At 32.1% G+C, this 57,671-nt stretch carries 57 protein-coding genes; 16 read left to right on the top strand and 41 right to left on the bottom strand.

Annotation, left to right across the window (positions count from 1 at the left end; genetic code table 11):
- Positions 1 to 363: 363 nt before the first annotated feature.
- The 4 genes from B8T70_RS08295 (at position 364) to B8T70_RS08310 (ending at position 7,195) form a co-directional block, all read left to right on the top strand.
- Positions 364 to 3,537, top strand: coding sequence for a SusC/RagA family TonB-linked outer membrane protein (locus B8T70_RS08295; protein ID WP_086894562.1), 3,174 nt, complete (start codon positions 364 to 366; stop codon positions 3,535 to 3,537).
- A 12-nt stretch (positions 3,538 to 3,549) separates the two neighbouring features.
- On the top strand, positions 3,550 to 4,974 hold the full coding sequence (locus B8T70_RS08300; RefSeq protein ID WP_086894563.1) for a SusD/RagB family nutrient-binding outer membrane lipoprotein: 1,425 nt from the start codon (positions 3,550 to 3,552) through the stop codon (positions 4,972 to 4,974).
- 290 nt (positions 4,975 to 5,264) lie between these two features.
- Entirely contained in the window at positions 5,265 to 5,861 is a 597-nt protein-coding gene (locus B8T70_RS08305; protein ID WP_039112160.1) for a murein L,D-transpeptidase catalytic domain-containing protein, read from the top strand.
- 173 nt (positions 5,862 to 6,034) lie between these two features.
- Entirely contained in the window at positions 6,035 to 7,195 is a 1,161-nt protein-coding gene (locus B8T70_RS08310; RefSeq protein WP_086894564.1) for an MFS transporter, read from the top strand.
- A 532-nt stretch (positions 7,196 to 7,727) separates the two neighbouring features.
- On the opposite strand, the gene B8T70_RS08315 is transcribed toward B8T70_RS08310, so the two are convergent.
- From B8T70_RS08315 to B8T70_RS08365, 11 genes are all read right to left on the bottom strand, one after another.
- On the bottom strand, positions 7,728 to 8,177 hold the full coding sequence (locus B8T70_RS08315) for a DUF4844 domain-containing protein (RefSeq protein WP_086894565.1): 450 nt from the start codon (positions 8,175 to 8,177) through the stop codon (positions 7,728 to 7,730).
- A 2-nt stretch (positions 8,178 to 8,179) separates the two neighbouring features.
- A complete protein-coding gene (locus B8T70_RS08320; RefSeq protein WP_086894566.1) occupies positions 8,180 to 8,656 on the bottom strand; it encodes a DUF6265 family protein in 477 nt (158 codons plus the stop codon).
- A 234-nt stretch (positions 8,657 to 8,890) separates the two neighbouring features.
- Positions 8,891 to 11,194 carry a type IA DNA topoisomerase gene (locus tag B8T70_RS08325; RefSeq protein ID WP_086894567.1) on the bottom strand — a complete coding sequence of 768 codons (2,304 nt, stop codon included), beginning with the start codon at positions 11,192 to 11,194 and terminating at the stop codon, positions 8,891 to 8,893.
- A 320-nt stretch (positions 11,195 to 11,514) separates the two neighbouring features.
- Positions 11,515 to 12,369 carry a cyclopropane-fatty-acyl-phospholipid synthase family protein gene (locus B8T70_RS08330; protein WP_052259326.1) on the bottom strand — a complete coding sequence of 285 codons (855 nt, stop codon included), beginning with the start codon at positions 12,367 to 12,369 and terminating at the stop codon, positions 11,515 to 11,517.
- A 217-nt stretch (positions 12,370 to 12,586) separates the two neighbouring features.
- Positions 12,587 to 13,324 carry a hypothetical protein gene (locus tag B8T70_RS08335; protein ID WP_086894568.1) on the bottom strand — a complete coding sequence of 246 codons (738 nt, stop codon included), beginning with the start codon at positions 13,322 to 13,324 and terminating at the stop codon, positions 12,587 to 12,589.
- Between the two features lie 20 nt (positions 13,325 to 13,344).
- Positions 13,345 to 13,830 carry a hypothetical protein gene (locus tag B8T70_RS08340; protein ID WP_123912088.1) on the bottom strand — a complete coding sequence of 162 codons (486 nt, stop codon included), beginning with the start codon at positions 13,828 to 13,830 and terminating at the stop codon, positions 13,345 to 13,347.
- Between the two features lie 277 nt (positions 13,831 to 14,107).
- Complete coding sequence (locus tag B8T70_RS08345) at positions 14,108 to 15,187, bottom strand: acyltransferase (protein WP_086894570.1); 1,080 nt, start codon at positions 15,185 to 15,187, stop codon at positions 14,108 to 14,110.
- A 582-nt stretch (positions 15,188 to 15,769) separates the two neighbouring features.
- Positions 15,770 to 16,198, bottom strand: a complete 429-nt coding sequence (locus tag B8T70_RS08350; protein WP_086894571.1) for a copper resistance protein NlpE N-terminal domain-containing protein — start codon at positions 16,196 to 16,198, stop codon at positions 15,770 to 15,772.
- A 155-nt stretch (positions 16,199 to 16,353) separates the two neighbouring features.
- Complete coding sequence (locus tag B8T70_RS08355) at positions 16,354 to 17,427, bottom strand: serine hydrolase (RefSeq protein ID WP_086894572.1); 1,074 nt, start codon at positions 17,425 to 17,427, stop codon at positions 16,354 to 16,356.
- A 66-nt stretch (positions 17,428 to 17,493) separates the two neighbouring features.
- Positions 17,494 to 17,931 carry an ankyrin repeat domain-containing protein gene (locus B8T70_RS08360; protein ID WP_086894573.1) on the bottom strand — a complete coding sequence of 146 codons (438 nt, stop codon included), beginning with the start codon at positions 17,929 to 17,931 and terminating at the stop codon, positions 17,494 to 17,496.
- A gap of 116 nt (positions 17,932 to 18,047) precedes the next feature.
- Positions 18,048 to 18,839: a hypothetical protein gene (locus tag B8T70_RS08365; RefSeq protein WP_086894574.1), complete on the bottom strand. Its 792-nt coding sequence runs from the start codon at positions 18,837 to 18,839 to the stop codon at positions 18,048 to 18,050.
- Positions 18,840 to 19,067: 228 nt separating this feature from the next.
- Here B8T70_RS08365 and B8T70_RS08370 point away from each other — a divergent pair, with 228 nt between their 5' ends.
- A complete protein-coding gene (locus B8T70_RS08370) occupies positions 19,068 to 19,409 on the top strand; it encodes a hypothetical protein (RefSeq protein ID WP_086894575.1) in 342 nt (113 codons plus the stop codon).
- A 156-nt stretch (positions 19,410 to 19,565) separates the two neighbouring features.
- Complete coding sequence (locus B8T70_RS24340) at positions 19,566 to 20,327, top strand: PKD domain-containing protein (protein ID WP_082001742.1); 762 nt, start codon at positions 19,566 to 19,568, stop codon at positions 20,325 to 20,327.
- Positions 20,328 to 20,852: 525 nt separating this feature from the next.
- On the opposite strand, the gene B8T70_RS08380 is transcribed toward B8T70_RS24340, so the two are convergent.
- The 5 genes from B8T70_RS08380 to B8T70_RS08400 form a co-directional block, all read right to left on the bottom strand.
- Positions 20,853 to 21,347, bottom strand: coding sequence for a hypothetical protein (locus tag B8T70_RS08380; protein ID WP_086894576.1), 495 nt, complete (start codon positions 21,345 to 21,347; stop codon positions 20,853 to 20,855).
- Positions 21,348 to 21,451: 104 nt separating this feature from the next.
- Complete coding sequence (locus B8T70_RS08385; protein ID WP_086894577.1) at positions 21,452 to 22,453, bottom strand: DNA-processing protein DprA; 1,002 nt, start codon at positions 22,451 to 22,453, stop codon at positions 21,452 to 21,454.
- A 29-nt stretch (positions 22,454 to 22,482) separates the two neighbouring features.
- On the bottom strand, positions 22,483 to 23,088 hold the full coding sequence (locus B8T70_RS08390) for a phosphoribosyltransferase (protein WP_086894578.1): 606 nt from the start codon (positions 23,086 to 23,088) through the stop codon (positions 22,483 to 22,485).
- A gap of 14 nt (positions 23,089 to 23,102) precedes the next feature.
- On the bottom strand, positions 23,103 to 23,696 hold the full coding sequence (locus tag B8T70_RS08395) for an HAD family hydrolase (RefSeq protein ID WP_086894579.1): 594 nt from the start codon (positions 23,694 to 23,696) through the stop codon (positions 23,103 to 23,105).
- Between the two features lie 162 nt (positions 23,697 to 23,858).
- Positions 23,859 to 24,302 carry a hypothetical protein gene (locus B8T70_RS08400; protein WP_086894580.1) on the bottom strand — a complete coding sequence of 148 codons (444 nt, stop codon included), beginning with the start codon at positions 24,300 to 24,302 and terminating at the stop codon, positions 23,859 to 23,861.
- A gap of 308 nt (positions 24,303 to 24,610) precedes the next feature.
- Here B8T70_RS08400 and prfA point away from each other — a divergent pair, with 308 nt between their 5' ends.
- Positions 24,611 to 25,687: a peptide chain release factor 1 gene (gene prfA / locus B8T70_RS08405; protein ID WP_039111112.1), complete on the top strand. Its 1,077-nt coding sequence runs from the start codon at positions 24,611 to 24,613 to the stop codon at positions 25,685 to 25,687.
- Between the two features lie 317 nt (positions 25,688 to 26,004).
- On the opposite strand, the gene B8T70_RS08410 is transcribed toward prfA, so the two are convergent.
- The 10 genes from B8T70_RS08410 to B8T70_RS08450 all read right to left on the bottom strand — a co-directional run bounded on the left by B8T70_RS08410 (position 26,005) and on the right by B8T70_RS08450 (position 32,386).
- Entirely contained in the window at positions 26,005 to 26,346 is a 342-nt protein-coding gene (locus B8T70_RS08410) for a hypothetical protein (RefSeq protein WP_086894581.1), read from the bottom strand.
- Between the two features lie 32 nt (positions 26,347 to 26,378).
- Positions 26,379 to 26,732: a hypothetical protein gene (locus B8T70_RS08415; RefSeq protein ID WP_039111110.1), complete on the bottom strand. Its 354-nt coding sequence runs from the start codon at positions 26,730 to 26,732 to the stop codon at positions 26,379 to 26,381.
- A 39-nt stretch (positions 26,733 to 26,771) separates the two neighbouring features.
- The gene (locus B8T70_RS08420) at positions 26,772 to 27,029 is read right to left on the bottom strand and encodes a YtxH domain-containing protein (RefSeq protein ID WP_086894582.1); all 258 of its coding nucleotides are present in this window, start codon (positions 27,027 to 27,029) and stop codon (positions 26,772 to 26,774) included.
- A 37-nt stretch (positions 27,030 to 27,066) separates the two neighbouring features.
- A complete protein-coding gene (locus B8T70_RS23585) occupies positions 27,067 to 27,219 on the bottom strand; it encodes a lmo0937 family membrane protein (RefSeq protein WP_117590099.1) in 153 nt (50 codons plus the stop codon).
- Between the two features lie 34 nt (positions 27,220 to 27,253).
- Complete coding sequence (locus B8T70_RS08425; protein WP_039111108.1) at positions 27,254 to 27,907, bottom strand: porin family protein; 654 nt, start codon at positions 27,905 to 27,907, stop codon at positions 27,254 to 27,256.
- A 49-nt stretch (positions 27,908 to 27,956) separates the two neighbouring features.
- Positions 27,957 to 28,457, bottom strand: a complete 501-nt coding sequence (locus tag B8T70_RS08430; RefSeq protein ID WP_242667443.1) for a DUF4142 domain-containing protein — start codon at positions 28,455 to 28,457, stop codon at positions 27,957 to 27,959.
- 202 nt (positions 28,458 to 28,659) lie between these two features.
- Positions 28,660 to 30,447 carry a CHASE3 domain-containing protein gene (locus B8T70_RS08435; RefSeq protein ID WP_039117723.1) on the bottom strand — a complete coding sequence of 596 codons (1,788 nt, stop codon included), beginning with the start codon at positions 30,445 to 30,447 and terminating at the stop codon, positions 28,660 to 28,662.
- Between the two features lie 10 nt (positions 30,448 to 30,457).
- Complete coding sequence (locus tag B8T70_RS08440; protein WP_039111106.1) at positions 30,458 to 30,907, bottom strand: response regulator; 450 nt, start codon at positions 30,905 to 30,907, stop codon at positions 30,458 to 30,460.
- A gap of 11 nt (positions 30,908 to 30,918) precedes the next feature.
- Complete coding sequence (locus B8T70_RS08445; protein ID WP_039111105.1) at positions 30,919 to 31,473, bottom strand: AraC family transcriptional regulator; 555 nt, start codon at positions 31,471 to 31,473, stop codon at positions 30,919 to 30,921.
- A 439-nt stretch (positions 31,474 to 31,912) separates the two neighbouring features.
- Positions 31,913 to 32,386: a Dps family protein gene (locus B8T70_RS08450; protein ID WP_039111104.1), complete on the bottom strand. Its 474-nt coding sequence runs from the start codon at positions 32,384 to 32,386 to the stop codon at positions 31,913 to 31,915.
- A gap of 154 nt (positions 32,387 to 32,540) precedes the next feature.
- On the opposite strand from B8T70_RS08450, the gene pyrF reads away from it, so the two are divergent.
- The 3 genes from pyrF to B8T70_RS08465 all read left to right on the top strand — a co-directional run bounded on the left by pyrF (position 32,541) and on the right by B8T70_RS08465 (position 36,176).
- Positions 32,541 to 33,362, top strand: a complete 822-nt coding sequence (gene pyrF / locus B8T70_RS08455; RefSeq protein WP_086894583.1) for an orotidine-5'-phosphate decarboxylase — start codon at positions 32,541 to 32,543, stop codon at positions 33,360 to 33,362.
- Between the two features lie 123 nt (positions 33,363 to 33,485).
- A complete protein-coding gene (locus B8T70_RS08460) occupies positions 33,486 to 34,271 on the top strand; it encodes an ABC transporter substrate-binding protein (protein WP_086894584.1) in 786 nt (261 codons plus the stop codon).
- 411 nt (positions 34,272 to 34,682) lie between these two features.
- Entirely contained in the window at positions 34,683 to 36,176 is a 1,494-nt protein-coding gene (locus tag B8T70_RS08465; protein WP_086894585.1) for a catalase, read from the top strand.
- 289 nt (positions 36,177 to 36,465) lie between these two features.
- On the opposite strand, the gene purU is transcribed toward B8T70_RS08465, so the two are convergent.
- From purU to B8T70_RS08510, 9 genes are all read right to left on the bottom strand, one after another.
- Complete coding sequence (gene purU / locus B8T70_RS08470) at positions 36,466 to 37,320, bottom strand: formyltetrahydrofolate deformylase (RefSeq protein ID WP_039111100.1); 855 nt, start codon at positions 37,318 to 37,320, stop codon at positions 36,466 to 36,468.
- A gap of 134 nt (positions 37,321 to 37,454) precedes the next feature.
- A complete protein-coding gene (locus B8T70_RS08475) occupies positions 37,455 to 38,174 on the bottom strand; it encodes a DUF4197 domain-containing protein (protein WP_086894586.1) in 720 nt (239 codons plus the stop codon).
- Between the two features lie 626 nt (positions 38,175 to 38,800).
- Positions 38,801 to 39,673 (bottom strand): hypothetical protein, encoded by an 873-nt coding sequence (locus B8T70_RS08480; protein ID WP_086894587.1) that lies wholly within the window; start codon positions 39,671 to 39,673, stop codon positions 38,801 to 38,803.
- 23 nt (positions 39,674 to 39,696) lie between these two features.
- Positions 39,697 to 40,053: a hypothetical protein gene (locus tag B8T70_RS08485; RefSeq protein ID WP_086894588.1), complete on the bottom strand. Its 357-nt coding sequence runs from the start codon at positions 40,051 to 40,053 to the stop codon at positions 39,697 to 39,699.
- Positions 40,054 to 40,146: 93 nt separating this feature from the next.
- Entirely contained in the window at positions 40,147 to 40,794 is a 648-nt protein-coding gene (locus B8T70_RS08490) for a hypothetical protein (protein WP_086894589.1), read from the bottom strand.
- Between the two features lie 250 nt (positions 40,795 to 41,044).
- Positions 41,045 to 41,611 carry a hypothetical protein gene (locus tag B8T70_RS08495; RefSeq protein ID WP_086894590.1) on the bottom strand — a complete coding sequence of 189 codons (567 nt, stop codon included), beginning with the start codon at positions 41,609 to 41,611 and terminating at the stop codon, positions 41,045 to 41,047.
- A 16-nt stretch (positions 41,612 to 41,627) separates the two neighbouring features.
- The gene (locus B8T70_RS08500) at positions 41,628 to 41,888 is read right to left on the bottom strand and encodes a hypothetical protein (protein WP_123912089.1); all 261 of its coding nucleotides are present in this window, start codon (positions 41,886 to 41,888) and stop codon (positions 41,628 to 41,630) included.
- 302 nt (positions 41,889 to 42,190) lie between these two features.
- Positions 42,191 to 42,547, bottom strand: a complete 357-nt coding sequence (locus B8T70_RS08505; protein ID WP_086894592.1) for a hypothetical protein — start codon at positions 42,545 to 42,547, stop codon at positions 42,191 to 42,193.
- Between the two features lie 813 nt (positions 42,548 to 43,360).
- Complete coding sequence (locus B8T70_RS08510) at positions 43,361 to 43,975, bottom strand: WG repeat-containing protein (protein WP_086894593.1); 615 nt, start codon at positions 43,973 to 43,975, stop codon at positions 43,361 to 43,363.
- A 237-nt stretch (positions 43,976 to 44,212) separates the two neighbouring features.
- Between B8T70_RS08510 and B8T70_RS08515 the strand changes: the two genes are divergently transcribed.
- Positions 44,213 to 47,641 carry a methylmalonyl-CoA mutase family protein gene (locus B8T70_RS08515; protein WP_086894594.1) on the top strand — a complete coding sequence of 1,143 codons (3,429 nt, stop codon included), beginning with the start codon at positions 44,213 to 44,215 and terminating at the stop codon, positions 47,639 to 47,641.
- An 85-nt stretch (positions 47,642 to 47,726) separates the two neighbouring features.
- Here B8T70_RS08515 and B8T70_RS08520 read toward each other — a convergent pair whose 3' ends face one another.
- The 4 genes from B8T70_RS08520 to B8T70_RS08535 form a co-directional block, all read right to left on the bottom strand.
- Positions 47,727 to 48,572 carry a hypothetical protein gene (locus B8T70_RS08520; protein WP_086894595.1) on the bottom strand — a complete coding sequence of 282 codons (846 nt, stop codon included), beginning with the start codon at positions 48,570 to 48,572 and terminating at the stop codon, positions 47,727 to 47,729.
- Positions 48,573 to 48,649: 77 nt separating this feature from the next.
- Positions 48,650 to 48,934, bottom strand: coding sequence for a hypothetical protein (locus B8T70_RS08525; RefSeq protein WP_086894596.1), 285 nt, complete (start codon positions 48,932 to 48,934; stop codon positions 48,650 to 48,652).
- A gap of 36 nt (positions 48,935 to 48,970) precedes the next feature.
- Complete coding sequence (locus tag B8T70_RS08530) at positions 48,971 to 49,303, bottom strand: hypothetical protein (RefSeq protein WP_123912090.1); 333 nt, start codon at positions 49,301 to 49,303, stop codon at positions 48,971 to 48,973.
- Between the two features lie 92 nt (positions 49,304 to 49,395).
- Positions 49,396 to 49,722 carry a hypothetical protein gene (locus tag B8T70_RS08535; protein ID WP_086894598.1) on the bottom strand — a complete coding sequence of 109 codons (327 nt, stop codon included), beginning with the start codon at positions 49,720 to 49,722 and terminating at the stop codon, positions 49,396 to 49,398.
- A 207-nt stretch (positions 49,723 to 49,929) separates the two neighbouring features.
- On the opposite strand from B8T70_RS08535, the gene B8T70_RS08540 reads away from it, so the two are divergent.
- The 3 genes from B8T70_RS08540 (at position 49,930) to B8T70_RS08550 (ending at position 52,624) form a co-directional block, all read left to right on the top strand.
- The gene (locus tag B8T70_RS08540) at positions 49,930 to 50,343 is read left to right on the top strand and encodes a helix-turn-helix domain-containing protein (protein ID WP_086894599.1); all 414 of its coding nucleotides are present in this window, start codon (positions 49,930 to 49,932) and stop codon (positions 50,341 to 50,343) included.
- 137 nt (positions 50,344 to 50,480) lie between these two features.
- Positions 50,481 to 51,284 carry a hypothetical protein gene (locus B8T70_RS08545; protein ID WP_039117741.1) on the top strand — a complete coding sequence of 268 codons (804 nt, stop codon included), beginning with the start codon at positions 50,481 to 50,483 and terminating at the stop codon, positions 51,282 to 51,284.
- A gap of 137 nt (positions 51,285 to 51,421) precedes the next feature.
- Positions 51,422 to 52,624, top strand: coding sequence for a hypothetical protein (locus B8T70_RS08550; RefSeq protein ID WP_086894600.1), 1,203 nt, complete (start codon positions 51,422 to 51,424; stop codon positions 52,622 to 52,624).
- Between the two features lie 84 nt (positions 52,625 to 52,708).
- Here the strand turns inward: B8T70_RS08550 and B8T70_RS08555 are convergent, their stop codons facing one another.
- Together B8T70_RS08555 and B8T70_RS08560 are read right to left on the bottom strand one after the other, a co-directional pair.
- Positions 52,709 to 53,089 carry a secretion protein gene (locus B8T70_RS08555; protein ID WP_086894601.1) on the bottom strand — a complete coding sequence of 127 codons (381 nt, stop codon included), beginning with the start codon at positions 53,087 to 53,089 and terminating at the stop codon, positions 52,709 to 52,711.
- A 398-nt stretch (positions 53,090 to 53,487) separates the two neighbouring features.
- Positions 53,488 to 53,892: a hypothetical protein gene (locus B8T70_RS08560; RefSeq protein ID WP_039111083.1), complete on the bottom strand. Its 405-nt coding sequence runs from the start codon at positions 53,890 to 53,892 to the stop codon at positions 53,488 to 53,490.
- 187 nt (positions 53,893 to 54,079) lie between these two features.
- Between B8T70_RS08560 and B8T70_RS08565 the strand changes: the two genes are divergently transcribed.
- Positions 54,080 to 54,952: an AraC family transcriptional regulator gene (locus tag B8T70_RS08565; RefSeq protein WP_086894602.1), complete on the top strand. Its 873-nt coding sequence runs from the start codon at positions 54,080 to 54,082 to the stop codon at positions 54,950 to 54,952.
- A gap of 375 nt (positions 54,953 to 55,327) precedes the next feature.
- Positions 55,328 to 57,367, top strand: coding sequence for a M13 family metallopeptidase (locus B8T70_RS08570; RefSeq protein WP_086894603.1), 2,040 nt, complete (start codon positions 55,328 to 55,330; stop codon positions 57,365 to 57,367).
- The last annotated feature ends 304 nt before the right edge of the window (positions 57,368 to 57,671 follow it).

Below are 57,671 nucleotides of genomic sequence, written 5' to 3' on the forward strand. Positions count from 1 at the left end.
TCTATCAAATTAGTAGAATTTAAACTAAAATAAATATAAAGTATTTCATTTTTTGAATAAGAGTAAGTCATTTGTCGATCTAGATGACATATCGTTGATAAAAATTCTTCAATCTCTAATTCACACAAATTTTTAAAAAGATAGGTTTTCAATTTTAGAGTTGAAATCTTATAAAGACCAATTCAAATAATAGTAATCCAAAATAAATAAAAATGAAAAGACGAATGCAATGCAGATAAAAAAAAACCATTTCTGTTGCAGCAGAAATGGTGAAGCTTAAAGAAATTGTACATCTCTATAAGGAAGCGAGAATGGATTAAATCCCTTTTCGGCTCGCCTTATTTATTAAACTAAAACAAAGTAATGAAAAAAAAATTAAATAGATATGCATGGCTATGCATTTTGTTGATTTCCATAGGGGTTAGAGCACAAGAAACCAAGCCATTAATTCAATCCAAACTAGAAGGAAAAGTAATCGATGCTATTACAAAGGAGCCTATTATTGGTGCTTCGGTAAATATTAAAGGTACTACACACGGAGTTATAACAGATACTGAAGGACAATTTCATTTCCAGACTGGACAAAAACTTCCTTATACTCTAATGGTAAGCTATATGGGATATAAAAAAACGGAAATTGTAGCTAATGGAAATTCAATAACTATTAATCTAACTGAAGAACAGAATGTATTATCAGAGGTTGTAGTTACTGCACTGGGTATTACAAAGGAAAAGAAATCTTTAGGATATACCACTCAATCACTTAAAGGTAAGGAGTTGGCAGAAACAAAAGAAACCAATTTCCTGAATAGTCTTACTGGTAAATTAGCAGGAGTACGTATTACAAATTCGCAAGGAGACATGGGATCTTCACGTATCATTATTCGTGGTGAAACCTCTATATCTGGAAATAACCAGCCTCTATTTGTAGTAGATGGAATTCCGGTAGATAACTCACAGTTAAACGCTGGTGGAGCTACTCGTGATTTTAAAAATGCTATTGCCGATTTAAATCCGCAAGATATTGAATCATTAAGTGTACTAAAAGGGCCTAATGCCGCAGCTCTTTACGGATCGCGTGCTGCACATGGTGTTGTTCTTATAACTACAAAATCAGGAAAAGGACAAAAAGGATTGGGCGTAAGCTTCAGTTCGGGTATAACTATCTCTCAAGTTGCTACTTTACCTAAATTTCAGAATTCATTTGGACAAGGATCCAATGGGAAATTTAGTTATGTAGATGGTAAAGGTGGTGGAATTAATGATGGTGTTGATGAAAGTTGGGGACCTAAACTAGATGGTCGTCTTATTCCTCAGTTTTATTCAAATGGAGAAGCAGTGCCTTTTGTGGCTAATCCTGATAATGTAAAAGACTTTTTTAATACTGGTCTTACTTATGATAACAGTATTTCGGTAGCCAAATCTGATGAGAAATCCGATTTTCGATTAGGAGTAAATAATCAAAAACAATTAGGAACTGTGCCTAATAGTGAAATAAACAAAACAAACTTTACGGTTAATACTAATTATCAAATATCTAAAAATATAAAAGTAGGAGTAACGGCAAACTATATTGTTACCGATGCTCCAGCACTACCAGGTGGCCCATTTGGTAACCGTGCTGCTGGTGTAATGCTACAGTTTCTTTGGTTCGGACGTCAGGTAGATATCAATGAGCTTAGAAATAATAGAGATGTAAACTGGAACAACAGCTATTATAGCAATCCGTATTGGAATGCTTATTATAATACTACCAGCCAGCAGCGTAACCGCTTGATAGGAGATATTCACTTAGATGCAAAAATTGCCGATGGGCTTAATTTTAAATTCCGTACTGGAGTTGACTATTATAACGATCGCAGAAAATACGAGATTAAATATGGCACAAATGGAACTCCTTTTGGTTCGTATGCAGAAGATGCTTATACGGTAAACGAAAGAAACACTGAGGGTATCTTGCAATATACCAAAAAACTAAGCCAGGATTTTAGTTTAGATGCTCTTGCCGGATTTAATATCCGTAACCACAGCGATGCTAACAATTATCAAAAAGCACCTCGTCTGGCTGTACCTGATTTATACACATTGACAAACTCTCGAGATCCGTTAACTTCATCAAACACATTCTCAGAATTAAAAGTATATAGTGTATATGCATCAGCACAATTTGGTTATAAAAATTATGCTTTCTTAAACGTAACTGCGCGTAATGACTGGTCATCGACATTACCAAGCAGTAACCGTTCTTATTTCTATCCTTCTATTAATGGTAGTTTTGTAGTATCTGATGCTTTTAATCTAAAAAGCAATACACTCGACTTCTTAAAACTACGTGGTGGTTGGTCTGAAGTAGGTAATGATGCAGATCCGTATCAATTGGCTACAGTTTACACTTTCAAATCAGCATTCGACGGAAATCCAATTCAAACCTCTTCTCAAAAGAAACTTAATGAGAACTTAAAACCAGAAACAACTCGCTCTACAGAGATTGGTCTTGAATCTTCTTTCTGGAAAAACAGATTGCATCTTGATGTTGCTTATTATAACACCAATAGTTTTGACCAGATTCTGGAGATAAAAACAACTACTGCAAGCGGTTATAATTCGCAATTAATTAATGCAGGTAAAATAAACAATCATGGTATAGAAATTCAATTGGATGGAAATCCTATTCAAACTAAAGATTTTAAGTGGAATGTAGGCGTAAATTATTCAAAGAATATAAGCAAGGTAGATGTTCTTGACTATGAAGGAAACATTCAAAACTACACAATTGGTTCTTCTGGAGGTGTTGATGTATTAGCATCGGTAGGGCAAGCCTATGGCGCACTTTACGGTACAGCTTATCAGCGTGACGCAAACGGAAATATTGTAGTAGGGGCTAATGGATTACCAAAAGCTGATCCGCAAAAGAAAGTATTAGGACATTATACTCCTGATTATTTAGGTGGTATTACAAATACATTAACTTACAAGAATCTTGAATTTTCATTCCTTGTTGATGCTAGTGTAGGTGGGGAGCTTTTTTCGGGAACTAACAGAACTGGTAATTATACTGGTGTGCTAGCTCAAACTCTCCCTGGTCGTGATGCTGCAAATGGTGGATTAAATTACTACTATGCAGGTAATAACAAAACCTTATTAACAGGTGCAGCACCAAATGGAGCAACTGTATATGATGATGGAGTTATCTTTAACGGTGTATATGCAGATGGAACTCCCAATACTCAGGTAATTAGTGCACAAGAGTATTACAAAGCATCATATAATATCAGCGAAGCTTATGTTTATAGTTCAACTTTTGTAAAATTAAGAGAAGTAAGACTTACTTACAATGTCAACAAAAATTTAATTAAGAAGTTTGGATTACAAGGAGCTAGTATTACTGCAACAGGGCGTAATCTGTTTTTTATCTACAAAGACGTGCCCAATATCGATCCAGAATCGGCTTTTAATACAGGAAACGGACAAGGATTGGAGAGTTTAGCCTTACCAACTACCAGAAGTTTTAGCCTTAATGTTAATCTTAAATTTTAAAAACACGAAATCATGCTAAAAAAACTATCATATATAACACTATTTGCATTTTCCCTGTTTTCATGCAGTGACAGCTTGGACGAAATTAATAAAAATCCAAATGCAACAGAAACTCCATTGGCGCCTTACTTATTAACAGGATCATTAAAACAAGGTGCTGATTTATATTGGGGGTCAATAAATAATTTTGACTCGTCTTTATTATTTGTTCAGCATTGGGCTAAAATCCAGTATACAGAACCAGACAGATATGATGTATCTAATACTTCTTTCACTTCTTTATGGGATACGGGATACGCAACCTTAATTACAGATTTAAATACGATTCTGAATTTCCCAAACCAACAAGCAAATTCAAATTATAAAGGGATTGCACTAACACTGCGTTCATGGACGTTTTTATTGTTGACAGATGCTTATGGAAGCATTCCTTATAAAGAAGCTGGTCTAAAAGTAACACCTGCATATAATACTCAAAAGGAAGTATATACAGGATTACTAGAAGATTTAAAACAAGCTCAGTCCTTGCTAAATCCAACAAATGGAACTGTAATTGGTGATTTGGCTTATAAAGGTGATATTACTAAATGGAAAAAACTGGTAAATTCGCTTCGTTTGCGTATTGCGTTAAGAATTTCTGATAAAGAACCTGCTTTAGCTAAACAAACTGCGATTGAGGCAACAACTGATGCAGCGGGATTAATTAGCAACAATAGTGAAATCTTTAAGTTTACTTACACGAGTTCGCCTCAGCAAAATCCAGCTTCGGCTTGGTTCGAAACTAGAGATGATTATCGTATTTCAAAGACATTAGTTGATAAGTTAAATGCATTATCAGATCCTCGTTTGCCTGTTTATGCTCAACTACCATCAGATGCAAGCGTAGGCAAATATGTGGGAGGTGCCAATGGATTATCTAACAGTGATGCTAATAGTCAGGGTTTTGCTAAAACGTCAAAACCAGGTACGTATTTCTTAACCTCGGCATCACCAGCAGTAATTGTTTCTTACTCCGAAGTATTATTTAATCTTGCTGAAGCTGTAGCACGTGGCTATATTCCTGGAAATGCAGAGCAATTTTATAAAAATGCAATTACGGCATCGTTCAATCAATTTGGTATTACCGATGCAACAATAATTTCCAATTATCTTAACCAGTCAACGGTTAAATATGATGCAACAAATTATGCAAAATCGATAGGTACTCAAAAATGGATTGCATTTTATGGGCAGGGTCTTGATGCTTTTGTAGAGTGGAGGAGACTTGACTATCCAGTTTTAACAGCTGGTCCAGCTACAGTTTTGGACGGACAGATACCTTCGCGCTTTTTTTATCCAGGTACAGAACAGTCGTTAAACGGAAATAGTTATAAAGCCGCAGTAATTGCTCAAGGAAAAGACTTGCTTACTACAAAACTATGGTTTGATGTGAAGTAAACAGAATTCCGAAAGAGATATTCAACTTTAAAAACATAAAAAGCTAAATCGAAGGATTTAGCTTTTTTTATGTCTAATAAATGCGACACATTGAAGCCTTATTTCCCAATGATATAAGATTAAATTAAAAAACGCCTCAGTAACTACTTGATATTTTGCTAACTAACTGTTTATTTAATAAATTTTAACATATTGTGTATTCTATAATTTATTATTTTTGCAGAGTAGATTAGAGCAGTGATTCTATTTTGTTAAACGACTATCTTTAAATGCATTTAAAATTTGCTTTTATGAAAATACTTTATTTAATTTTATTTCTTAATATCGGATTTTTTTCTACCTCCAATAATAACAATTTAACGACTACATCTGGTACTGAAGTCGAAAGATTTAATAGTCAGTTAAGTGATCTTAAATGCATGATAGATGGAAATCCTAAATTTAATCCTAAGGTTGCCTTTTTTATCGATATGAAGATTAAATCAGGCATGAACCGCTTTTTTGTGTATGATTTAGAGAATAATAAAATCATAGATAAAGGATTAGTAGCTCATGGATCAGGGTCAGAAACAGGGATTAATGGAGATTTAAAATTTAGTAACATGCCAAATTCTAAATCTACTTCTTTAGGAAAATATATAATAGGTAAGGACTACAAAGGAATGTTTGGAAAATCTTATAAATTATTTGGTTTAGAGGAAAGCAATAATAATGCCTATAAAAGAGCTATAGTATTACATTCCTATTCTGCTGTTCCTTATGAAGAGCAAGATTATTACATTAGTCACAGCCAAGGATGCCCTATGGTAAATGAAGTGTTTTTTAAGAGAATAGAAAAAATAATAGACAGTTCTAAATCGAGTATTGTTTTAGATATTTATTATTAAACAAAATACTGATACAGTTACAATAAGTCTTAATTTATTAGAAATCAACTGGATTAAAAATTCCGCATTATATTTTTATTTATAAGGTAGTTACTTCTTTTACTTTCAGTAAGCAATGGGATAACACTTAATAAAGCTTAATTTTGCAGCTTTTATAAATTGAAATTTGCAAGATGATTGTATCTTATTTTAAGAAATTACAAAATTCCCCAAAAGGATTTAGACTAGCCAATACCGTATTTTTCTTTGTATCAGGATTCGGATATTCATCTTGGGCGTCTCGTATCCCAAATATAAAAGCACAATTAGGTTTGAGCGAAGCAGAGTTTGGAGCTGTTTTATTTGCATTTCCGATAGGCTTAATGTTTACAATGCCATTTACAGGAAAGTTATTAAATAAATACAGTAGTAGGTATTGTATGCTTCTTGGGGCAGTTTTGTTTAATATTGTTTTGGCATTACCAGGTTTTAGTGCTTTTGTTTGGCAGTTGGTAATTATCCTATTGATATTTGGAGCTTCGCGAAATATTCTCAATTTATCTATGAATGCACAAGCTCTTGAGGTTCAGAAACTGTATCCAAAATCGATTATGACACGATTTCATGCTGTGTGGAGTTTGGCAGGATTTGCTGGAGCAGGTTTAGGATATGTTATGGTGGCACAAAATATAGCACCATCGTATCATTTACTAGGAATAAGTGTTGCTATGATGGCGATTACAGCCTGTTTTTACCCAATGAGTATTCATACAGAACCAATTCCAGATAAAAAGAAATTCTTTTCGATGCCAGATAAAAATTTGATAAAGTTTGCTTTAATCTGTTTTGTTTCGATGGCATGCGAAAATACGATGTATGACTGGAGCGGAATATATTTCCAGAATGTATTACACGCTTCGTCAAAACTTATTACGGCAGCATTTGTGTTTTTTATGACAGCTGTTACTTTAGGTCGTTTTTTTGGAGATTATGCGGTACAAAAACTAGGTGTAAAACGCATCTTGTTTTACAGCGGAATTTTTATCACAATAGGATTTTTAATTTGCTTTTTATTCCCTTTTATTTACCCAACAATATTTGGCTATCTCTTAATTGGGATTGGAGTTTCTTGTGTTGTTCCGTTGGTTTTTAGTATTGCCGGACAATCAAAAACCTTGAGTAATGGCTCAGCATTAACCTCTATTTCGACTATTGGATATCTTGGTTTTTTAATAGTGCCACCAATGGTTGGTTTTATATCCGAATTTCTAAACATGAAATGGGCCTTCTTGATTATGGCTTGTCTAGGCGGACTTATGATTTTTATGGTGAATAAGATAGGGGAGGAAGAGTAGGTTTTTTTAAGGGACAAAGAGACAAAGGCTCTGAGGTTCTAAGTGAGAAAGGTTTTTTTGAAGCATCAGAGGTACAAAGAATCTAAGCTATTAAACTACAATATCTTTGAATGCTAACTAACGATTTCAGATTTCGTGTGAATAAATAAAAAAAACATCTATTTTAAGAGGGGCACACATCTGAAATCAAAAATCGTTAGTCAAAAATCTTAAATCATTTCTTTAGCGCTTTAACAAGTTCGATGATTCCGTATATAATTAAGTGTAGTATTAGAAATGCTAAACCATAAAATAAGACAGATAAGGAACCTCCATATTTAAAATTTTCTTGATCCGAAAAAATACAAATCATGAAAAGGGTATAGGCTGAAAAGACTATTAAATTTATCTTGAAGCTTTTCTTTTTGGTTAAGAAGAATCCTAAACTAAAATAAAGAAACACAACAATATAGCTTAAATACAAAAATGAGAATTCGGAGTCAGTTGGAAACATTCAAAATGTATTTATCAATGTTGAATTTTCAGGTTATGCTTATTCTTTATATTTGGTTATATCAAAATTATACATGAAGTCATTTAATTGACCATTAGAACTTTCAAGACCAACAATATCCATAAGTTCTTCAAAATAATGGCATATTCTTTCTCGATTTTCAGTGTCAATTTCAAGATAAATTTCAGAGAATCTTTGAAGACCTTTTTTTATGGCATTTTGATAATCCTCATCAGTTACATTTTTTGATTCTGCAATTTGTTTAAAATCATCTGTTGCCAAATTAATTTTGTCAGTTAAAATAGGTTTCAATTTTTCATCGCCTATTCCTGGATAAAAAATTGTCATATCTTCTATAAACTTTTCTTTGTTTTTAAATTTTTCAAACTTACTCATTGCGTCAGTGGGCGTTTTAATTTGACTTTGTCCACAGGATGAAAATATAAGAGTTACAAATACTAAAAAGATATTTCTTATTTCTTTCTTCATTACTACTTCTTAACCATTACAAACTTCTCCGAAGCTAATTTTCCTTGTAGTTTCCCTGAAATTTCTGCTGTTAAAGTATTGTTTGCGTCTTTAGTATAGCTAATTTTTTGTGGATAATCGTGTTTTGGATTTTCGAAAACCAATTCTTTCTCGGTCGAAGTAGTTAATTCAAATGCAACTGCTTGATCATTATTTTGTCCTTTTACAGTAGCGTTATAAGTTAAGTCTTCGCCTTTTTGTTGTAGTTTAATCGATTCAAAATGAATGGTATCTTTTCCTTTTATAAAATATGAACTTCCTTGAAAAGTACTATCGTTTACTTTGCTCCATGTTTCAGTTAAGGTTCCTTGAGGAGAAACGTTTTCCCATTTTCCGATAAGCCAATCGGCAGTTTTTATTTTATCTTTTTCTGGAGTTTCAGCATTTTTACAAGAAACAACAGCCAATAAAAGTAGTATGAAAGTAATTTTTTGAGTCATTATGTATTTATGTTTGATGTTATTTGGAAGTACTAAAGTATGAAAAAAAAGTTAGCCACAAATTTCACTAATTTATTTTGAAACTTGTCACAGATTTAAAGGATTAAAAAGAATTATTGTTTCACGCAGATTTTGCAGATTAAGGCAAATTTAATTTTGATTTAAAATTATATAAATCTGTGAGTATCTGCTTAAATCTGTAGAATCTGCGTGAAAAAAATCGTGGCGGAAAAACTAAACGTTTTCTTGTAAAATAGCGTAAACTAACTCTTTTGTAGGTTTTTGATCTTTTAGTTTTTCTCTAACTACATCAAAAGTTACTTTAAAATCACAACCTAATTTATAATCGCCACAACCATAAGCGGTTTTCCCTTTCATAATTGTTCCTTTTTTACATTTAGGGCATATTAATGAGTCAGGTGTAGCTGCTGAAGCTGCTTTTGGTGTTGCTTTCTTAGGTTCTAGTTTTAGTTTGTAATTTTCTTCAAAACGAATTAAACCTTCTACTGTACCAGCATCGGTTTTAAAGCCTTTTATATTTACAGTTGATCCTTTTTGGACTAATCTTAAATATTGGTTCTCGGATATTTTCTTGTCAGCAAAAGTATAAGGCAATACAAAATCGCAGCCCGCTTTATAATTACCACAACCGTAAGCAGATTTCCCTTTTATAAGCGTTGCTTTTTGGCATTTAGGGCAGGTTTCTGCTAAGATTCCTGCAGCTTTCTTTTTCTCGACTGTCGCTACTTGTTTTTGAATACTTTGTGCATGCGAAATATTGGCGTGTCTGGTTTCGCTTCGTACTTCATATACCAAGGCTTCAACCATGCGTTTCATATTGATAATAAAAGCACCAGCGGTAAAAGTTCCTTTTTCAATATCTTTCAACTGCTTCTCCCAAGAACCGGTAAGTTCAGCCGATTTTATTAATTCATTCTGAATCGTATCAATAAGCTGAATTCCTGTTGGTGTTGGTAAAACCTGTTTTTTGTTTCGAACAATGTATTGACGTTTAAACAGCGTTTCGATAATATTAGCTCGGGTAGATGGACGTCCGATACCGTTTTCTTTCATTAATTCGCGTAAATCTTCATCATCAACCTGTTTTCCTGCGGTTTCCATGGCACGTAATAATGTTGCCTCAGTAAACTGATTGGGTGGTTTGGTTTCTTTTTCTAAAAACGAAGGTTCATGCGGTCCTTTTTCTCCCACAACAAAACTGGGTAATAAGTCGGCTTCCTTTTCTTTTGCGTTAGGATCTTCAAAAACAACACGGAATCCTTTTTTTAAGATTTCTTTCCCTGTGGTTTTAAAGTGCACTTCGGCTGCTTTTCCTATTACTGTTGTATTGGCTACCAAACAATCATCATAAAATACGGCAATAAATCGTCTTGTAATAATATCATAGACTTGCTGCTGATTGTATTGCAAATTAGATTGTACGCCAGTTGGGATAATAGCGTGGTGATCCGTTACTTTTTTATCGTTGAAAACCTTAGGCGATTTTTTAATCTTTTTTTCTAAAAGTGGTTGGGTCAATGCAGCATAATTGCTTAAATTTTGCAGAATACCAGGTACTTTTGGATAGATATCATTTGGTAAAAATGTAGTATCAACTCTGGGATACGTAACTACTTTTTGTTCGTACAAAGTTTGCACAATCTTAAGCGTTTCATCTGCCGAGAATCCAAATTTGGTATTGCAATATACTTGTAAACCTGTTAAGTCAAATAGTTTAGGCGCAAATTCGTTTCCGTTCTTTTTTTCAACCGAAACAATTTCAAACTCACTTTCTTTGACTTTATTGGCTAAGAGTTCCCCATCTTCTTTTTTTAAGAAACGCCCTTCTTCATAGCTAAAAAGTGTTTCTCTATATAAAGTTTGTAGTTCCCAATAGGGTTGAGGTTTAAAATTCTCGATTTCTTTCCAGCGATCTACAACCATTGCCAGTGTTGGCGTTTGTACCCGACCAATAGACAATACTTGTTTGTACCCACCATGTTTTACGGTGTACAAACGAGTGGCATTCATACCCAATAACCAGTCGCCAATAGCTCTGGAAAATCCGGCGTAAAATAAATTATCGTAGTTGGCAGATGGTTTTAAGTTTTCAAAACCTTCTTTTATGGCTTCGGTTGTTAAGGACGATATCCATAAGCGTTGTACTTCGCCTTTATAGTTGGCTTCATTCATCACCCAACGCTGAATGAGTTCTCCTTCTTGTCCAGCATCCCCGCAGTTTATAACTACTTTGGCTTTGTCAAATAAACTTTTTACAATCTTAAATTGTTTCTGGATTCCTGAATTTTCCACCACTTTGGTTTCAAATTTCTCGGGAAGCATAGGCAGGTTGTTCAAATCCCAGCTTTTCCAGTGTGGTTTGTAATCGTTAGGTTCTTTTAAGGTACATAAATGCCCAAAAGTGTAAGTTACGGCATATCCGTTGCCTTCATAATACCCATCGTGTTTGGTATTGGCTCCTAAAACGGATGCGATTTCGCGTGCTACACTTGGTTTTTCAGCAATACATACCTTCATTTTTCTCCTTCTTATTTGAGGGCAAAATTAACGATTTTTTATAAGAAAGGGGCAAAGGTTCTTAGGAACAAAGGCACAAAGGTTCTTTTTAAATATCGTAGAGGCGCAATTTTTTTGTTTCATGCAGATTGTTAAAAGATTAGAGCAGATTTACTCTGTGAAGACATGGATTAATTACGGATTTTTATCTAAACATCATTAAATCCGTTTTTATCCGCGTTTTCGTGAAAGCGAATCTGTTTAATCCGCGTTCCATTTTATGCGTAACAATTTGTAAATAGGCGTCGGACTTCGAAAAGCATTTATTGCACAAAAAAATATTAAGCATTTTTCTTTTCTGCCATTACGAGGTAGTATCCCCATTTACCATTTTCATAGGCTTTCTTTTGGGCAATACCAGTCTTATAATGCACCTTTGAAAATTGACTTACTTTTTTGAATAAATTATATATTTTGGATGCTACCATACCAGCCAATGATAGCGAATATAGTCTTTCGACAGATTTTTTAACATCTTTTGTTACGTCGTTTATTTGAGGAGTTTCAAAGTTATGATCCTGTGCAAGTTTGGTTAATTCTTCGAGAGATAATATATCCGAAATTGCCCAGCCATTAAGCATTATTTGCATATCAATTTCTTGGTCGATATCATATGAATACGGTTTAAATGTATCGGCAAACAAGATTTTTCCGCCTGGTTTTAAGATTCGTTGCATTTCTTTAAAGAAAAGTTGTTTGTCAAAAGAAGAGCCAAAACTTTCCATTGCCCATATTTTATCAAAGGATTGATCTGCAAAACCAGTTTCAAGGTAATTTAGCTGATAAAAAGACACTAGTTGGTCAACAGAATTTTCTATTGCCAGTTTTTTTGCCGTAGCAACTTGTTTTGCGCTTAATGTTACACCAGTAACTTGGCATCCTACTTTTTTTGAAAGATATATGGCTGATCCGCCAATGCCACAACCACAATCTAATACGGAATCTGATGGTTTGATTTCGCCAAATTTCATGAGTAAAAAGTTGGTATTGATTATCGATTCATGAAGTGTTTTGGTCGATTTGTCCCATATGCCGTAATGAAGTCCCATTGATTTTTCTAGTTCCCAATGCAATTTATAGTGAACTTCTGTTTGGTCGTAATAATTTTCGATGTCTTTACTGGTAAATGTTTTCATTATTTAGTGGGGTATTAATTACTGAATAAATTGAACTGAAGTTTACGCTAATAAGTGTGGTATTACTCTGTATAAGAAGAATGCATTATTCTATCAAATATAGAAATTAATAACGAAAATATTGATGGGAATGGATGGTTTTTATGTCTTTGTTTTGTTTTAACTTATTTGTTTGTAGGTGTTTAGTTTTTGTGTTGCTGGAAAGTAGAGTGGTTTTTTATTCAAACTTCTTGTAGTTTTTATTCCAATAGTTCTCTATATAATCCCATTTGTCGCTGTAATAACCAGGTTTTCTTTTTTCAGAGTATATTCTTTTTCTCGAATCTCCTTTTGTTTTATAAATGAATATGCCATTTTCTTTTTCTTCTTCACATCCAATTCCTTCAATTTCTCCTATCTTGATTACTTTAAAGTTTTCAATCTTAAATAATTCACTTCCCCAGTTTATATCAGCACATCCGCTTCGATGGTAAGAATACCAATATTTTGTGTTCTTGATTTTAGTTGGATTTGGATAATTAGAAAAGTCTTCGACAGCTTTAAAAATTTTATTGTTTTTGTCATAAAAAATCAACTCACTAACTCCACCAACATTAGTAATCTGGTCAAGTCTTATGTCTAGAATGCCATTATTATCAAAATCTTCAAAGTTAAAACCATTTGTAGCATAAGTATCATGCACATAAATGGTATCCTTTTTACTATTTAATATAGAAAGGTTCATTTGTTTATCGTCTCTAGGGTCATTTTGGATAACAATAAACTTTTGCAAACCAATTTTTAGTGTATCAATTAGTACCGGATATGTTTCATGCGTAGAATCTAGTTTTCTTTCAGCTACATTTTTTATCGGTTTACTATCTAATTTTTGAAAGGCCTTAGCGGCTTGCTTATTTTGATTTTGATGGCAAGATGCTAATATGAATAAAATAAGGAAGCTATATATCTTTATCATTTCTAGATTATAATGGTTTGTTATGCTTTAATTTTTTCAAGCTGTTCAATGTCTAATACGTCACTCAATTTATTTAGGCTTGATTTATAAAATCTTCTGAAAGCTAATTCAATAAAAAAATATCGAATCATAACTACTTGAAGAATAGCGACGACAACAAAAATGATTGTAAATTTTTCTTCACTAAATATAATTTGAGAAATTATACCTAAAAAAGGAAAGCATAAAAATATACTTAATATAATTCGGAAGGCTTTATTTATTTCTACATGTACTTGTCCGTTTTGGTTCTTAATTTCTCCAGTTAAAACACAAAAAGCACCTTTTCCAATTTCTGATGAGATTATTCTAAATGTATTATTTTTAACGATTCCTCGAAATGATTTATCGGTTATTTTTGAAGTCAAGCTTTCAGAAAATTCTGTTCTTCGTTGTAAACGATCAAGGGCATTAGTTTCTTCTCCAATTATTTTGAAAGTGTAATCGCTTGTTGGAAATAGTTTCATTTTTTTATTTATAATTGAGTTTAGCATTGTGATGTTTTCGCGAAGGCGAGAAGCTTTAAGGTCTTTAAAAATTGTTTTATTCTGTCTTGATGTTTTGGTATGTTCTGCCGACAATATTGCAAAAAATATTCTGATGAAAATCGAAGACCTAGCCCTGATGGGAACGGCATCCTTTTTCTGGCTTCTTTAGCCAGGAAAAGATACAGTGGACGACAGGAAATAGCTCCTTAAGGTTTTAAAAGTGAGAACGTTTTAAGTTAACAATCGGTTTCTAAAATTACTCTTTTTTTCTTCTATCTGTTAGATATTTTCGAACCGGAATATCATATAAAACCATTGTAAGATAGGCGATACCCACCAGAAGAATTGTTCCTATGATTATAATAAAAGTCAGTTGGCTTGTATCTGGTTTGTATTTTGTGTAATAGCTAGCAAACATCCACATTACGGCATAATGCGTCATGTATAAAGGATATGATATTTTCCCGAAGAAGATACATAGTTTTTTGAATACTGGTGCCAGCGTTGCTCCTGCTCCTAATACGATTAATAAAGGGAAATAGAGTAATACAACGATAGGTTCTGTAAGCCAATTCCAGCTTGAAAACGGTACTATAAAGGCTAGAAGTAGTAATACGGATAAACCTATGAATCCTAGTTTTGATTTAATAATCCAATTAGAACGATAAATAAGCATTCCTGCCAAAAAGGAATACGAAATACGAGCACAGCCATCCCAAAAGTTTTCTCCGCTCCATCCGCCCATTAGCGAACCTCCTGCACGGTGACTGACAAAACAGATTCCTGCTGCGGCAAAAATGGTTAGTAAAAACAGGGAACGACGGCTTAATTTATAAAGGAAAAGAGCATATAGAATATTGGCTACATATTCCCAAAATAGAGACCATCCTGGTGCATTTAAACCGAATAGATTAAAATAACGATCTGCCATTACGGGGAAAGGAATAAGGAAAATGGAAGCCAGAAATATGAGAATCAGCTTGCCTGTTTCGTAGGTTCCAGATTGACTGCCAAAAGGGTCGAAAAGGAAAGCCAAGAATCCTAACACTGAACCAAAAATAACCAAAGGATGTAACCTGATAAGTCTTAATGTGAAAAAATCGGTAATTTTCATTTTATCAATTCGGTCATGATACGCATAAGCAATAACAAACCCAGAGAGACAAAAGAAAAAATCGACGGCTAGAAATCCGTGGGCGATGAAGTTTTCGTTGGGAGGATAAACTATTTCCATAAAATGGAAAATTACTATTGCCACTGCGGCTATTCCTCTTAATCCATCAAGGATTTCAAAATGTTGTTTTGGTTTTAAAACGTTGGTTTCTGGTTTTGTCATGGTTAATAGTGTGGTATTTTAATAATGTGGTTTATTATTTTATATGTGGCGTGTATAATTTTTACGGGTCAAATTTAATGTTTTTTCTTACGGTTAAGTGATTGCTTATAGTTTATTACCAAGAGGTAAGGAACTTGGTTTTTATGTGTTAAAGGACTCTAATTTATTAAGTACCGCCACAGAATAAAGGGTATTGTTCCTTTTGTTTCTTTGATTTTATCTTATTTTGGTCATAGCCCACGGTTTCAATCGTGCGGTACGAATTGTGAAAATGCATTGCGCTCCAACGGTTGAAACCGTTGGCAATGTTTATAAAATGTTATTTGTGTTTGCAATCTGTGTTTTTGGTTTGATTTGCATTGTTTGTTCAATATTGTTTAAGTTTCCTCATATCAAAAAGGCAAGATTGTGTATGGTTCTATTAAAGAGCGTAAGGAAATTTCTTTCGAAATTTCCTTACGCTCTTAGTTTTTTGGTTGGTTTTTAATTTTTAGGCTAGCGCCAATTAGGAAATATACAAAAGCTTTTATTCTGAAAAGCTTTCTCGAAAATGAAAATATCATAATAAAGATTGATGCTGTATTATACTTTAAAAACATCAAGTTTTTTGATCCAGAAAATTCCTGATTCTAGAAACGTAAGTTTTGTTTTAATTACCTGATCTGTTTTATCTTTAGGATTTTTGGTTATAAATCTCGCTTTAGAATTATTAAAATCCAATGTATATTTTTCATCAAAGTCTTCTTTTTTATCTGAAGAAAAAGTGATTACATTGTCTTTTGCATTCCATTTTCCTTTTCCGTATTTATCTACTTCTGGTGGATTTCCGCCTTTAATTTTTGAATAGGAATGAAACAAAAAAGTTCCGTCTTGATTTAAGGTTAGTTTATATTCAATTTCATGTTTTCCTTCTTCACTAAGTGTACGATTATAATCGCCAACGAACGGAGTCGATTGTGCGAATAAAGTGAGGTTGAAAATTAAAAGTAAGGTGGTAATTAATTGTTTCATTGGTTTGGTTTTATTGGTGTCAATAAATAAAAAAAGCCTATTTTAAGAGGTTTCATATATCTGAAATCAAAATTCGTTAGTCAAAAATCTTAAATCATTTTAAAATTATTGTTTAGCTTAATGACTGCTCACGCCAAGAGTCATCATTATATCCGTTATTTATTATCCGTTAGATATAAATTTGCAATATCTTCTATAAAACGTTGTGGATTTCCTCCTTGTAAATTGGTCAAAATAACTACTGAAACATCATCTTTTGGATAAATATATAAAGCGTTTCTAGCGCCGCCTAAAGCAGTAATTACAGGATTTTTATCTCTTAAATTGGTATCAAAACCAATTGCGGTTCCGTTGGTAGAGTCGGCTGGACCTGGTTTTTTTCCGTTGTTCAATAGAGTAGGTGTCCAAAGTGTTTTTAGCGTTTCGGCTTTAAGTAAAGTGTTGCTTTGTAAAGCAATAACCCATTTTGCCATTTCGCTTGCGGTAGAATATATACTTGCCGCTGGATATAAAATTGTTGGTATTACTTCGTAAACATTGGTTAAACTACCATTTCTAAAATAAGAATAAGGTCTGGCTGAGTGATTCACTATTTTATAATAATCTCCTAAACCAGCTTTGATGGTATTTTTCATACCTGCTTTTTCAAATTGATTTTCTACAAGGAATTGCTCATACGATTTTCCGCTTATTTTTTCGATAATCATTCCAAGCAGCATGTAATTTGTTTGGTTGTATCTTCGATCTTCTCCGGGCTGAAAAACCACAGGTAATTCTGTTATCTTTTTGAATAAAGTTTTACTGTCTTCAGACAACATATGTTCTGGCGATTCCCAAATATCAGGAACTCCAGATGTGTGGGTTGCTATTTGTTTTACCGTAATGTTTTTCCAGGAGTTTGGCAGACTGTCGAGATATTTAGAAATAGGATCTTCTAGTTTTAATTTACCCTTTTCTGCTAATTGCATAATGGCAACACCCGTAAATGCTTTCGCCATCGAATTAATGCTAAAAACAGTTTTATTGTCAACACGAATGGAATCCTGAATACTCGCTAAACCATAATGGTTTTTTTTAACGATTTTATTGTTTTTGATTACTGCCAATTGTAAACCCACAATTTTATTTTTTTGCATCAGCTCTTTTATTGCAACATCGACCTCGTCTGATTGGGAATGAATGGAATTGCTAAGGGCAAAAAATGATAGTAAAAACAGTTTTTTTTTCATGGTTTTGGTTGGTTTATTTGGTTAGTCTTTATGGTTTTAAAACTGATTGTTTACGGAGGGAAGAAACTATTTTAGAAGTTGAATAATTTCGTTATTCTTTGTTTCTTCTGCCGCTTTTAAAGCTGTCATTCCGTTATTATCTTTGATGTTTTTATCGGCACCTTTATTTAATAATAATTTTGTTAGCTCTAAGTTCTGGTTTGCTGCTGCCCACATTAAACAAGACATTTTAAAACCATCAGTTTTATTAATATCAGCACCATTTTCGATCAAGAATTTTGAGATTTCATACTCATCATTCATTACTGCTTGCATTAGTACAGGGATATAAAAGGATTCGTTTATTTTTCGGATATAATTAGCTTGCGATTTATCTTTTTCGACAATAGCTTTTACAGCATCTAAATTATGGTCAAAAATGGCTTTAAAAAGTTTTTCTCCTGACTCCTGAGAATATGTGCTTATTGAAAATCCTAATAAAAATAAAAGTAATAATTTCTTCATCGAAATGGTTTTTGTGAGGTTTGTAAAGTGTTGGTTAATGTTTGGTTTGGATAGCTTAATTAGTCACGACTTTAGGAAAAAACTCCACATATCTAATTTTATAAGAATACAGGTGTTTATTTTTTTTCAAATTTAAGTTTGATATTTTCGGCTATTTCACTTTTGTCTTTTACTTTTTCATAATGTTTTTTTGCCTTTTTTAGCATTTTCTCATCATTTGTTACAGTTCCTACTTCATAAAGACTGGCTGCGTAACAACTATTAAAATTATCATCTTTAGAAAATTTTGATTGCACTTTTTCATAATATTTGAGAGATTCCATATGTTTGTTGCTTAGCGTAAGTAACATTGCTTTTAAAAATTGTGTATCTTTATTTTCTCCTGTATATATTTTTTCTGCAATTTTTATATTCTCGAGGCCATTATCAAAATCCCCAATAATTGTGCTAGTAAGAGCAATACCATAATACCCTTCAGGGTTTTCAGGAAAAAACGAGATAATTTCTTTAAACTTTTTTCTAGCTAGATCTACTTTACCAACCATCATACTTGTGGTAGCTAAATTTTGCTTAAATTCTATTGATTTATTTTGTGATAAACTGTCTGCTATGTAATACATTGCCACAGCTTCTTTGTTCATATTACTTAACCTAAATGTATAACCAGCGAAAAAATAAGCGTCACAAAAAGTTTTATCTTTTTTTATTAAGTCCTGAAAAATTTGATTTGCAGCTCCTATATATAAATTGTGTTTAATACAATCTATACCTAAATCAAAAAGTTTTTTAGTTTCGCTATCCGTAGGCATTTCGCAATATGTTCTTTTACCAAAAAAATAATCAGTTTGAGCAAATACATTAGTCTGTAAACTTAATATTAATGCTATTATTAAAAATCTTGTTTTCATTGATGTTTTTTAAAAATGTGATTACTTACAAAGATTGATTTTTTCTCTTTATAAATGTTAAAAAGCTACAAAAATATTTTCTTGTAGCTTTTTATTTTGTCTAAAGTTAACTGTTGAAAGCATAGATATAAATATCAGTTGAATACAACCGATTGAATACAATCACTTAAAAGTAATTTGTTACTTGTAATTTCGTTTCGATGGAAAATAACCAACTAAAATTCAATAATGGAAATACAACATAAAGAATCAGCCAAAGAATTATTAGAATTAATGAATAAAGGAAAATATTTCACAAAACTAAAACCAGAGAATAGCATTGACAATTCGTTTAGTGTGGCGCTAAAAGTATCTTGTTATGATGAACTTAATCTTATGGTTTCGGATTTGCTTAAAGCAAGTATTTTGATACTTAAAACGGAGAATTTGTCAAATCTTACAGCTAATGCAGATATTAATGTAATGACTTTGCTCGAAATTGCTTTGCAACTTCTGCCAGAGGAAGAAATGGAATTATTGGATGATTTGCATAAGATTCATTTGAAGTCTAATGTAACCTTCTCTAAATGATTTTATAAAACTGAATAGTTTTGAATTGCATTAAGCAAAGCGATTAAAAGACTTTGTAGAGTGAGTAAATAGCTCTTTATAATAAAAATTGTTTTTTATTATATAAGTTGATTTTATTTTATTTCTTTGTGAGAATACTTATTAAATTAATTAACTATGATGAAAAAAACTTTACAATCAATTACCGCTTTATTTTTTATATTCTTTTTAAGTTGCTCTTCAGACAATGAGATGCCAAAAGAAGAACCAGCAACATTGCCTACTGCTGATTTTTTATTCAAGGCTGAAGTAACGGCACCTAAAACGATATTATTTGAGAATAAATCTACAAACGCAACTAATTATTTATGGGATTTTGGAGATAAAACTACTTCATTAGAAAAAAGCCCAAGTCATTCCTATACTGCTGCTGGTACGTATTTAGTAAAATTAACCGCAACAGGAGCGGGAGGTACGGCTACAACAACAAATACCGTAATTATTGCAGCGCAACCAGTTGCTACTAGTGTTAAAATAACAAAGGTAACGATAGTTAAAATGCCATTTATGGATGCAGATGCTAATAGCTACGATACTGCGTATATTAGATTTCATATTGTTGATAAAGAAACTTATATGGATCAAGTAAGTTCTGAAATTTTTAAAAATATTTCAAAAACACAATTGCCTTTTTCTTGGACTCTAACTGAACCAAAAGTAATTAAGGATCTTTCGTTAGAATATGAATTTTCAATCAGTAAAATTGAAGGATGGTCTGGTAATACAATTGGCGGGAGTATGTTTGCTATAATGAAAGATTATACTACTGGTGTAAATGCATACCCTAAAACAATTACTCTAAATTATGTCCCTAACAACCCAATCCCATTCCTAGAAAGTCAAAATGTTACATTAATATTAGACGTAACTTGGCAATAGAATAGCTTAACGGTTTTCTATTATAAACAAAAGGTTCTTAATTATATTAATTAAGAACCTTTGTTTTTTGAGATTATCCGCGCATCTGTGTACAAATGTAATGACTTTGCTTGAAATTGCTTTGCAACTTCTGCCAGAGGAAGAGATGGAATTATTGGATGATTTGCATAAGATTCATTTGAAGGCTGATGCAGAATAAGCATTCTTGAAAGGCAAATCATTAAAATTTAGAATGTTGTACGAAGCCCGAAGACTTCGCACAGTTATTCCGATATTTAAAAAAGGAATACTTCGGAGAGCTGAGGCTATTTAGAAGGTTTTGGTGCTGAGGGTCTAGAAGGGGAACTTGGAGGGTTATTTCCTCTTCCTGGTCCTGATGGATTTCCTGTTGTACTTGGTCCGTTGGGTGGTCTTTGATTGCTCATAGTTATAAAGTTTTAAAAAGTTAAATATTCAGTATTGTTATTTTATAGTGTATCCCACTGTTGTGGGTACGGATTGCAAATCTGCGTTATCGAACTCGCATCAGCGGAATGAAATATTTTTCTTCCAACAAAATATATTCCAATTATATCTAATTCCGCCCAATTCCCAATTAACATCAAATTTATTTTTTTTGTTATTTAGATATGGAGGTATTGCTATTTTACAATGCAACATTGGTGGATTGTTAACTATTGTTTTTAGATAATCAGGAGATAGTTCACTTTTAAGAAAATATCTTATTTCGACTATGGTTCGATGCTTTTCTGATTTATAAACATATAGATTTATATCATAAATCAAATCGTAAATTTCTTTTAGGCTAATTATTATTTCATTAAAGCTTTTTGGTATTTTCTTCTTATTGAGCTTATTTCTATTACTACGTTGAATAAAAAAGTTTTCTCCTTCTACTTCAGAAATATTCGAGAGAATGAATATTAAATTCCTTGAAATATCATTCCAACAATTTAGATTTACCAGATCAAGTAATCTCATTGTTAGATTTTCTATTCCTTCTTCAATATTCTTTTCCATATTCAAATGCTTGATTATATATTATATTTCTCGTTCCTATATTCTGCAATAGTATGGTTTTATTTCTTTGTTGTTTATTGGAGCGGTTACCTCTAGGTACTTTATTAGTCAAATAAGTTTGTCTGAACTGATATTGTATTTTTAAGAATTGTATTTTTTGTAATTATTTTCTTCACAGTTTCGTAAATATTATCTTGTGTTATAATTGTAATGTCTGTTTGTTCCTTGATGAGGTCTCTATTTAAATCAAACATTGGATTATTTTCGTCAATATTTTTGTCATACATTACAGCACGTGGAATGCTGTAATCTTTTGCGTAATCCATTGCTAAACGTGCCCCACTATCAAGTTTTTGCTCAAATATTTGCCATTTTTCAGCCGAATTTTGGGCATAACTTGCAGCCAAAACGATTGTATCACAAAATAAGGCTTGTAAGCGATCACGTTCTTTATATCGACTACTTAATTCCATTTTGCTTTTAAAATCATTTCCATACTCGGTTACAAGAAGTCCACCCTCTTCTACAATTTGAAATGCCAAAGCCTTATTCTTTGCAGGTAAAATATTATTTAGGGGACTAGGCAAAATTGCAACTGTGTTTCCATTAGAATCTAATGCTTGTTGATGTGAAATACTATCGCAACCAAAAGCCAGACCGCTTACTATTGTTGCGCCATTTTTAACAAAATCAGCAACAATTTTTCTTTCTCTTTCTTCTATATTGCCTTCTGGGTTTAAAAGTCCAATTACTGATATATTTTTGTTTTCAATACTTAATAAGTCTATATTGCCTTTGTAATATAGAAAAACAGGCTTCTCACTATCTTTTACATTTCCTCGATATTGTGGGAAATTTGGATCTCCTAAAGCTACAAAACCATCACAACAATTTTCAAATTTTTCTAGAAGTTTTGTTTTTAAATTTTCCCTTAAGCTTTCAAATTCTTCTGCGTTAGTTGGTTCTCCTTTGATTGTTTTGTTTAGTAAAGAAATTATTGTATCAATATTTTGATTTGCTTTTATGTTTTTTACAATCCACGCATTGCCAATACCTTTGTAACTTTTTGCAGTTATAATATTTAGTGAGTTCTCTGTATAGATCATTTTTGTTTTTTTTTAATTTACAATTTGCTTCAAATTGTCTTTCCTAGAACGTATAAAGTTACAGAATTTGCACCATTATCAAATAAGGCTTGAATTGCATCTTCATCAATGTTAACGGATTTAGTGTAAATGTCATCAATTAACAAAATATCTTTGCCTCTTACATTATTTGAAATATTACAAGTTCTCTTAGTAATTCCTATATCAATAGAGTTATAATTTTTGGTTATATGAGTAGTAGGTGTGTCTATAAGTCTAGTGATATAATTTGTTCCATCGTGAAATTTATCAAAATTATTTAATACAAATTTTTTTATTGTATTAATAAATAATAATTGAGTTTGATTGTAATTACTATTACATTTGGATCTTGGTACTATGCAAATTGTATGTTTAACTGTTGATTTTTCAGCAATAATAGGCAAATCTTCTTCTAACGCTTCATACAATTTTTTTTGAGCACCAGTTAATGTATAGCCGAACTCTTTTTTTAGATCAGTAAAAGTACCATCATCATTTTTTAATGTGTTTATATATCCAACGCTAGTGTCATTCCAATTTCGATGATAACCGTGATAGTAGGCATCTACAATATTTTTTAAATATTCGTTTTGTTGTATTTCAAGTGCTTCCATATTCAATAAGTAATTTAAATTTTAATTATATTTAATTCATTAATTCCAGCTTTTAATGCGTCGTCAATTTCTATTTGTTCGTTCTCAAAAACAATAATTGATTTTGTTGAAATTTTCAAATGATTAACAGCGTTCGTGTATTTATTTATTCTATTTCCACAATCAGTTTTTTCTCGGCAAAAGATATAACTGAATGTTTTATCTAGATCGTGATAATTTAAAGTTGTTAATGCTCGATCTTCACGGCAATTTGTAACTAAAACAGTTTTATTTGTCTTTGCATATTTGTAAAGAATGTTTACAGTTTTTGTAATCAGTTTAGTTTGAGGTAAAAATTCGGTATAATAGTTTTCCTTCTCTTGAATTATTTTTTTATATTCAGTTTCGCTTAAATTAGGAACAGAATTTTTGAGATCACTGCGATTGAAGCGTTTATCAGTATGGTAAATTAGGTTAAAATCTAATTTTGTTACAGACTCTATCGCTTTATTGTAAGAAAGAAAGTTGGCAAGATTTGTATCAATTAATGTTCCATCCATATCGAAGAATAAAACTTTATCAGTTGTGATTTTTGGTGTATTTTCTGTCACTTCTTTTGTTTTCTTCATTTTCTGTTTTTGGTTTGAGTAGGGCAGATAATTGATTTTTTATAAAAACAAACATCGTCTTTAATTGAAATTAATAACCAAGTATAAATACCTGATTTTGCAGAAATCCGTAAAATGCTCTTTTGAAAAAGAATATATTAATCCTGATAGGAGCGGTATCCTTTATTCTCCTTTTTTATATTTTTTTATATCTTGAGAACTATCACTAAAAGTTTGAATTATATTGATTCTATTATCTTTTTCGATAAAACTTATTTTTTCATCATATTGAGAATCTCTCCATCTACCATCAATATTTGCCCAGAGAATTTGATTACCATTAAATTTTATTTTGTACTCAAATTTTTGGTTATCAGATTTTCTAATATATGATACATAATACAAATCATTGATTTTGGTAGCTTTAATTATTTTTGGAGATTGATCCATAATAGCTGCCATTGTGTATCTAGCAATATCTTTATAAGTGAAAGTTTTTAGAATCGTTTCTTCAACTTTACTTATTTCTTGAGTTTGAATTTGTTCTTCTACGACAGCTTCTTTTTGTTCACTTTGTTTGCAACTAATGATTAGGAGAAAAACTAAAAAGGGTATGATTGACTTCATGTTGTAATGTTTTGGTTATCATTTGCTTTATTGTTTCCAAAACTAATTCCATTTAAAACAACTATTTTACTGAAAACCGTAAATGCTCTTTTTATTGCAAAATCCCTAGCCCTGATAGAAGTGAAAATACTTTTGTGAAGCTTTAGCGGAACAAAAGATTGCAACGGATAGCAGGAAATAGCTCCTAAAAAAGACCATAATCAAGCTAAATTTCATCATGAATTTATGGTTAAAAAACTCAGAACTTTAATGATAGAATTTTAAACAAAAATTTTGTAATTTTGCAGTCCAAATAAAGGACTTATAAAATGTTAGATAGACTTCAAATAGTAAAACAACGTTTCGACGAGATTTCGGATTTAATCATCCAACCGGATGTTATTGCGGATCAGAAACGTTATGTGCAATTGAATCAAGAGTACAAGAACCTAAAAGCATTGGCGGAAAAACGCGACGAATACGTGCTTTTGATGGCAAATATAGAAGAGGCAAACGAAATTATTGCAGACGGTAGCGATGCCGATATGACCGAAATGGCCAAAATGCAATTAGACGAAGCTAAGGATAGATTACCAGAACTGGAGGAAGAAATTAAGTTTATGTTGATTCCTAAGGATCCTGAAGATGCCAAAAACGTAATGGTAGAGATTCGTGCTGGTACGGGTGGAGATGAGGCGAGTATTTTTGCTGGAGATCTTTTTCGTATGTACACTAAATATTGCGAAAACCGCGGTTGGAGAACTTCGGTTGTAGATATGAACGAGGGTACATCAGGAGGTTTTAAAGAGGTTATCTTTGAGGTTACTGGTGAGGATGTTTACGGAACATTGAAGTTTGAAGCTGGTGTGCACCGTGTACAACGTGTTCCTCAGACTGAAACTCAAGGTCGTGTGCATACATCGGCAGCTACGGTCATGGTACTTCCTGAAGCCGAAGAGTTTGATGTACAAATTGATATGAACGATGTACGTGTTGACTTTTTCTGTTCGTCAGGACCTGGAGGGCAATCGGTTAATACAACTAAATCGGCTGTGCGTTTAACGCATATTCCAACTGGTTTGGTAGCTCAATGTCAGGATCAGAAATCACAACACAAGAATAAAGATAAAGCGTTAAACGTATTACGTTCTCGTTTATATGAACAAGAATTAGCCAAAAAAGAAGCTGAAGATGCTACTAAGCGTACTTCGCAAGTAAGTTCGGGTGACCGTTCGGCTAAGATTCGTACGTATAACTATGCGCAAGGTCGTGTAACTGATCACCGTGTAGGTCTTACTTTATACGATTTGGGTAATATCATGAATGGTGATATCCAAAAGATTGTAGATGAATTACAATTGGTAAACAATACTGAGAAATTAAAAGAAGCTTCGGAAGTTTTCTAAAAAAAGGTACTGAGGTACTAAGTTTCTGAGTTTCTAAGATATGAAAAAGCCGAATTACTTTGTAATTCGGCTTTTTTTTTGGTGGTATTTTTTCTTTAAGGTTCTGAGGTACTAAGGTTCTGAGGTGCAAAGGTTTTTTAAGAAGGTTCAAAGGTGCTGAGTTGCAAAGGCTCAAAGGTTTTTTAAAAAGGTGCTATCTCGAAGCTTCGGGACTGAGTTGCTAAAACCGAAAGCTTTGCGACCTTTGCGTATCCCGATAGCTATCGGGACTGCGCACTTTGCGGTTAAAAAAACTTTGTGGTTAAAAAACTTTGCGTTTAATCTTTACTATGCCCAGCGGTTTTTCTCGAAATAAAATTAGTTACTACTAACTGAAAAATCGAGCCAAAGAATTTTGTAACCTTATTATGTGTGGTTCCTACCAATATGCGTTTGGATAAATATCCTGCGCCAATACTAAAGATAGATTGAAGTAAATTACTTTTTATATCGATACCGCTATTAATTTCCTCTAAGGTATCTTTTATTATATTCAGTGGTTTTAAATGCTCTTTTAGGTCATGAAATTTATCTTTTAAATCAATCCATTCGGCTTCTTGCTGATTTTTTAATTGCAAAATCATCTGATTTAAATCATCGGTTGCGTTATTGGTTTTCATGATGAATTGTTTTAAAATTAATTTCAAATCATTTAACTCCTGTTTTTTAATAAAAGCGAAATTATGATGTTTCCTATAGGTTTCTTAATCCATTTATTCTGATTTTTATACAGTACGATTGCTAGAATTAAATAAGCAAATGCTAGTACAAAAAAGCCATAATAATATTCGCCAAGGAGTTGGCCAATTAATAAACTAAGTCCAATGTTGAGGAATAAACTAAAAAAAACAACAACAACAGCAACAATAATTTGTGATGTTAGGGATGATAGTACATCGGCGGATACAGATACCGATTTAAGTTTGAAAAGTTCAAAGCTTGTTTTGGTATAATTTTCGGCCTTATCAAAAAGTGTATCTGTTGTTGTTGTCGTTTTAGTTTCCATCTGATTGTGTTTGCTTATTAAATAAAATCACACTTCTTCTTAATTAGTTACGTGCTCAATTCCGTCGCTTACTTCGGTTTTTGCACTATTGTATTTGGCTTTTCCTTGATTCATAAGATCTTTTCCAGTACTTACGATATTATCTAATTTGCCTTTAAATTCGTCTTTGTAATCTTTGCTTTTGTCAGCTATTTTTTGTCTCGTTTTTGATCCTTTATCTGGTGCAAACAATACTCCTAATAATGCTCCTGCTGCTGCAGCTCCGATAATTCCTAAAATGGTGTTACTAGTTTTCATAATATTTGTATTTAGTGTTTAATAATATAACTTGTTTCTAAACTTCTTTACCTTTAATTAATCTGAACAATACTGCGATAATTGCAATAACCAATAAAATATGAATAATACTTCCCAGGCTATAAACAAAGAATCCCAGAGCCCACATAATGACTAAAATAACGGCGATGGTGTATAATAAATTCGACATGGCATATATATTTAAGGGTTAATAATAAGAATGCTTAGTTTAATTTATACGCAAGGTATAAGCTTAAATTGCTATTCTTGGCATCTGGAAAAGTGTAGTTGGTTCCTAAGAAACTGCGTTCTTTTCCTACGGTTGTTAATCCGTAATTATAACGTAATCCTATGCTAAGTGGGTCAAAGTCGACACCGACACCTGCTGATAATCCAGCATCAAATCGATTAAAATCGTCGGCATTGATGTTTTCTTCAAAGTCAAAAGCTGTACCAGCACTAGATTCATTGGTAACTTTTCCGTCTACCAGATAAGAGGCGTAACCCCCTACATGTACATTGAAGTTTTGTGTTACTTTAAATTTTACTAATAAGGGAACTTCGATATAGTTAAGTCTAAAACGACCTACACCGCTTACGAAATTGCTATTGTATTCGAGTTCTGCACCCTTGGTAGTATATAATATTTCGGGTTGTATGAAGATATTATCTGCAATAGGAAATGCAGCATAAACTCCGACATTAAAACCATATATGGCATTTTTGTCATCGACTTCTCCAGAATAAAGATTAGACATATTTGCTCCTCCTTTTATCCCGAATTCGGCATTTACGGGAGCGTTTTGGGCTTGTAATACTCCAAAAGAAGCTGAAATAAATAATGTCACGGCATGTAATAATTGGGCTTTGTTTTTCATAGTTTTAAAATTTTAGGGCTTATAAATTACGTTGTTGCTATTTAAATAATCATGATTCTTTTTTTATCGCTTTTGCTGTGTCCAGAAAGCGGTATTGTGTTGGCAAATATTTAATCGATAATTTTATTATATCAGTATCATTAGTTTCTCTTGTTATCGATTTTAATAACTCAATCTGATCGCTTATAGATTCGATTATTAAATCTATGTATGCTTTATCAAAATCGGCCTTGGTTGCATCAATCAAAGAATATAAATCGTTATTAGTTTCCTTTTCGTCGGTGTTTATAATAATGATTAGCTTTTGGTTGGCCATTCTGGCTATTTCATGAAGCAATTCATTCTGATTGGTTTCTATTTCACTGCTTAATTTTTTTATTTTACCCTCTTGACATTTCTGCTGTGCGATTTGACTTTTTGATATTATAGCTTTACTAATATTAGCTGTAGCTATTAAAAAATAAGCATCAATTTCTTCTGAAGCCGTTTTGCTAAAAACTTCATTATCTGATGTTTTTTCAAGCGCTTCATTTTTTTTGCATGAAAGCATTGTCGTCAGAATTAAAAAGACAAAAATTGCTCTAACAAGCAAAAATTTAGAGGGGAACAGTGGGTTAATTTTCACTTCATAAAAGTTTATATTACAAAGTTGCAACCTAAATACAATTAATACTTTACAGCATAAAAAAGAATCGTTATATAATTCCCATAATATGAATTATATAACGATAAAAGTTAGTTTTTTGAGGGGATTATTCGGGCAGAAAAATGGTAAAAATGGATCCTTTGCCCGGTGTACTGTCGGCAATGATATGACCTTTATGGTTTTCGACAATTTTTTTGCAAATTGCCAGACCTATTCCAGTTCCAGGATATTGATCTGTTTTAGAATGTAAACGCTGAAACAATACAAAAATGGTTTCTTTAAACTGAGGGTCAAATCCCATCCCATTATCGGTAAACGTAATTTTGTAATATTTTTTGATAGATTGTTCTAGCAAATCAGGAAATTCTGTAGCAAGAATCTTGGCACACGAAATATTGATTTTTGGTAAAACATCTGGTTGGTCATACTTTAAAGAATTACTAATTAAGTTAATAAATAACTGTTCTATTTGGTACGGAATAACATGCAGTTTAGGTAGTTTATCCGATAATATAATGGCGTTTTTCTCCTGAAGTACCTCTGTGAATTCTAGTTTTACTTTTTCGAGTAAGTCGTTTAAATTCGTTTTTAAGAATTCTTTCTTAGTCGTATTAGTTCTGGAGAACAACAATAAATCATCGATTAAAATACGCATTCTTTTAGCAGATACTCCAATCTTATTAATGTATTCTCTTCCGCTTTCAGACAAAGCTGCTTTGTCGTTATCAGAAAATCTCGAAATAAAAGTTTGGATTTTACGAAGCGGTTCTTGTAAATCGTGACTCGCCACATGGTTAAAGGAAGCTAGTTCCTTATTCGTTTTTTCTAGTTCTTTGTTACGTTCGTAAATTGCAATATTCTGAAAATGTTCTTCGGTAATGTCAAACGTTATTCCTAACATGATTTTACTTCCTTGTTCATCTATTAAAAGTTTACCAATAGATTTAAAGTATCTGATATCGCCGTTTTTTCGAATAATTCTATAGTATATAAGCGGAAGTTGTTTATTCTCGATAATCCCTTGCATTAGGTTCGAGAAAGCTTCTTTGTCTTCGGGATGTACAAAATCCAGAAAGGTATCTTTTTCTGGAACAAAATAGTTTGGCGGATAGCCTAATAAGCGATATTGATTATCAGAATAAACCATTTTATCGGTTCCTAAATCCCATTGCCAAGTGCTAAAAGCTCCAATTATTTCGGACTCTGCCATTAGTTTGCTAGAAATTAAAAGCTTTTTGTTAAATACACGCAAGCGATCAATATCATTACTAATTTGTCTGTACGAAAGTAAAATAAGCGAAAGCGCTACCAGAAATAAGGATATGGTAAAGACAGGAGTTAATGAAATCTCGCTTTGGTATATTTTTTGTCTTTTTTGTAAGATGTCTTTTTCAAAATCATTCATTTCATCTATCTGAAAACGAATGTTTTCCATTACGATTCTTCCTCCAAACATACAGTTATCGAGTTTCCTTTTGTCGTAGGTTTTTTCGTTGCTGTATTTTAATGAGCCTTCAAGATAGGTATAACGCTGGATGATTAAATCGAATAGATTTTTAAGATTTTTTTGTTGCTTAGGATTGTCTGCCGTTAATTTCCTAAGTGCGATAAAGGATCGATTTACTTTATCGCGAGAAAATAGGTAAGGAGCAAGAAAACGGCTGTTTTTGGTTATTATATAACCTCTTTGACCTGTTTCGGCATCTTTTACAAACGAAAGTAGTCGCTCTAATTGAATGTTTATTTCATAGGTATGCATCATTAACTTGCTAGAATTCTGCAAGTCACGATTGTGTTGATAGGATACCGATGAAATAAACAATAAAATAAATATCGATATTGCAAAAATAATCCTCAGCGCACGTGGGGAATTAAAATTGGGTATCAATTTCATCCGATTTTAATTATTTTAAGCGTAACAAAAATGTATCACGGTTTAAACCAGAAGTGTGATAATGCCAATTTAAAGTTACAACTTCATTAATAATCTTTTTTAGAGCATTAAAATTGCTTGGTTTTTTAATGTAAATATTTGCTCCTTGTATAAAAGTATCTTCAATATCTTCCTCTGATGAAGAAGTAGAGTAGATAGCAATTATAAGGTGTTTTAAATGATCTGTTTTTTTTATTTCCATCAAGCATTCTTTACCTGTTTTTTTAGGCATATTTAAATCCAGAAATAAAATATCGGGTAATATGGTATCAGGATGCATTAAATGCTCCATCAACTCTATTCCGTCATGAGCAAATTGTACTTGTGTCTGTATTTTTACTTCTTCAAAGGCATCTTTGAAAAAAAGGCGATCATCTTCATCATCATCTGCCAGTAAAATATGTAATGCGTTTTTCTGCATTTATAAATTCTTTATTTTAGGTTTTCGCGTCGTTTTTTTATGATTCTCTGAAAGGCCGAAGGAGTGATTCCTGTTGTGTTCTTAAATTGTGTGCTTAAATGCGCAACGCTAGAGTAATTGAGTAAAAATGCAATTTCGGTCAAGCTCATTTCATTTATAATAATGAGATGTTTGGCTCGTTCAATTTTTTGTAAAATGATAAAATTCTCAATAGACGAATAAGTAACTTCCGAAAATACGTTTGATAAGTATCCGTAACTATGATTTAATTTTTCGGCTAGATAAACAGAACTTTTTAAGTTGTTTCCGTTTTCATCCATAAAAACCATTTCTATAATAGCATCTTTTATTTTTTGTACTAAAACACTCTTCTGATTCTCTACAATTTCTAACCCAAAAGGCTCTAACTCATTCTTCATGCTATCCAATTCTTCGGATGTTAGGTTTTTGTCCAATTCAATTTCTCCAAAACCCAACGGTGTATAATTTATTTGGCGTTCGCCTAATTTCTGTTTCAGAAATTGGGTGCAAACTGTATTAATGTCAAACTTAATAAATAACTTCATCGTTTAAAAAATATTGCTAAAGATAGATAAAAAATTATTGCTAAGTAGTAATAAAATGAGCAGTAAAGTAAGTGTAGGGGAGTGATTGTTATTATTTTAGTAATTAACAAAAAAATACCGCCTAATATAAAATTAGACGGTACTAACTGAGTTAAAAAGAATTTACAAATCAGATTGATTTGATTCTCTACTTTTTTTGATTTCCCTAATTTTTGCTGAAGTCTTAAATAATAATTTCGACTTCCTCACTTCAGCAAACATCAAATCATCATCTGAAAATGTAGTGTGTAATATTTCAACTTTTCTTTATAACCCGTTTTTCTTTATTTTAATTTATTTATACTTCGAAAAGTATATTATGTAAATGTACAAAATATTGAGAGTTAAATAGTTATACTAAAACGGGTATTTGTTGCAGAATTCCCATTTTAGTAAAAATTTAACTTAGATAACGTCTTAATATCCAGGACATTTTTTCGTGTTGTTCTAATAAACCAGTGATAAAATCGGCAGAACCTATATCATGATTTTCATTTTCGAAAGCAGGAATGTATTTTCTAAATTCAGTAATAACCTGTTCGTGATTTTCTAATAACTCACTTAGCATTTCTTTTTGCGACGGATACTTATTAGGAAACTCCTTTAATGTCGAGTTACCAATAAATTCTGTCATGGTTCCGATTGTTTTTTCGCCAAGCTGATTAATTCTTTCGGCTACTTCATCAATGATAGTTTCCAGAACGCCATATTGGTCTTCAAATAGTTTATGTAACTCCATAAAACTGTTTCCAGATATATTCCAATGAAATTTTCTTGTTTTTACATATAAGATCATTTCATTAGATAAAATTGAGGTTAAGATGTCGGCACTTTTCTTTAAATCTTTTGGAGCTATTCCTATATTGGGTTTCATGTAATTTACTTTAAACGTTGTTTTCCAAATTTAGTTTTAACAACAGCTTGACTTGTTACACAATTACCGCCCTGTTTTATAAGAATTCTATGTTTGCCGAAATTCGAATACCAATAATATTATTTGTAATTTTGCCGCACTAGCAAATTACAATATGACAACACAACAACTACACGAACAAATTCTTCAAAAAAAATCATTTTTATGCATCGGTTTAGATGTCGATTTAACCAAAATTCCACAACATCTTCTAGAAACCGAAGATCCAATTTTCGAATTCAATAAAGCAATAATTGATGCCACACACGATTTGGCAATTGCTTACAAACCCAATACAGCTTTTTATGAAGCTTACGGAATAAAAGGTTGGTTGTCGCTGCAAAAAACGATTAACTATATCAACGAGAAACATCCTGATATTTTTACAATTGCCGATGCCAAACGTGGCGATATTGGTAATACATCGAGCATGTATGCCAAAGCTTTCTTTGAGGATTTAAATTTTGATAGTGTAACGGTTGCACCTTATATGGGGAAAGATTCAGTAGAGCCTTTCTTAGCTTTCGAAAATAAGCACACTATAATGTTGGCGTTAACATCTAATGAAGGCGCATTCGATTTCCAGACTTTAATTACCAATGGTACCGAATTATACAAACAAGTTCTGGAAACTTCTAAAACATGGAAAAATAGCGAAAACCTAATGTATGTTGTTGGAGCTACCAAAGCCGAATATTTTACTGAGATTCGTAAGATTGTACCCGATAGTTTTTTATTGGTTCCAGGAGTTGGCGCTCAAGGCGGAAACTTAGCAGAAGTATGTAAATACGGAATGAATGATAAAGTAGGATTACTTATTAATTCTTCTCGTGCTATTATTTATGCTTCTAAAGGAAATGATTTTGCTGATAAAGCAAGAGAAGAAGCTTTGAAAGTACAACAAGAAATGGAAGAGATTATGAGTTCAAAGGTTTAATTTTTTAACCGCAAAGAGCGCTAAGATTTACGCAAAGTCCGCAAAGCTTTGTGTTCTTTGCGTAACCCTTTGTAATCTTTGCGGTAAAACTCTCAAACTAGAACAACTTTAAACTTTAAACAAATGAAAATCCTTACAGACCAAATCGGTACTTCACATTCTTTCGAAACTGCACCAAAACGAATTATTTCGCTTGTTCCTTCGCAAACCGAATTACTTTATGATTTAGGTCTCGAAGATAAAATCATCGGAATAACCAAGTTCTGTGTTCACCCATATCATTTTAAATCAACAAAGAAAATGGTTGGCGGAACAAAGAAAGTGCATTATGAGAAAATCCGATTATTGAATCCAGATATTATCATTTGTAATAAAGAAGAAAATACAAAGGAAATTGTCGAAAAATTATCAGAGATATGCCCGGTTTGGGTTACTAATATCTTGACCATCGAAGATAATTTTCAAATGATTACCGATTTCGGACAATTGTTTAATTGCCGTACCGAAGCTCAAAAGTGGAACGATAAATTAGCTTTTGGGTTGCAGGATTTTAAATCTTTTATAAAAGACAAGCCGTTTAAAAAAGCAGCTTATTTTATCTGGAAAAATCCTTTTATGGTTGCAGGTTCAGATAATTATATCAATGAGCTACTCAAGCTCAATCACTTCACAAACATATACCTTGATAAAGGACGTTATCCTGAAATAGAAATTAAGAAAATGCGTTTAGAGGGCGACCCAGATGTCGTTTTATTATCCTCCGAACCTTATCCTTTTAAAGAAGAAGATGCATTCGAGATTGGTCGATTTACACATCATGCCAAAACTGTTTTTGTCGATGGCGAAATGTTTTCTTGGTACGGAACCCGTTTGTTAAAAGCATTCTCCTATTTTAAGCAAATGCACTAACGCCTGCAATAATATTTTTTATAGAGAATTTCCATTAAAATAAAAGTGCTCCTAAAATCTCAATAGGAAGCATTGGTTTTTGCATGCTTTAAAATGTAGGAAATTATAATGCAAAAAAAAGCCGACATCTAACAGATGCCGGCAATCATTTAACTAACCAAAACCAAAATAATAAATAACCAGTTTATTACATTGCAAAGATCAGACATAAGCCAATGTTATCCTGTTAAGGTTTTGTTATTACTTTGTTGTACATAAGTTAACTTTTTTTTGATTACTTTTAGGTAAATTAAAAATGTACTAATTTAAAACTTTTCAATAGTTTGTAGTTATCAGAATATAAAAACAATCAATTTTGTTTATACACGCAAGTACGTTACCTTTGAATATAATCATTAAAATTTGTTACTTATGGAATCGAATGACAAACTTACCACGGCAACAGGAACGCCTGTACCAGACAATCAGAACATAATGACTGCAGGACCTCGAGGTCCAGTATTATTGCAGGACTTTTGGTTTTTAGAAAAAATGGCACATTTTGACCGAGAGGTAATCCCAGAAAGAAGAATGCATGCCAAAGGATCTGCAGCCTACGGAACATTTACCGTAACTCATGACATTACTAAATATACTAAAGCGGACATTTTTTCGGAAATTGGGAAAAAAACAGACATGTTTGTTCGTTTTTCTACAGTTGCAGGCGAAAGAGGCGCTGCTGATGCAGAAAGAGATATACGTGGTTTTGCCATGAAGTTCTACACCAATCAAGGGAACTGGGATTTAGTAGGAAACAATACGCCAGTATTCTTTTTCCGTGATCCAATGAAATTTCCTGATTTAAATCACGCCGTAAAACGTGACCCACAAACCAATTTAAGAAGCGCAGATAACAATTGGGATTTCTGGACATTACTACCAGAAGCACTACATCAGGTAACAATTGTAATGAGTGATAGAGGTATTCCTAAATCGTACCGTCAGATGCACGGATTTGGAAGCCACACTTTTAGTTTTATCAATGATAAAAACGAAAGACATTGGGTTAAGTTTCACTTTGTAACACAACAAGGAATCGAAAACTTATCTGATGAAGAAGCTGCAAAATTAGTTGGAGCCGACAGAGAAAGCCACCAAAGAGATTTATTTGAGGCTATCGAAAGAAAAGATTTTCCAAAATGGAAATTGTCTGTGCAAATCATGACCGAGGAGCAAGCCAAAACCTATAAATATCATCCATTTGATTTAACCAAAGTTTGGTTAAAAGGAGATTTTCCACTTATTCCAGTTGGAGAGTTTGAATTAAACAGGAACCCAGATAACTATTTTGCCGAAGTAGAGCAAGCAGCTTTTAATCCAGCCAATATAGTTCCAGGAATAGGATATTCTCCAGACAAAATGTTACAAGCACGTTTATTCTCTTACGGAGATGCTCACCGTTATCGTTTAGGAGTTAATAATGCTCAGATTCCTGTAAATGCAGCAAAATGCCCAGTAAATAGTTTCCACAGAGATGGCGCTATGCGTGTAGATGGAAATTACGGAAGCAAAAAACATTATGAGCCAAATAGTTTTGGCAAATGGCAGGAACAACCAGAATTTAAAGAACCACCTTTATCAATTCACGGAGATGCGTATGCTCACAACTTTAGAGAAGACGATAACGATTATTTCTCCCAACCAGGAAAACTTTTCCGCTTAATGACCGATGATAAAAAGCAATTTTTATTCAAAAATACTGCTGCACAAGTAGGAGGAGCGCAAAAGTTTATACAAGTAAGACACATTCGTAATTGCTTTAAAGCCGATCCAGCTTATGGAGAAGGAGTTGCAAATGCATTAGGAATGACAATGGATGAAGTAAACAATTTTAGTGATCCAAGATTATTAATAGAAGTTAAATAAGTCTTTTTTAGTTACTAAGGTTCTGAGTTACAAAGTTACAAAGAGCTTTAAAGAACGCTTAATCTTAGATTTTAAATAAAAAACCCGTCAGATTTTTAAAATCTCTCGGGTTTTTCGTTTTAAAGGTATGAGGTTCTAAGTTACAAAGGTTCAAAGGTTTTTAAAAAGGGACTATCCCGAAGCTTCGGGACTAAGTTACAAAGGTTCAGAGAATTAAAACTTTGCGACCTTTGCGTATCCCGATAGCTATCGGGACTGCGCACTTTGCGGTTAGAATCAGGGTAAACCCTTAAGAAAACACAACAGTTTTATTACTATAAACCATTGTTTTACGCTCAGCATGTAATTTTATGGCTCTTGCCAGAACAATGCGTTCCAGGTCACGCCCTTTCATAATAAAATCATCTACCGAATGTATGTGCGATACACGTGCAATATCCTGCTCGATAATCGGACCTTCATCTAGTTCCTCAGTTACATAATGACTTGTTGCCCCGATAATTTTCACACCTCTTTTAAAAGCCGAATGATACGGTTTTGCTCCAGGAAACGCGGGTAAGAATGAATGATGTATATTAATGATTTTATTTTCGTAAAGCGCAATCAAACTAGGTGTGATAATTTGCATGTAGCGCGCCAGAACAATAAAATTAATATCGTATTTTTTTAATAATGCAATTTGTTGTTTTTCGCCTTCTTCCTTAGTGTCTTTTGTAAAAGGAACACAATGAAACGGAATATCAAAACGTTCGGCAATCGATCTTAAATCATTATGATTGCTTATAATTACCGGAATTTCTACCCCCAGTTCATCAGCACTATAACGCCCTAAAATATCAAATAAACAATGGTCATATTTAGAAACAAACAATGCCATTTTAGGTTTTTGTTCCTGATTGTATAATTGCCATGACATCTGGAAATCGGTTGCAATAGTAGTACTAAAGTCGGTTTTTATATCTTCAATACCAATATTACGATTAGTAAGTTCGCATTCCAATCGCATAAAGAATACATTTTGCTCCACATCCACATGTTGGTCAATGTAAGTAATGTTTCCTTCAACTTTTAGGATAAAATTGGTTACAGCCGCAATAATACCTTTTTGGTCTTTGCAGTGAATAAGAAAAGTTATTTTTTGCATTTTATTTTTTGGTTAATCGGTTAGCTGTTTATTTGTTTAATTGCCTAATCGTTTTTTGGTTAATCAGTTAGCTGCATATATTATATTCAGTTTTTTCAATTAAACAAAAAACGATTAAACAGTTAAACGTAAAATTACTTCTTATCCTGCAAAGCAAAAACACTTTTTAATAGAGGTGTAGTTCTTTCGCTTATATCAGTTCTAATACCTTTTTCTTCTACAGCAATCATTTTAAAAACTCCAGCAAGAGCTTGGTTAGTAGTATAATCTGTTAAGTCAGGATTTACTTTCTTAACAAGCGGAATACTGTTGTATTTAGCAATAATGTTCGACCAGATTACGTCGGCACCAACTTTACTAAAAGAGTTTTTAATAACAGGATTAAACTTGCTGTACAAAGCTGTAGTAGTGCTAGATTGTAAATAAGTTGTTGCAGCATTCTCATTGCCTAACAAAATAGATTTAGCATCGTTAAAAGACATGTTTTTTACAGCCGAAACAAATATAGGAGTAGCTTCTTTTACAGCATCTTCAGCAGCACGGTTCAATACCTTAATACCTTCATCCGCTAGCGACGAAAGACCAATTTTTCTTAAAGTAGCATCTACTTTTTGTAATTCGGCAGGCATAAGAATTTTAACTGCTTCATTTTTATAAAACCCATCGGTAGCTGTTAATTTTGTTACTTGTTTAGATATTCCTTTATCCAAAGCTTCTTTTAAGCCCGATGCAATATCTGCGCCGCCGCCCAAAGTTTGTATTTGCGAAGATAATTCATTTAAATTTTTCGGTATTTTTATTTGTGCACAAGCAGTTAGAGAAAATGTCAACGCAAGGAGTAAAATCTTTTTCATTAAATATTAGTTTTATAAGTTTCAAAAATACTACTTATTCAAAAACAAAGCCACAATTTTATTTTAGGAGCAGAAACATTTTGTTTTATTAGTAACAATGTTCCCGCTGTACACTATATCCGCGCCAAAAAGAGCGCGGGATGCCGTTTCCATCGGGGCTAGATTAGGAAAAATAGTTTGTATTAGGAGAGAATTTTAGATGTGAATAAATAGATGCAAGAGAATAGAAGCAAGATGATAGAAGTAAGAGAATAGATGCAAGATGATAGAAGCAAGATGATAGAGGTAAGAAAATTGAAAAAGTGGTAACGATTATTTTGTATGTTAATAGAACTGCAAAAGATTTTACCGCAAAGTGCGCAGTCCCGATTACTATCGGGATACGCAATCCCGAAGCGTCGGGAGCAAAGTTTTAATTCTTTGAACCTTTGTCACTCAGTATCTTTTTTTAAAGAACCTCAATACCTTCCTAAAAACCTTTGTTCCTTTAAACTTAGAAACTTAGTCTCTCAGAACCTCAGGGCCTTTTTTAAACCTTTGAATCTTTGTGACTTAGAACCTCAGTACCTTCCTAAGAACCTTTGTCCCTTTGAGCCTCAGTACCTCTGAACCTTTTTTTTAAACCCTCATCTATGTATCTCAATAGGATAAATAAATACATCATTAGGTTCAAATAATACTCTTAGATCTTTATTATAAAATGCTTTTCTGTTCTTGAATATTCCTTTTTTTGTATACGGACTTTTCACTTCAGTAAAATCATTTGGGTAGATAAGCTTTTTATCTTTACTCGAATAAATTTTAGTTTCTTCAACGTAAATATCTATAGTTGTGGCCGAGTTGAGTTTGATTTTTTTTAATTTATTCTTTTTGCCAAAAGTTAATTTAAAATCTTCCCAGACCTGATATTTTTTTTCTTCTTGTAAAGGTAATTTTCCTATCAATTCCTTTATTTCCTTTTTCGTCATGCCAAATTTCAAAAAATCTAAACTTACTCCAGGTTTTAAAACGGAATTAAGTGCTAGTTTTTTACCAGGTCCATAAATGTTATTATAAGTTCTGCCCGAAACAATTTCTTTTTCTTCTTTCTTCTTTTTGTTTTCGGAATAAACGGCAATTTGGATTATTTCATAAGGAGACAACAGACCACTAATCATCATGTTTAAATCGGTGAATATTAAATCTCGATTTACAATATATGGGTTGTGTTTTGATAAAAAGAGGTTTTTTTCGTCCTCATTACCTATCGTATATTTGGTTTTGTCTATTTCGATATTAGTGGCATCGTTTAAAATTATAGTTTTTAATTTATCATTTTTAAAGTAAAAATAATAACCAAATTCTTTTGTTGAGCTTAATGTAAAACGAGATCCATTTGTATATTTCTCATACTCTCTGAATTCGTTTTTTTGTTTTAATATTTTCTCCACTTCATTAGGATTCATGTCTATTTTATAATCATCAATCCCGTCTTTATATATTAAAAAAGTATTTTTCATTTGTAGTTATTAAATTTTGGTAACTAAGCTTTTTCCATGTAGTTTATAACAAAAAGTTCTTGCAAGATTCCGTCTGTATTCTCATCATTCAAAAGTAATTGCGGTTCCAGTTTTTTATCCGGATTTACATTTCCGTCTAAGATTCCTAAGACATCTACAACAGTTTCTGCAATCGTATTTTGTATAATTTCAAAAAACACCTTTTGGTTTTCTTTAGACAAGCTATTAAATAAATTTAAAGCCGATTTGTAATAGGGGATTAACTCATCGGTTACAGTAGTTTTTTCGTATATCTCTTTGTATAAATTAGTGCCCAATAAAACTACATCCTCATATAACATATCCAAAAAATGTTCGCTCATTTCTTCCGTCGTTTTCATATTATCTATTGGTTTTAAATTAATCTATTTGAATTATAAATATCAAAATCGATAAAACCCATTGTATGACTTTATCGATTTTGATTATTGTGTTTATTTTATATCTGCGTAATTATCGGTAAAAAGGCGTCCTTCGCCTATAGATATTAAAGTATTGTATGGGTCTTTGTAATCATCAGACATGATTGATGCCATTTGTAGATTTTTGATGCCCTTAATTTTATTGTCCTGAACATCAAGTTCACCAGAAAGAATAATCAGATTTTGATATTTTGCAATATAAAGCCCTTTATCTAGCTCGCCATTACTATGAAATAAGATAGAGAATTTATTGCCTTCGCCAGATATAAAAGTGCCTTCTCCTTCCCATATTTCATTATTGCTATCATAGGAATAAATTAGAAAATTTTTAAAATCGATACTTAATTTAGCTGTATTTTGGTTAGAGAGCGTAAGAGTCGATGTACCGAAAGTAGTTCCTGATGCAAGATCTGCAAAGTTGGATTTAGCACAATAAAACGGGTCAATGGTGTAAACACCTTCTACCATAGGTGGAGTAGTGCCTTTGTGTATGGTAATTTCTAATTGGTCAATCGACTTTTGCATGGTACTATTTATATAGTAATCGTACAAGATTTGTTCTGGTAGTACAGGACGGTCTTCATTATCATCACTAGATGAACATGCGGTAGTAGCCATTACAATACATAAAAGAAATAACTTGATTGTGGTAATTTTCATAGCATTAATAATTTTGGAATTAATAGTGATAAGAAGTATTCTCAATAAGAATGTTTGTAACCAAAAAAATTACAATTAAATACACTTATTGAGAAATAGTTTCAGTTTAGTTATATGCGAATATCATTTTTATTAAAGTTATTTCAGGCTATTATAAGTTTAAAAACGAGTATTTTAGGGTAATGTTTTTAGGTTTTATTGATGATGTTTATTTAGGAAATAGAACAAAAAAGCTTATTAATATGATTAATTAAAGAGTTGTTTTTGGGTAAGATTTCGCTCTGTTTTTAATATGGATAATGGTTTTTCCTGTTGTTGCATCAATCTCAAATCTTTCCTCGCTTACTCCATGAGGAGTAAATTCGCATGGAATAATAATAAAATACTTCATTACTTGCGAGTTTCTAGATACAGACGAAACATAATTATTAGTCTTGATTTGATCATTTTCATTCATAAGATCTATGTCATATTCCTGTTTCATTTTCTTAACTAAATCTTGCCAACTAAATTTAAAAGGTTTGTCGTTATTTATCTCTTTTATAAGTTCTCCTTTTTCATTAAATTCTCTTCGGAAACCAATAATACAATCATAAAAGCTTTCTATTTCTTTTGTTACATTTAAAGTTTTCTTATCATACAAATGCCTTTTTTTTATAGGTGTATTTAAGTATGTTACTGTTTGTTGGTAAGAATCTGTATGTTCCAAGAGGTAAATTTCCAAGGGATTACCATTACTATCTGTAGTTATATATCGGCAATAAGTAGCGCCGTTTTTTTTGTGTTTGTAAAATGATTCTAAATCAAATTTTCTCATGGTATTTTTTTTATAATTACAATTGGGTATAGCGAGAAATTTTTATTTTTCTGTCAGATGGTATATGATTTGTCCTGGTATAGCCCCAAAGAATAAATTCTAACTCTAGGTATTGAGCATCTTTTTTTAAAACGGTAGTTGAGTCTGGAATAATTTTAAATGAGTCAGTTTTTTCATCTTCAATGATTGAACTATTAGTGTTATCCTTTAAATCTTGATGATTGTTTTTACAATTAGTAAAAAAAATGCTAAGAATTAATAGTTGCCAGCTTTTCATTTTGCATTGCCTATTAGGCTTTGTTAACAGTGTCAATAACATGATGATTGAGTAATGTTTTGTAATTAAAAATGAACAAAACAGTCTTTGTCTGAATGTTTTTGACTTATTAAATAATAATTTTGTCGAAACAACAAAGGTTCTCTTAATTAATGGTGATTAATACTATTATAAGTTTTAAAACTACTAGGTTAAGGTAATATTTAAGTAAAAATGATTGTAGAGACTGGGAGCCAGCTTATGGGGAAATTCATAAAGTTAAATTTTATGAGTTCTGTGTACAGAATTATTTGTTTTGACTTTTATGCAAATTGCAAATAATGAAGATCAGGAGTATAAACAGGATTGTTTTGTTCTAGGTCATTTAGTATTATTTGGGTACAATCTTTACCGCCAATTATATGATAATACAACGAGCTAATTGTATGAATTGGGCCTAAAGGAAGTCCCCACCAGCCGAAAATTAAATTTAGCATAAAATAATTAAAAGAGTACTTGAGCGTATTCTCGTTAGGGCGAACAAAATAAATAGGTGACTCTTTTTTATAAGATAAAAAAAGGGCAGAAACGGTGTAAGGAAATGCAACAAATTTTCCTCCTTGTTGTATTAGTTGTTTTATTTCAAAAAGTGTAAGTCCTTCAGTGTTATTCGTTTTCATTTTTAGATTTTTTATAAGTTATATTTCAGAAAAGAAAATTGACAGGGTAATCCTTAAAGTGAAAGAATCTTTGACCCTAATAGTAAATAAGTCGTAATCGAAAAAACTGCGATGATAAATAGTAATGAAATCCATCCGAAGATGTGTCTTTTATTATAGTAAACTGCTATTGTTGATAATATCAGTGCTGCTAAAAGCGTGAGAGGAGTAATTACAACGATAGAAAATTTGCAGAAATCCTCAATTTTTGCTGGAGCAATAATAAAAATGATTATCAATATAAGAAGAGTACTTAGGGATGTGAAGCCTAAAATTTGGACGCTTTTTTGTTTACTTTGCATCAAATGGTATTTTAATAATTAAATAAAAATTTGATTCTGTTTTAAAAGTATTGTGACTAAGAAATTTTAATCACATAAAAATTCGCATTTATTTGTTGTTTAAAATATAACTACTTCTAATTCAGTATTTTTTGCGATTCAAGAAAAGTCATATATAACTCTTAAATCAAAGTGCAAAGGTCTGTTTAAAGAAAGCTGTTTTACGCCACTAGAAGTTTTAAAATTAGCAAGTTAGGGTAGTTTTTTGCTGTTTTTGGCAATAGAGAATTGATAAGTAAGAATACTATTATAAGTATGTGATTTTGTAAAGGAATTTAATCTGAAAAGAATATAATAGTATTCGATTATAATGTACTAGATCTTTTATGTTTTAATAAAATATCTCTATTCTTAAAATGTTTAATGGATATGATAAGTAGAATCGTTATTTAATAGTAAGGTGTTTATAATAATTAAGAGTCGAATATATTCATTAATTTACTTTAGGTTTGTCGATAACGAACCATTTGTTATTTATCATAACCATGATTTTATCTTTTGAAAAAAAACTTGCCATATCATCGTATTCAAAAGGAACGATGGTTTCTCCGTTTTTATTTATCATTCCCCATTTGCCATTGAGTACAACTCTGGCTAAACCATCTTCAAAAGCATTTGCCAGTTTATAGATAATCGGAATTATAATTTTGCCATTTTTGTTTACATATCCATATTTTTCATTTTTGGATACTAAAGCTAAACCCTCAGAGAAAAAACTTGAAGAAAAATCGGCTGGGTCATATATTAACGGAATAACTTCTTTTCCAGTCGCATCAATAAAACCACTTTTATTATTTAGTTCAACATAAGCCATGCCTTCGCGAAAAGCGGCTATGTTGTCATATTTTAAAGGTGTAATTTCATTGGCAGTTGCGTTTATAAAGCCCCATTTGCCATTTAGTTTTACAGCAGAAAATCCCCCTTGATAAGCCTCTATTTTATCATACTTTAATAAGGAATCATCAGTTTGCGTAGTTCGGTTTTTCATGCATCTGGCAGAAAGAAGTCCGACACTAATTGCTGTAATAAATACTATTATTTTTTTCATACACTCTATAAAATTGGATAAATGACTATTTAGGTTTAAGTGAAATCAAATATATAAGAAAAAACGTATGTTTTAATACTTTTGAGTAAGAAAAAATGAACAGAATAAGTTTTTTTTTCCGTATATAACTTGAGCCTGCTTTAAAAAGAGTATTTTTTTTGATAAGGTTTAAAACTAGATTCAAGAATCATTAAATTTTTTTGTAAATTGCTCTCCTAAAATTATCATATTCTCAAAATGGAACCACAAATACCTTATATTCCTAAAAATAAAGTAAGAATTGTTACCGCAGCATCACTTTTTGATGGACATGATGCGGCAATTAATATAATGCGTCGTATTATTCAATCCACTGGAGTTGAGGTAATTCATTTAGGTCACGACCGTAGTGTCGAAGAAGTTGTAAATACAGCCATTCAGGAAGATGCAAATTCTATTGCGTTAACTTCTTATCAAGGTGGTCACAACGAATATTTTAAATATATGTATGACTTGCTTCATGAAAAAGGAGCTGGACATATCAAGATTTTTGGTGGTGGTGGTGGTGTAATCTTGCCAAGCGAGATTGCCGAATTACACGAATACGGAATCACAAGGATTTATTCTCCAGATGATGGGCGTTCTTTGGGATTACAAGGAATGATTAATGATCTGGTAGAACGTTCTGATTATCCTATTGGAGATAAACTTACAGATGAAATAAATCATATAGAAGATAAAAATCCAACAGCAATTGCACGTTTGATTTCTGCTGCCGAGAATTTCCCTGAAATTGCAAAACCTGTTTTTGATAAAATACATCAAAACAATGCAACTTCTAAAATTCCTGTTCTGGGAATTACAGGAACTGGTGGAGCAGGAAAATCATCTTTAGTAGATGAATTGGTACGTCGTTTTTTAATTGATTTTCCAACAAAAACTATCGGAATCGTATCTGTAGATCCATCAAAACGTAAAACTGGTGGAGCGCTTCTAGGAGATAGAATCCGAATGAACGCTATTAATAACTCCAGAGTTTATATGCGTTCGTTGGCAACTCGTCAATCAAATCTAGCTTTATCTAAATATGTTGCCGAAGCTATTCAGGTTCTTAAAGCGGCTAAATATGATATTATCATTTTAGAAACTTCGGGAATTGGTCAGTCAGATACAGAGATTATGGATCATTCAGATGTTTCCTTATATGTAATGACACCAGAATTTGGAGCTGCAACGCAATTAGAAAAAATCGACATGCTTGATTTTGCCGATTTAGTTGCATTAAACAAATTCGACAAACGTGGTGCGCTAGATGCTATACGTGATGTAAAAAAACAATACCAACGCAATCATAATCTTTGGGATAAAAATCCTGACGATATGCCTGTTTTTGGAACAATTGCTTCGCAGTTTAATGATCCGGGGATGAATACGTTGTATAAATCTATCATGGATAAAATTGTCGAAAAAACGGAATCAGATTTAAAATCGACTTTCGAAATTACTCGTGAAATGAGTGAGAAAATATTCGTAATTCCACCTCATAGAACAAGATATTTATCTGAAATTGCCGAGAATAATCGTAAGTATGATGATACAGCTTTGTCGCAACAACAAGTGGCACAAAAGCTATACGGTATTTTTAAAACTATCGAAAGTGTTACGGGGAAAGTTCCTGTGATTACCAAAGCAGGAATAGATGATAGTGCTTTTGTAAACGGAGCCGAAGAAAATCGTGTGTTCTTGAATCTTTTACTAAATCAATTTGATAAAGTAAAAATGGATTTAGATCCTTATAATTGGGAGATGATCCTAACTTGGGATGAAAAAGTAAATAAATACAAGAATCCTGTTTACAGCTTTAAAGTTCGTGATAAGGAAATAAAAATAGCAACACATACCGAAAGTTTGTCGCACCAACAAATCCCAAAAATAGCTTTGCCTAAATATGAAGCTTGGGGAGATATCTTGCGTTGGTGTTTGCAAGAGAATGTTCCAGGAGAATTTCCGTTTGCATCAGGATTATATCCTTTTAAACGTGAGGGCGAAGATCCATCTCGTATGTTTGCGGGAGAAGGTGGACCAGAAAGAACCAATAAACGTTTTCATTATGTAAGCGCAGGATTACCTGCAAAACGTCTTTCGACAGCTTTTGATAGTGTAACATTATATGGTAATGATCCCGATGTACGACCAGATATTTATGGTAAAATCGGAAATGCCGGAGTTTCTATTTGTTGTCTGGATGATGCCAAAAAATTATATTCAGGTTTTGATTTAGTTCATGCCTTGACATCTGTGAGTATGACCATTAACGGACCAGCGCCTATGTTGCTTGGTTTCTTTATGAATGCAGCAATAGATCAGCAATGTGAGTATTACATTAAAGCCAATGATTTAGAAAAAGAAGTAGAGCAAAAAATCATCAAATTATACAAACAAAAAGGGGTTACAAGACCTAAATACCAAGGCGATTTGCCAGCGGGAAATAATGGTTTAGGATTAATGCTTCTGGGAGTTACTGGAGATGAGGTTTTACCTATTGAGGTTTATAATGATATAAAAGCCAAAACACTTTCGCAAGTGCGAGGAACAGTTCAAGCTGATATTCTTAAAGAAGACCAAGCGCAAAACACTTGTATTTTCTCTACCGAGTTTGCTTTACGATTAATGGGAGATGTTCAGGAATATTTTATTACGCAAAACGTACGTAATTTTTATTCGGTTTCTATTTCAGGATATCATATTGCCGAGGCAGGAGCAAACCCAATTACGCAATTGGCATTTACGCTTTCTAACGGTTTTACTTATGTAGAATACTATTTGAGCCGCGGAATGAATATCAACGATTTTGGACCAAACTTATCATTCTTTTTCTCGAATGGAGTAGATCCAGAATATGCAGTTATTGGTCGTGTAGCGCGTAAAATTTGGGCAAAAGCCATGAAGATTAAATATGGTGCTAACGAAAGAGCACAAATGCTTAAATATCATATTCAGACTTCAGGGCGTTCATTGCACGCACAAGAGATTGATTTTAACGATATCCGTACGACATTACAAGCGTTATATGCTATTTATGATAACTGTAATTCATTGCATACCAATGCGTATGATGAAGCAATTACAACGCCTACCGAAGAATCAGTTCGTCGTGCTATGGCAATACAATTGATTATTAATAAAGAACTAGGTTTAGCCAAAAACGAAAACCCAATACAAGGTTCGTTCATTATAGAAGAATTAACCGACTTGGTAGAAGCGGCTGTTTTGCAAGAATTCGACCGTATTACAGAGCGTGGCGGAGTTCTTGGCGCAATGGAAACAATGTACCAACGTTCTAAAATTCAAGAGGAAAGTTTGTATTACGAAACCTTAAAACATAACGGAGATTTCCCAATTGTGGGTGTAAATACTTTCCTGAGTTCAAAAGGATCTCCAACAGTTATCCCAGCAGAGGTTATTCGTGCTACCGAAGAAGAAAAACAATATCAGATAGATATGTTGAACAACTTACATGAGTATCATAAAGAATCGGTAAAAGACCATTTAAATACTTTGCAAGAAGCAGCTATTAAAAACGAAAACTTATTCGCCCATTTAATGGAAGCTACCAAAGTATGTTCGCTTGGTCAAATTACTTCGGCATTGTTTGAAGTAGGAGGACAGTATAGAAGGAATATGTAATTATTACGATTTTATAGATTAAGGAAAACCTCTCAGAAATGGGAGGTTTTTTGGTTTTAATAAATAAGAAAGCTGTCAGATAATGCTAGGAAACTAATCCTTTTTTTATAAATTTTTCTTTAAATGCAAATTTTTCAGCAACTTTGAAAGCTTCAATTATTAACCATATTCTATTAGCAATAACACAAAAATACTTTCCAGTTCTGAATTCGGTCATTATGCCAACTAATCTATAATCAACTTCAATTTTACCTGTCAAAGGATTATCATAAATTAATAAAAACCATAATCCACATCCACTTATTCCGTGAAATTCAGAGATTATTTTACCTTTTTTATTAGTTCTAACATCAGTACCTTTTCCTTTTACATTCAATATTATATGGTCTCTTTTGTTGAACTTATAATGTTGATATGGCTTATCATTAGTAGGAGGGCTAGCCAAAAAAAATGTTGCACCTGTGTTAAAAGGTTCGCCATCTTTAGAAACATTGATCGCAGGATACCCAAGTATGCAATAATTGTTTCCATTCAATAAATTATTGTGATGTCGGAACTTTTCTATAGTAACAGGAATGTAAACTTTTGATAAATATATGATTGTTTCTTTGTCAAGCTTAATGTATGCCAAATCTATACGTTCATTTTTTTCAATAATTGAATATTTTACTTCACCTAATACAGGTATAAAAAATTCTTTACTAACCTTAATTCTTAATTCTTCATTAGGACGTTCTTTAAAAAAACTTGCAACGTGTGATGCGGTTATAATAAAATAATCATCATAAATTTTAGCAAAGACACCAGAACCAAATGGTTTTGGGTTACCGTTTTCTATCTTTAAAAATTGAATAGTATGCCTAAAGATTTTACTGTTTATTTGCTTTACAACAGCTTTATCAGCTTCTTTGCCAAATTTATTTTCAGTCATTATTATGGAAATTTACTGTTTATTCTTTTTAGTCCTAATGACAATTGCTGCGAAGTCGGGGGACTTCGCACAGCAATCTAAGCAAACGAATCGTAAAATTTCAACAGCAAAACTGAAAACAATAATATTGAAAAAAATATTAAGATTAATGAAGTGTATTTTATCTGTTTTAGGTATTCTTCAGAACTTCTTCTTTCTAATAACTTATTATAGTACCTACCAGTCCATTTGAAATTTAATAAAAAGGCATAAAATTCAAGTCTTTTTAGTTCTCTTTCCTGAAATTTTACTGGATTAATAAAAACATACAATCCAAAAAAGAACATGAATACAGCTAAAATAAAAGTAAATACATTTTCCATATAAGTATTATAATTTAATCAAAATCATCGCTAGAGTTATACTAATAAAATTTTAGCTTCTTCTATATTGGGTTCTCTTGCTAATTTCAATGCACTGGCCATTACCTCTAACCAATGTCCTTCATTATGAGTATTATGAAATGAAGCTCCATAAAATGAAGCCGTTGGCGGATAAGAAACAATATTTTTCTTTTTTGCAATTTTAGAAAATATTATTGCTAATTTTTCTTTATTGATAATTGTTGTTTCAAACCTTTCAGGCAAAATACTACAGGTACAAAATAATGTTAGGCATAAATTTGATAACTCTCTATAAGTTACATTATCTGATATTGATTGATTTAAATAATAAAAAAAGTTCTTTGACACTATAATCCATTGCTTTTGTATTTAATTTTAAGTTTTACAAACGATACGCTCGTACCAGCAAAAGCTTTTCGGCTTTAAAAGTAAAAAAATATTTAAGACTTTTCACCAACCATCTCCTCAACATCACTTAAAAATTCAAATTCATCCATAGGAAACATTTCCAGTACCATTTCTAGAATTAGCCCCACATTAATAGGTGAATGTTTAATTGTGGTTGAAGTTTTATGTGCGTCATGATCTAAAGCGACGATGCATAATTTTAAGGTTTCGGTAATAACACAACCTAGTTCAAAATAATTTACAAACTTAATTTGGGCGATATAAGCTTTCGATTTGTCATCGGCAGGTTTTAGGGTACGGAAATGTAAGGCGATTAATCTTTTTAGATTTTCTAAAGTTTTAGTTTCATTGTTTTCCATGATAATATATTTTTATTAGTTGTATATTGTTAATCGCTTTACAATTTGACTTTTATGAATTTATTATAAGAAAAATTGTACTTTTGTTTAGCTCGGCGAAGAAAGTGATAGATTGTATCGTACCAAATCATTTTTAGCCGTATTGTACATTATAAATATGTTTTTTACTTATTGCCAGTTATTATACTTAATTATTATCTTTGAATTATGAGCACACTAACAAAACCAAATCATATAGGGCGAAAAATAAGCCGTATTCGTGAACTTCGAGATATGAAACAAGAAGCTTTGGCCCAGGCTTTAGGAACAAACCAACAAGCTATATCTGCTTTAGAGAATAGCGAAACTATAGACGAAGAAAAACTGATTGAAGTTGCAAAAGCACTTGGTGTAACGGTTGAGGCAATTAAGAATTTTTCGGACGAAGCTGCAATTAATTATTTCAATAGTTTTAACGAAGCAGTAAATAATAGCCATTTTGGAAATAATAATCATTGCACTTTCAATCCATTAGATAAATTAATGGAAACTGTAGAAGAAAATAAAAAGCTTTACGAGCGTTTGCTTCAAGCTGAAAAAGATAAAATCGAATATCTAGAAAAATTACTGGCAGGAAAATAATATTCTCTATAAAGATTTACTAATTAAAAAACAGCTCCATCCAAAGCTGTTTTTTTGTTGTTGTTTTCTTGTTTTTTATGGGAAGAATACCCCAAAGAATTACTTATTATTTTTAAGTTTGGGAAAAATTAGAAATTATGACACATCAACAAATTTTAGATAAACTGGCTGCAAAATCATTAGTTCAAAATATTGATGAGGATTTGGCGAGACTTACTGGTACAGCGATGAGGTATGCCAAACATGATAAAGAAATAGCAGCAAACTTAACGAATTACATACTTCCTAAAATGTTACTACGCTGGAATTGTATATTAGAAGCAGATAGTACAGAAGTGACAATTAATTATAAACGTAAAGCCAATATTGCTTTGGCGTTAACGCTTCATAAATATGGACTAACAGATGAGATAATAAAGGAAAAGGCTATAAACGCTATTGATGATTTAAATAATGAAGTTGTTTTAGGTGATGATTTTTTTAGAAAAACAGCCGAGATAAAAACTTTCATAAATTCTAAACCGACGGAATTAAAACGAATACCATCATCTCCGGATAATATTACTTTTTACAGACCGAAGGATGTAATTTCTATTCAATTAGGAAAACAATATTTCTGTGCCTATATACATAGCCATGAGCGTCCAAATGAAAGTCCTGTACTTGAGTTTTATGATAAGATATTTGATAGTGTGCCTAAAATTGAAGAATTAGAAAAAATAAATGCAAAAGGAAGAATGAATGACAGTGGTGTTGCACGAATTTCTAAATTTTCGGTTGCAGGGATTAAATTTTTACCAGACTTAGCAAATCAAATAAAATTAATAGCTGCTTGTGTTGAAGCTACGCCCTTTAATGCGCATTTAGATAAGCCTATGGGCTTGTATACAATAACTGATGTTTTTGGAATGCAGGATGATATTGATAACTTATTTAAGTAAGATTTATTTCTCCCCTGATTATTTTATGCAAATTATAGTAATCAGGAGGACATATAGAAGAAATATATAAAATATTTAGATATAAGTTATTTAGAAAAACCTTTCAGAGATGAAAGGTTTTTTTATATTTTAGTGTTATGAAAAATATTACCTATTATATTCTGTTTCTTTTTGTTACGGTTTGTAGTTATGCTCAAGACAAGCAATTGTTACAAACGGGAGTTATTATCGATTCGGTGAAAATTGCAACGACTCCATCAGAATCGTATGCAATTTATTTCCCAAAAAAGTATGATGCCAAAACTCCAACGGCATTGGTTTTTATTTTTGATCCAGATGCAAGAGGAAAAATAGCAATTGAACCTTTTATACTGGCTGCAGAAACGTATAATTATATTTTGGTATGCTCTAATACTTTAAAAAATGGATCTACCCAAGTTAATATTGCAGTTGCTAATAGATTATTTGATAATGTATTGCAAACTTATGCCATTGATACTTCCCAACTTTATATTTCGGGCTTTTCGGGTGGAGCAAGATTAGCTAGTTTTTACGGAATATCTTCGGGGGCTTTTCAAGGAGTTATTGCTTGTGGGGCTTCTTTTAATGGTATGGATAAGCTTATTCCTCCTTCAAACAATTTTTCCTATGTAGGTATGGTTGGAGATAGAGATATGAATTACCTGGAAATGATAGCAAATAAAGAATGGCTGGATAATGCAAAGATTGTAAATACACTTTTTATTGCACATGAGGAACATGTTTGGCCTAAACAAGCCGAGATGCTTCGCGCATTTGACTGGTTGGAAATTCAGGCATATAAAAAAAATATCAGGCCGAAGAACGATACCATTATTAAAAGGATTTATGATAAAAATTTGCGAATAGCAGATAGTTTAAAGGCTAATAAAGAAATGATTGCTTCGGTGGGTGCTTATGAAAAAGGGATTACTTTTTTTAATACAAATGAAGACAATTCTTTAAGAACCAAAATTGCCGAAATCAAAAAAACTAGAGAGTATAAGGATGAAGTTGCAAAAATGGAGAAGATAAAGGTTCAGGAAAATGAAATTTTAGACAAACTTTCGCTTCGTTTTGATCAAGAATTAAAATCGGCTAAGGGGAACACTAATTTTAAGTTTTGGAATACCGAAATGAAGAAGTTGAATGCGATGAAGCTTGATAATAATGATATTCCAACCCAGAATATGGTTATTAGAGCATTATATTGGTTTCAGGTTATAGTTTATGAAACTGGAGAGGAAAATAAAAGAAACCAACAAAAAGATAAGGCTGATTATTGTACCGAATTGTATAAAATTATTACGGAAACAAATTAAAGATAAAAGCCCAATTCTTAATGAGAATTGGGCTTTCTATAATAACTAAATTGTAATTGTTTTGCTTAATAAAAAGCGAATAAATTAACGACGAAAAGCTGGGCTTTGATTATAAGATTCGTCAGTTGTTTTGTTTGCTTTTGAAGATTTTACGATAATTTCGTGTTTTACTTTTTTAGCATTGTCTTGAAATTCTAAATAATAAGTTCCCGCAGGGTATTCTTCTAAACTTAATGTTTTTGAAGTTTCTAATTCATTAGTTGCTATTTCTTTATATATCAAATGACTTTCGTTATCAATAATAGAGAAATTTGATTTCTGTTCTCCATTCAAAGTAAAACTAACTACTTTGCCATTTCCAGTTTTTATATTCAAGATATAATCCCCTTTTCCATCAATTGCATAAGTACTCATTGATGTCAAAAAAATAACCAATACTAAGCTTAATCCTAAAATCTTCTTCATGTCTTTGTTTTTGTTTTTTAATTTTCAAATCGCGGTGCGCAAAACTACAAATAGTTCGCTAACTACAAAATATTTTTTATATTATTTTTAGTCCTAAGTCGTTGACTTAAAAGTGTTTCGGCTGAACACGTGATTATATACGGATTTATAAGATTCTTGGATGTTATTTTTATAACTTTTGTCAAATCAATATTTTGCATTTTTGTAGTGGTTGACGCACAAAAGATAAATTTAGAATAAAAAATGATTGAAAAAACAGCTCTCTTTTGAATATATGATACTATTACAAACAAAAAAAACAGCTCTTTTAACCATAAAAGGGCTGTTTTTAACGATGACGTTTTTAACTTTACTAACTAAATTAATTCATTTTTATAAATGAGTGGGAATGCAATTTTCTAACGTGATGCTACAGCTGTATTTTTAGCATTAGTTGTTTTGTATGTTTGTGAAATAGATTTATTAGACAATGTAGATTCTCCATTGGTAACATTAATTTCATATCTCAATTTTTTTACGTTGTCTTCAATATCCAGAAAATAAGTTCCTTCTGGAAACTCTGTCAGATCAAATGCTTTTAAAATTCCGCCTTTACCTGTTGCGTTTTCAGAGTAAATTAAGATACCATCTTTATCATAAATAGAAAGATTTGCTTTTGATACATTGTTTAAAGCAAATGTAATTAGTTTACCGTCGCCTTTTCTTACATGAAGTGCAAAATCGGTATTTCCATCAATTGCATAAGTACTCATTCCTGTAAAAAGTACTGCACATACTAGACTTAATTTTAGAATCTTTTTCATGGCTTTAGTTTTTTAATTATTAGTTCTAATTCTCTGATGCTAAATTACTTTAAGAATATATTGTTTTACACATCTCTATTTGCCAATTTCTATGCTATATTCTCATTTACGAAAGCGTTATAGGTTAAAGTTTAAATTATATTAGGTGTTTTAGTTAAATTTGTTTTTATTTTTCAAAGAACTTATCATGAAGAACACCGCCCCAGCTCTTGAAGTGATATCAAACTCCTACGGAAGCTCTTTTAGCTATATTAGGCATGCCAAAAAGACCAATAGCAAATCCCATTTATGGCATTATCATCCCGAAATCGAATTGGTTTATGTAAATGGAGGAGCAGGAAAACGACAAATAGGAAGTCATGTTTCATATTACACCAATGGCGATTTGATTTTAATAGGAGCCAATTTGCCTCATTGTGGTTTTACCAATGAACAAACTGGGAATAAAAACGAAATCGTTATCCATATCAAACCAGAATTTTTAGGAAATGATTTTTTTGGAGTTCCCGAGATGAAAAAAGTTCAAAATGTTTTTGGTCAAGCCAAAGCAGGAATCGCATTTACAGGAGAAACCAAAGAACGAATTGGTAAGAAAATAGAAATGATGGAAAACCAACTTCCATTAGAACGATTGTTAACACTCCTGAGTATTTTAGACGAATTAGAATCTTCTGAAGATTATACGGTGCTTAACGCCGATGGGTTTTCGTTAGAATTATACACTCAGGATAATGACCGTATTAATATTGTTTTTAATTATGTAAAAGACCATTTTCAGGAATCGATTGCTATCGATGAGGTTTCGAGTTTAGTAAGTATGACTACACCTTCTTTTTGCAGATATTTTAAAAAAATCACTAATAAAACCTTTACTTCTTTTGTTAATGAATACCGTTTGGTACACGCTTCAAAGCTTTTGGCCGAAAAACCTATTAGCATTAATGAGGTTTGTTATGAAAGCGGATTTAATAATTTTAGTCACTTTAGTAAATTATTTAAGAGCTATACAGGGAAAAGTGCGTTGCAATACCGTCAGGAATTAAAGACTGTGATTAAGTAGTTTTAACTGCAAAGAGTTTAACCGCAAAGGGCGCAAATATTTTATAAGTGAGATTTTATAAAAACGCAAAGTTCGCAAAGCTGTATGTTTTATCGGCTTTGTGAACTTTGCGTAAAACCTTTGCGTGCTTTGCGGTTAATTTTTAAGCTGAGCGAATCCGTGTCATCTGCGTTCCCTTTTAGACAATCTTTATAATTTGAGTTCTATCTAAGTCTTTGTCAGAGTACCATACTGGGCGGTAATAATCCATTTTTTAGAATTGAAGTTTCATTTTGTATGTGAGAAAAAATTATATTTACATTCTTGTTTTTCGAATATTGTAACAAACAAGCGGTAATTAGTTAGATTTAATCAAAACAATCAAAATTATACTTAATGAATTTATTTAGAACACTCATCGTATTTACACTTACGGGAATAGTTGTTTCAAGCTGTGGCAAAAAAGAACCAGCAGTATTTCCAGATCCTTTAATAACCAATCGTGATACAACAATAAATCCTGCGGATGATTTTTTTAACTACGCCAATAATGGTTGGTTTAAGAAACATCCAATTCCGAGTACCGATAGTAGCAACGGTATTGGGAGGATTGTTATGGATACAATTAATGAACAAATAAAAAGTATTTGCGAAAAATCAGCAGCAGATGAATCGGCTGCAAAAGGAAGTAACAAGCAAAAAATAGGCGATTTTTATGCTTCAGGAATGGATACAATTGCCATCGAAAAAGCAGGTTTATCTCCGCTTAATAGCGAAATGCAAAAAATTGCAGCTATAAAAGATGTTTCTTCTTTGGTAAATTCTATAGCGCATTTACAAACTCTTGGTACCAGTCCGGCTTTTTCATTTTATGTAGGTCAAGACGATAAAATAAGCACAAAATATGCGTTGTTTTTTGGTCAGGGCGGATTAGGAATGGGGCAAAGAGATTTTTATCTTGATACCGATAAGCGAAATGAATCTATTCGTAAGGAGTATTTAATTCATCTTAAAACGATGATGAAATTTACGGGCGAAGATGAAGCAACGGCTGCCAAAAGCGCTGCAACTATCATGAAGCTGGAAACTGATCTGGCAAAATCTTCTCGTAAACTAGAAGCGCTTAGAGATCCAGTAAAAAATTATAATAAACTTACTGTTGAACAATTCAGCAAAACGACTCCAAATATTGATTGGAAAACAGTTTTACCAATTTTGGGTATTACCAAAGCAGATACAGTAATTGTAGGTCAGCCGGAGTTTTTTACTTCATTAAATAAATTATTAAAAACATATCCTGTTGAGGAATGGAAAACTTACCTGAAATGGAATTTGGTAAATTCTTATGCCGAATATTTAAATGCAGCGGTTGAGAAGCAAAACTTCAAATTCTTTTCGACAGTAATGAACGGAGTAAGTACTCAAAAACCACGTTGGAAAAGAGTTGTTGGGCAAACAGACAGCTATTTAGGTGAATTAGTAGGACAAGTATATGTAGCGGAATATATGCCAAAAGGGGTTAAAGAAAAATTACTAGAAATAGGTAATAACATACGTGATGTATTTGCTGTACATATCAAGAAATTAGATTGGATGAGTGATGCTACAAAAGAGAAAGCATTACAAAAATTAAATAAAATCGTAATGAAAGTTGGATATCCAGATAAATGGAAGGATATGAGTAAGCTTTCTACTGATAGAAGTTCATTTTGCAGTAATGTATTAAAAGCTAATTCTTGGCATTACAATGATATGGTTAACAAATACGGTAAACCTGTAGATAGAACCGAATGGAGTATGCAACCACAAACATATAATGCTTATTATAATCCTAGTAATAACGAAATTGTGATTCCGGCTTGTAATATTATCGTTCCAGGTTATGAAGGAAGAATGCCTGATGATGCTATCTTATACGGAATTCTTGGAGGTTCATTCTTTGGACATGAAATCACGCATGGTTTTGATGATCAGGGAAGCCAATATGATGATAAAGGAAACCTAAATAATTGGTGGACTGCCGAAGATTTGAAAAAATTTAAATCTAAGACGAAGTTGATTGTAGATCAATATAATAAGTTTACAGTACTTGGTAAACACGTTAACGGAGAAGCAACACAAGGAGAAAATATTGCCGATTTAGGTGGTGTTGTAGTAGGTTATGAGGCATTTAAGAAAACGGCTCAGTATAAAAATAATGAGAAAATTAGCGGATTAACGCCAGATCAACGTTATTTCCTTTCTTATGCTTATTCTTGGATGATCAATAGAAGAGATGAGTCTAAGATTAATCAAATCATGACCGATGTACATTCTCCAGAGCAATTTAGAGTAAATGGGCCATTAAGCAATATGCCAGAATTCTATAAAGCATTTAATGTGAAAAAAGGAGATAAAATGTATCAGCCAGATAGTTTACGAGTGGTTATTTGGTAGGTTTTTTTAAGGTTCAAAGGTTTAAAAAAGGTTCAGAGGGACAGAGGTTTTCTGTAGAGACGCTTCGCAGTGCGTCTTTGTCAAAGAGAGTCAAAGAGTTTTGAACACAAAATAAACATAAACTTATTTTTTAGAGATAAGAGTAATCTCCGCAAGGAATTGACACAAACTAGTCAGTTTCTTATGGAGATTCTTTTTTTGGAAGAAAAAAGTTTGCGTTTGCTGTATGTTCAATCCAAACCTTTGTCCCTTTATAAAACCTTTGCACCTCTACGGCTTTTGAATCTTTTTTTATATCTTAGAA

This window comes from Flavobacterium sp. AJR, from assembly GCF_002156885.1.
Taxonomy (GTDB): domain Bacteria; phylum Bacteroidota; class Bacteroidia; order Flavobacteriales; family Flavobacteriaceae; genus Flavobacterium.

Excerpts from the sequence above, each read along its gene's own strand:
- B8T70_RS08435 (WP_039117723.1), bottom strand. The coding sequence starts at position 30,447 with ATGAAATTGATACCCAATTTTAATTCCCCACGTGCGCTGAGGATTATT.
- B8T70_RS08565 (WP_086894602.1), top strand. The coding sequence starts at position 54,080 with ATGAAGAACACCGCCCCAGCTCTTGAAGTGATATCAAACTCCTACGGA.
- B8T70_RS08495 (WP_086894590.1), bottom strand. The coding sequence starts at position 41,611 with ATGAGAAAATTTGATTTAGAATCATTTTACAAACACAAAAAAAACGGC.
- B8T70_RS08310 (WP_086894564.1), top strand. The coding sequence starts at position 6,035 with ATGATTGTATCTTATTTTAAGAAATTACAAAATTCCCCAAAAGGATTT.
- B8T70_RS08500 (WP_123912089.1), bottom strand. The coding sequence starts at position 41,888 with ATGAAAAGCTGGCAACTATTAATTCTTAGCATTTTTTTTACTAATTGT.
- B8T70_RS08300 (WP_086894563.1), top strand. The coding sequence starts at position 3,550 with ATGCTAAAAAAACTATCATATATAACACTATTTGCATTTTCCCTGTTT.
- B8T70_RS08385 (WP_086894577.1), bottom strand. The coding sequence starts at position 22,453 with ATGATCTATACAGAGAACTCACTAAATATTATAACTGCAAAAAGTTAC.
- pyrF (WP_086894583.1), top strand. The coding sequence starts at position 32,541 with ATGACAACACAACAACTACACGAACAAATTCTTCAAAAAAAATCATTT.
- B8T70_RS08505 (WP_086894592.1), bottom strand. The coding sequence starts at position 42,547 with ATGAAAACGAATAACACTGAAGGACTTACACTTTTTGAAATAAAACAA.
- B8T70_RS08515 (WP_086894594.1), top strand. The coding sequence starts at position 44,213 with ATGGAACCACAAATACCTTATATTCCTAAAAATAAAGTAAGAATTGTT.
- B8T70_RS08295 (WP_086894562.1), top strand. The coding sequence starts at position 364 with ATGAAAAAAAAATTAAATAGATATGCATGGCTATGCATTTTGTTGATT.
- B8T70_RS08415 (WP_039111110.1), bottom strand. The coding sequence starts at position 26,732 with ATGGAAACTAAAACGACAACAACAACAGATACACTTTTTGATAAGGCC.
- B8T70_RS08485 (WP_086894588.1), bottom strand. The coding sequence starts at position 40,053 with ATGAAAACGACGGAAGAAATGAGCGAACATTTTTTGGATATGTTATAT.
- B8T70_RS08395 (WP_086894579.1), bottom strand. The coding sequence starts at position 23,696 with ATGAAGAAAACAAAAGAAGTGACAGAAAATACACCAAAAATCACAACT.
- B8T70_RS08550 (WP_086894600.1), top strand. The coding sequence starts at position 51,422 with ATGAAAAATATTACCTATTATATTCTGTTTCTTTTTGTTACGGTTTGT.
- B8T70_RS08345 (WP_086894570.1), bottom strand. The coding sequence starts at position 15,187 with ATGACAAAACCAGAAACCAACGTTTTAAAACCAAAACAACATTTTGAA.
- B8T70_RS08535 (WP_086894598.1), bottom strand. The coding sequence starts at position 49,722 with ATGGAAAACAATGAAACTAAAACTTTAGAAAATCTAAAAAGATTAATC.
- B8T70_RS08320 (WP_086894566.1), bottom strand. The coding sequence starts at position 8,656 with ATGACTCAAAAAATTACTTTCATACTACTTTTATTGGCTGTTGTTTCT.
- B8T70_RS08450 (WP_039111104.1), bottom strand. The coding sequence starts at position 32,386 with ATGAAACCCAATATAGGAATAGCTCCAAAAGATTTAAAGAAAAGTGCC.
- B8T70_RS08490 (WP_086894589.1), bottom strand. The coding sequence starts at position 40,794 with ATGAAAATTACCACAATCAAGTTATTTCTTTTATGTATTGTAATGGCT.
- B8T70_RS08400 (WP_086894580.1), bottom strand. The coding sequence starts at position 24,302 with ATGAAGTCAATCATACCCTTTTTAGTTTTTCTCCTAATCATTAGTTGC.
- B8T70_RS08510 (WP_086894593.1), bottom strand. The coding sequence starts at position 43,975 with ATGAAAAAAATAATAGTATTTATTACAGCAATTAGTGTCGGACTTCTT.
- B8T70_RS08475 (WP_086894586.1), bottom strand. The coding sequence starts at position 38,174 with ATGAAAAAGATTTTACTCCTTGCGTTGACATTTTCTCTAACTGCTTGT.
- purU (WP_039111100.1), bottom strand. The coding sequence starts at position 37,320 with ATGCAAAAAATAACTTTTCTTATTCACTGCAAAGACCAAAAAGGTATT.
- B8T70_RS08335 (WP_086894568.1), bottom strand. The coding sequence starts at position 13,324 with ATGATAAAGATATATAGCTTCCTTATTTTATTCATATTAGCATCTTGC.
- B8T70_RS08365 (WP_086894574.1), bottom strand. The coding sequence starts at position 18,839 with ATGAAAACAAGATTTTTAATAATAGCATTAATATTAAGTTTACAGACT.
- B8T70_RS08480 (WP_086894587.1), bottom strand. The coding sequence starts at position 39,673 with ATGAAAAATACTTTTTTAATATATAAAGACGGGATTGATGATTATAAA.
- B8T70_RS08355 (WP_086894572.1), bottom strand. The coding sequence starts at position 17,427 with ATGAAAAAAAAACTGTTTTTACTATCATTTTTTGCCCTTAGCAATTCC.
- B8T70_RS08420 (WP_086894582.1), bottom strand. The coding sequence starts at position 27,029 with ATGAAAACTAGTAACACCATTTTAGGAATTATCGGAGCTGCAGCAGCA.
- B8T70_RS23585 (WP_117590099.1), bottom strand. The coding sequence starts at position 27,219 with ATGTCGAATTTATTATACACCATCGCCGTTATTTTAGTCATTATGTGG.
- B8T70_RS08540 (WP_086894599.1), top strand. The coding sequence starts at position 49,930 with ATGAGCACACTAACAAAACCAAATCATATAGGGCGAAAAATAAGCCGT.
- B8T70_RS08445 (WP_039111105.1), bottom strand. The coding sequence starts at position 31,473 with ATGAAGTTATTTATTAAGTTTGACATTAATACAGTTTGCACCCAATTT.
- B8T70_RS08425 (WP_039111108.1), bottom strand. The coding sequence starts at position 27,907 with ATGAAAAACAAAGCCCAATTATTACATGCCGTGACATTATTTATTTCA.
- B8T70_RS08440 (WP_039111106.1), bottom strand. The coding sequence starts at position 30,907 with ATGCAGAAAAACGCATTACATATTTTACTGGCAGATGATGATGAAGAT.
- B8T70_RS08555 (WP_086894601.1), bottom strand. The coding sequence starts at position 53,089 with ATGAAGAAGATTTTAGGATTAAGCTTAGTATTGGTTATTTTTTTGACA.
- B8T70_RS08370 (WP_086894575.1), top strand. The coding sequence starts at position 19,068 with ATGGAAATACAACATAAAGAATCAGCCAAAGAATTATTAGAATTAATG.
- B8T70_RS08350 (WP_086894571.1), bottom strand. The coding sequence starts at position 16,198 with ATGAAACAATTAATTACCACCTTACTTTTAATTTTCAACCTCACTTTA.
- B8T70_RS08560 (WP_039111083.1), bottom strand. The coding sequence starts at position 53,892 with ATGAAAAAGATTCTAAAATTAAGTCTAGTATGTGCAGTACTTTTTACA.
- B8T70_RS08390 (WP_086894578.1), bottom strand. The coding sequence starts at position 23,088 with ATGGAAGCACTTGAAATACAACAAAACGAATATTTAAAAAATATTGTA.
- B8T70_RS24340 (WP_082001742.1), top strand. The coding sequence starts at position 19,566 with ATGATGAAAAAAACTTTACAATCAATTACCGCTTTATTTTTTATATTC.
- B8T70_RS08430 (WP_242667443.1), bottom strand. The coding sequence starts at position 28,457 with ATGCTTTCATGCAAAAAAAATGAAGCGCTTGAAAAAACATCAGATAAT.
- B8T70_RS08330 (WP_052259326.1), bottom strand. The coding sequence starts at position 12,369 with ATGAAAACATTTACCAGTAAAGACATCGAAAATTATTACGACCAAACA.
- prfA (WP_039111112.1), top strand. The coding sequence starts at position 24,611 with ATGTTAGATAGACTTCAAATAGTAAAACAACGTTTCGACGAGATTTCG.
- B8T70_RS08525 (WP_086894596.1), bottom strand. The coding sequence starts at position 48,934 with ATGGAAAATGTATTTACTTTTATTTTAGCTGTATTCATGTTCTTTTTT.
- B8T70_RS08545 (WP_039117741.1), top strand. The coding sequence starts at position 50,481 with ATGACACATCAACAAATTTTAGATAAACTGGCTGCAAAATCATTAGTT.
- B8T70_RS08325 (WP_086894567.1), bottom strand. The coding sequence starts at position 11,194 with ATGAAGGTATGTATTGCTGAAAAACCAAGTGTAGCACGCGAAATCGCA.
- B8T70_RS08380 (WP_086894576.1), bottom strand. The coding sequence starts at position 21,347 with ATGGAAAAGAATATTGAAGAAGGAATAGAAAATCTAACAATGAGATTA.
- B8T70_RS08360 (WP_086894573.1), bottom strand. The coding sequence starts at position 17,931 with ATGAAGAAATTATTACTTTTATTTTTATTAGGATTTTCAATAAGCACA.
- B8T70_RS08305 (WP_039112160.1), top strand. The coding sequence starts at position 5,265 with ATGAAAATACTTTATTTAATTTTATTTCTTAATATCGGATTTTTTTCT.
- B8T70_RS08520 (WP_086894595.1), bottom strand. The coding sequence starts at position 48,572 with ATGACTGAAAATAAATTTGGCAAAGAAGCTGATAAAGCTGTTGTAAAG.
- B8T70_RS08465 (WP_086894585.1), top strand. The coding sequence starts at position 34,683 with ATGGAATCGAATGACAAACTTACCACGGCAACAGGAACGCCTGTACCA.
- B8T70_RS08570 (WP_086894603.1), top strand. The coding sequence starts at position 55,328 with ATGAATTTATTTAGAACACTCATCGTATTTACACTTACGGGAATAGTT.
- B8T70_RS08410 (WP_086894581.1), bottom strand. The coding sequence starts at position 26,346 with ATGAAAACCAATAACGCAACCGATGATTTAAATCAGATGATTTTGCAA.
- B8T70_RS08315 (WP_086894565.1), bottom strand. The coding sequence starts at position 8,177 with ATGAAGAAAGAAATAAGAAATATCTTTTTAGTATTTGTAACTCTTATA.
- B8T70_RS08340 (WP_123912088.1), bottom strand. The coding sequence starts at position 13,830 with ATGAAACTATTTCCAACAAGCGATTACACTTTCAAAATAATTGGAGAA.
- B8T70_RS08460 (WP_086894584.1), top strand. The coding sequence starts at position 33,486 with ATGAAAATCCTTACAGACCAAATCGGTACTTCACATTCTTTCGAAACT.